This window comes from Pseudomonas sp. Z3-6, from assembly GCF_051131985.1.
In the GTDB taxonomy this organism is placed as follows: Bacteria; Pseudomonadota; Gammaproteobacteria; order Pseudomonadales; family Pseudomonadaceae; genus Aquipseudomonas; species Aquipseudomonas zanjanensis.
On sequence record NZ_CP071644.1, the window covers coordinates 6,492,360 to 6,550,030 of the forward strand.

General features: G+C 62.2%; 46 protein-coding genes and 1 pseudogene (2 of these 47 cut by a window edge). 21 read left to right on the forward strand and 26 right to left on the reverse strand.

The genetic code is table 11. From position 1 onward, the window contains the following. The 11 genes from hemE to J3P88_RS28115 all read right to left on the reverse strand — a co-directional run. A protein-coding gene (gene hemE / locus J3P88_RS28065; protein ID WP_434572880.1) for a uroporphyrinogen decarboxylase crosses the window boundary here: on the reverse strand, nucleotides 1-19 show its 5' portion. 1,049 nt of this gene lie to the left of the window's left edge; the window shows 19 of its 1,068 coding nt (coding positions 1-19); its start codon is at nucleotides 17-19; its stop codon lies beyond the left edge, outside the window. Between the two features lie 264 nt (nucleotides 20-283). Then, entirely contained in the window at nucleotides 284-1,702 is a 1,419-nt protein-coding gene (locus J3P88_RS28070; RefSeq protein WP_003196992.1) for an FAD-dependent oxidoreductase, read from the reverse strand. 33 nt (nucleotides 1,703-1,735) lie between these two features. After that, nucleotides 1,736-6,184 (reverse strand): glutamate synthase large subunit, encoded by a 4,449-nt coding sequence (gltB, locus tag J3P88_RS28075; protein ID WP_434572882.1) that lies wholly within the window; start codon nucleotides 6,182-6,184, stop codon nucleotides 1,736-1,738. Nucleotides 6,185-6,534: 350 nt separating this feature from the next. Continuing rightward, a complete protein-coding gene (locus J3P88_RS28080; RefSeq protein WP_434572884.1) occupies nucleotides 6,535-8,151 on the reverse strand; it encodes an AAA family ATPase in 1,617 nt (538 codons plus the stop codon). Between the two features lie 10 nt (nucleotides 8,152-8,161). Beyond that, complete coding sequence (gene aroB, locus J3P88_RS28085; RefSeq protein ID WP_434572886.1) at nucleotides 8,162-9,262, reverse strand: 3-dehydroquinate synthase; 1,101 nt, start codon at nucleotides 9,260-9,262, stop codon at nucleotides 8,162-8,164. A gap of 148 nt (nucleotides 9,263-9,410) precedes the next feature. Beyond that, nucleotides 9,411-9,929 carry a shikimate kinase AroK gene (gene aroK, locus J3P88_RS28090; RefSeq protein WP_060739556.1) on the reverse strand — a complete coding sequence of 173 codons (519 nt, stop codon included), beginning with the start codon at nucleotides 9,927-9,929 and terminating at the stop codon, nucleotides 9,411-9,413. Between the two features lie 4 nt (nucleotides 9,930-9,933). After that, complete coding sequence (gene pilQ, locus J3P88_RS28095) at nucleotides 9,934-12,021, reverse strand: type IV pilus secretin PilQ (RefSeq protein ID WP_434572888.1); 2,088 nt, start codon at nucleotides 12,019-12,021, stop codon at nucleotides 9,934-9,936. A 13-nt stretch (nucleotides 12,022-12,034) separates the two neighbouring features. Then, nucleotides 12,035-12,565 carry a pilus assembly protein PilP gene (locus J3P88_RS28100; protein WP_272972270.1) on the reverse strand — a complete coding sequence of 177 codons (531 nt, stop codon included), beginning with the start codon at nucleotides 12,563-12,565 and terminating at the stop codon, nucleotides 12,035-12,037. After that, nucleotides 12,562-13,185: a type 4a pilus biogenesis protein PilO gene (pilO, locus tag J3P88_RS28105; protein WP_186706083.1), complete on the reverse strand. Its 624-nt coding sequence runs from the start codon at nucleotides 13,183-13,185 to the stop codon at nucleotides 12,562-12,564. Before pilO ends, J3P88_RS28100 begins: the two co-directional genes overlap by 4 nt. Continuing rightward, nucleotides 13,182-13,748, reverse strand: coding sequence for a PilN domain-containing protein (locus tag J3P88_RS28110; protein WP_434572890.1), 567 nt, complete (start codon nucleotides 13,746-13,748; stop codon nucleotides 13,182-13,184). Before J3P88_RS28110 ends, pilO begins: the two co-directional genes overlap by 4 nt. Then, nucleotides 13,748-14,812, reverse strand: a complete 1,065-nt coding sequence (locus J3P88_RS28115; protein WP_186706085.1) for a type IV pilus assembly protein PilM — start codon at nucleotides 14,810-14,812, stop codon at nucleotides 13,748-13,750. Before J3P88_RS28115 ends, J3P88_RS28110 begins: the two co-directional genes overlap by 1 nt. Before the next feature lie 208 nt (nucleotides 14,813-15,020). On the opposite strand from J3P88_RS28115, the gene J3P88_RS28120 reads away from it, so the two are divergent. Further along, nucleotides 15,021-17,465 (forward strand): penicillin-binding protein 1A, encoded by a 2,445-nt coding sequence (locus J3P88_RS28120; RefSeq protein ID WP_434576639.1) that lies wholly within the window; start codon nucleotides 15,021-15,023, stop codon nucleotides 17,463-17,465. A 1,027-nt stretch (nucleotides 17,466-18,492) separates the two neighbouring features. Here the strand turns inward: J3P88_RS28120 and J3P88_RS28125 are convergent. The 3 genes from J3P88_RS28125 to rpmE all read right to left on the reverse strand — a co-directional run bounded on the left by J3P88_RS28125 (nucleotide 18,493) and on the right by rpmE (nucleotide 20,994). Next, nucleotides 18,493-19,761, reverse strand: a complete 1,269-nt coding sequence (locus tag J3P88_RS28125) for a malic enzyme-like NAD(P)-binding protein (RefSeq protein WP_003186625.1) — start codon at nucleotides 19,759-19,761, stop codon at nucleotides 18,493-18,495. 184 nt (nucleotides 19,762-19,945) lie between these two features. Next, nucleotides 19,946-20,728 carry a thermonuclease family protein gene (locus J3P88_RS28130; protein WP_434572893.1) on the reverse strand — a complete coding sequence of 261 codons (783 nt, stop codon included), beginning with the start codon at nucleotides 20,726-20,728 and terminating at the stop codon, nucleotides 19,946-19,948. Between the two features lie 41 nt (nucleotides 20,729-20,769). Continuing rightward, complete coding sequence (gene rpmE, locus J3P88_RS28135; RefSeq protein WP_053117645.1) at nucleotides 20,770-20,994, reverse strand: 50S ribosomal protein L31; 225 nt, start codon at nucleotides 20,992-20,994, stop codon at nucleotides 20,770-20,772. 297 nt (nucleotides 20,995-21,291) lie between these two features. On the opposite strand from rpmE, the gene J3P88_RS28140 reads away from it, so the two are divergent. The 10 genes from J3P88_RS28140 (at nucleotide 21,292) to J3P88_RS28185 (ending at nucleotide 34,473) form a co-directional block, all read left to right on the forward strand. After that, a complete protein-coding gene (locus J3P88_RS28140) occupies nucleotides 21,292-23,511 on the forward strand; it encodes a primosomal protein N' (protein WP_434572895.1) in 2,220 nt (739 codons plus the stop codon). 243 nt (nucleotides 23,512-23,754) lie between these two features. Then, the gene (argS, locus tag J3P88_RS28145) at nucleotides 23,755-25,491 is read left to right on the forward strand and encodes an arginine--tRNA ligase (RefSeq protein WP_434572896.1); all 1,737 of its coding nucleotides are present in this window, start codon (nucleotides 23,755-23,757) and stop codon (nucleotides 25,489-25,491) included. A 1-nt stretch (nucleotide 25,492) separates the two neighbouring features. Next, complete coding sequence (locus J3P88_RS28150) at nucleotides 25,493-26,197, forward strand: SPOR domain-containing protein (RefSeq protein WP_053117638.1); 705 nt, start codon at nucleotides 25,493-25,495, stop codon at nucleotides 26,195-26,197. A 257-nt stretch (nucleotides 26,198-26,454) separates the two neighbouring features. Beyond that, nucleotides 26,455-26,985, forward strand: a complete 531-nt coding sequence (gene hslV / locus J3P88_RS28155; protein WP_003196958.1) for an ATP-dependent protease subunit HslV — start codon at nucleotides 26,455-26,457, stop codon at nucleotides 26,983-26,985. 43 nt (nucleotides 26,986-27,028) lie between these two features. Continuing rightward, complete coding sequence (gene hslU / locus J3P88_RS28160) at nucleotides 27,029-28,366, forward strand: ATP-dependent protease ATPase subunit HslU (RefSeq protein WP_186706092.1); 1,338 nt, start codon at nucleotides 27,029-27,031, stop codon at nucleotides 28,364-28,366. 195 nt (nucleotides 28,367-28,561) lie between these two features. Next, nucleotides 28,562-28,939, forward strand: coding sequence for a gamma-butyrobetaine hydroxylase-like domain-containing protein (locus tag J3P88_RS28165; RefSeq protein WP_434572900.1), 378 nt, complete (start codon nucleotides 28,562-28,564; stop codon nucleotides 28,937-28,939). A 278-nt stretch (nucleotides 28,940-29,217) separates the two neighbouring features. Beyond that, nucleotides 29,218-30,897, forward strand: a complete 1,680-nt coding sequence (gene phaC / locus J3P88_RS28170; protein ID WP_186706094.1) for a class II poly(R)-hydroxyalkanoic acid synthase — start codon at nucleotides 29,218-29,220, stop codon at nucleotides 30,895-30,897. A gap of 242 nt (nucleotides 30,898-31,139) precedes the next feature. Further along, nucleotides 31,140-31,997, forward strand: coding sequence for a poly(3-hydroxyalkanoate) depolymerase (phaZ, locus tag J3P88_RS28175; RefSeq protein ID WP_003186648.1), 858 nt, complete (start codon nucleotides 31,140-31,142; stop codon nucleotides 31,995-31,997). A gap of 112 nt (nucleotides 31,998-32,109) precedes the next feature. Then, entirely contained in the window at nucleotides 32,110-33,792 is a 1,683-nt protein-coding gene (gene phaC / locus J3P88_RS28180) for a class II poly(R)-hydroxyalkanoic acid synthase (protein WP_434572903.1), read from the forward strand. Nucleotides 33,793-33,852: 60 nt separating this feature from the next. Next, nucleotides 33,853-34,473 (forward strand): TetR/AcrR family transcriptional regulator, encoded by a 621-nt coding sequence (locus J3P88_RS28185; RefSeq protein ID WP_186706096.1) that lies wholly within the window; start codon nucleotides 33,853-33,855, stop codon nucleotides 34,471-34,473. Between the two features lie 277 nt (nucleotides 34,474-34,750). On the opposite strand, the gene J3P88_RS28190 is transcribed toward J3P88_RS28185, so the two are convergent. From J3P88_RS28190 to J3P88_RS28200, 3 genes are all read right to left on the reverse strand, one after another. After that, a complete protein-coding gene (locus J3P88_RS28190) occupies nucleotides 34,751-35,650 on the reverse strand; it encodes a phasin family protein (protein WP_434572905.1) in 900 nt (299 codons plus the stop codon). Between the two features lie 10 nt (nucleotides 35,651-35,660). Then, entirely contained in the window at nucleotides 35,661-36,083 is a 423-nt protein-coding gene (locus J3P88_RS28195; protein WP_186706098.1) for a phasin family protein, read from the reverse strand. A gap of 267 nt (nucleotides 36,084-36,350) precedes the next feature. Next, nucleotides 36,351-36,626: a polyhydroxyalkanoic acid system family protein gene (locus J3P88_RS28200; RefSeq protein ID WP_053117622.1), complete on the reverse strand. Its 276-nt coding sequence runs from the start codon at nucleotides 36,624-36,626 to the stop codon at nucleotides 36,351-36,353. A 155-nt stretch (nucleotides 36,627-36,781) separates the two neighbouring features. Between J3P88_RS28200 and ubiE the strand changes: the two genes are divergently transcribed. The 10 genes and pseudogenes from ubiE to J3P88_RS28250 all read left to right on the forward strand — a co-directional run bounded on the left by ubiE (nucleotide 36,782) and on the right by J3P88_RS28250 (nucleotide 45,035). Further along, a complete protein-coding gene (ubiE, locus tag J3P88_RS28205; RefSeq protein WP_003196937.1) occupies nucleotides 36,782-37,552 on the forward strand; it encodes a bifunctional demethylmenaquinone methyltransferase/2-methoxy-6-polyprenyl-1,4-benzoquinol methylase UbiE in 771 nt (256 codons plus the stop codon). Next, a pseudogene (locus J3P88_RS28210) lies at nucleotides 37,552-38,176 on the forward strand (ubiquinone biosynthesis accessory factor UbiJ). Before ubiE ends, J3P88_RS28210 begins: the two are co-directional and overlap by 1 nt. After that, the gene (ubiB, locus tag J3P88_RS28215; RefSeq protein WP_186706100.1) at nucleotides 38,173-39,777 is read left to right on the forward strand and encodes a ubiquinone biosynthesis regulatory protein kinase UbiB; all 1,605 of its coding nucleotides are present in this window, start codon (nucleotides 38,173-38,175) and stop codon (nucleotides 39,775-39,777) included. The pseudogene J3P88_RS28210 and the gene ubiB overlap by 4 nt, the downstream one beginning before the upstream one ends. A gap of 131 nt (nucleotides 39,778-39,908) precedes the next feature. Next, nucleotides 39,909-40,307: a phosphoribosyl-AMP cyclohydrolase gene (gene hisI, locus J3P88_RS28220; protein WP_003196931.1), complete on the forward strand. Its 399-nt coding sequence runs from the start codon at nucleotides 39,909-39,911 to the stop codon at nucleotides 40,305-40,307. Continuing rightward, nucleotides 40,300-40,632: a phosphoribosyl-ATP diphosphatase gene (locus J3P88_RS28225; protein ID WP_186706101.1), complete on the forward strand. Its 333-nt coding sequence runs from the start codon at nucleotides 40,300-40,302 to the stop codon at nucleotides 40,630-40,632. The genes hisI and J3P88_RS28225 overlap by 8 nt, the downstream gene beginning before the upstream one ends. 24 nt (nucleotides 40,633-40,656) lie before the next feature. Next, the gene (locus tag J3P88_RS28230) at nucleotides 40,657-40,944 is read left to right on the forward strand and encodes a twin-arginine translocase TatA/TatE family subunit (RefSeq protein ID WP_186706102.1); all 288 of its coding nucleotides are present in this window, start codon (nucleotides 40,657-40,659) and stop codon (nucleotides 40,942-40,944) included. A gap of 10 nt (nucleotides 40,945-40,954) precedes the next feature. Further along, nucleotides 40,955-41,374, forward strand: coding sequence for a Sec-independent protein translocase protein TatB (tatB, locus tag J3P88_RS28235; protein ID WP_186706103.1), 420 nt, complete (start codon nucleotides 40,955-40,957; stop codon nucleotides 41,372-41,374). Then, nucleotides 41,371-42,168 (forward strand): twin-arginine translocase subunit TatC, encoded by a 798-nt coding sequence (tatC, locus tag J3P88_RS28240; protein ID WP_186706104.1) that lies wholly within the window; start codon nucleotides 41,371-41,373, stop codon nucleotides 42,166-42,168. The genes tatB and tatC overlap by 4 nt, the downstream gene beginning before the upstream one ends. Continuing rightward, entirely contained in the window at nucleotides 42,165-42,872 is a 708-nt protein-coding gene (locus J3P88_RS28245; protein WP_434572910.1) for a 16S rRNA (uracil(1498)-N(3))-methyltransferase, read from the forward strand. The genes tatC and J3P88_RS28245 overlap by 4 nt, the downstream gene beginning before the upstream one ends. A gap of 246 nt (nucleotides 42,873-43,118) precedes the next feature. Beyond that, nucleotides 43,119-45,035 (forward strand): methyl-accepting chemotaxis protein, encoded by a 1,917-nt coding sequence (locus J3P88_RS28250; RefSeq protein WP_434572912.1) that lies wholly within the window; start codon nucleotides 43,119-43,121, stop codon nucleotides 45,033-45,035. A gap of 572 nt (nucleotides 45,036-45,607) precedes the next feature. Here the strand turns inward: J3P88_RS28250 and mdoH are convergent. The 9 genes from mdoH to hutH all read right to left on the reverse strand — a co-directional run. After that, nucleotides 45,608-48,178, reverse strand: coding sequence for a glucans biosynthesis glucosyltransferase MdoH (gene mdoH / locus J3P88_RS28255; RefSeq protein WP_186706110.1), 2,571 nt, complete (start codon nucleotides 48,176-48,178; stop codon nucleotides 45,608-45,610). After that, nucleotides 48,171-49,910 carry a glucan biosynthesis protein G gene (locus tag J3P88_RS28260; protein ID WP_189656173.1) on the reverse strand — a complete coding sequence of 580 codons (1,740 nt, stop codon included), beginning with the start codon at nucleotides 49,908-49,910 and terminating at the stop codon, nucleotides 48,171-48,173. The genes mdoH and J3P88_RS28260 overlap by 8 nt, the downstream gene beginning before the upstream one ends. Before the next feature lie 350 nt (nucleotides 49,911-50,260). Continuing rightward, nucleotides 50,261-50,698 carry a D-aminoacyl-tRNA deacylase gene (dtd, locus tag J3P88_RS28265; protein WP_186706112.1) on the reverse strand — a complete coding sequence of 146 codons (438 nt, stop codon included), beginning with the start codon at nucleotides 50,696-50,698 and terminating at the stop codon, nucleotides 50,261-50,263. Continuing rightward, on the reverse strand, nucleotides 50,695-51,666 hold the full coding sequence (gene pip, locus J3P88_RS28270) for a prolyl aminopeptidase (RefSeq protein WP_003196909.1): 972 nt from the start codon (nucleotides 51,664-51,666) through the stop codon (nucleotides 50,695-50,697). Before pip ends, dtd begins: the two co-directional genes overlap by 4 nt. 104 nt (nucleotides 51,667-51,770) lie before the next feature. After that, on the reverse strand, nucleotides 51,771-52,682 hold the full coding sequence (locus J3P88_RS28275) for an alpha/beta hydrolase (RefSeq protein ID WP_434572915.1): 912 nt from the start codon (nucleotides 52,680-52,682) through the stop codon (nucleotides 51,771-51,773). 219 nt (nucleotides 52,683-52,901) lie between these two features. Further along, nucleotides 52,902-53,849 (reverse strand): choline ABC transporter substrate-binding protein, encoded by a 948-nt coding sequence (locus J3P88_RS28280; protein WP_434572917.1) that lies wholly within the window; start codon nucleotides 53,847-53,849, stop codon nucleotides 52,902-52,904. Between the two features lie 293 nt (nucleotides 53,850-54,142). Then, a complete protein-coding gene (hutG, locus tag J3P88_RS28285; protein ID WP_434572919.1) occupies nucleotides 54,143-54,946 on the reverse strand; it encodes an N-formylglutamate deformylase in 804 nt (267 codons plus the stop codon). A gap of 11 nt (nucleotides 54,947-54,957) precedes the next feature. Next, nucleotides 54,958-56,160, reverse strand: a complete 1,203-nt coding sequence (gene hutI / locus J3P88_RS28290) for an imidazolonepropionase (protein ID WP_434572921.1) — start codon at nucleotides 56,158-56,160, stop codon at nucleotides 54,958-54,960. Between the two features lie 205 nt (nucleotides 56,161-56,365). Continuing rightward, nucleotides 56,366-57,671 carry the 3' portion of a histidine ammonia-lyase gene (gene hutH / locus J3P88_RS28295; RefSeq protein ID WP_434572923.1) on the reverse strand. The gene runs 227 nt beyond the window's last position, so 1,306 of the gene's 1,533 nt are visible here — the last part of the coding sequence; the start codon falls outside the window, past its right edge — the gene reads right to left on this strand; it ends in the stop codon at nucleotides 56,366-56,368.

A 57,671-nucleotide genomic window follows, 5' to 3' on the forward strand; every position in this document is an offset into this window, starting at 1 on the left:
CGTTCTTCAGGGCAGTCATGTCGGCATCCGGAAAAAAAGTGCGGGCATTTTCTCAGAGCGCGACGCAAAAGGCACGGCAAGAGCCGTGCCTTTTATCTATCGGGGCAATTTGTCGCGGTGCAACACAGTCTTCTAACACCACAAAAGACCTGTGGGAGCTTTTTTGTGGGAGCAAGGCTTGCCCGCGATGAAAACACCGCGGTCCCTTGATTACCGAGGCGCCTGTATCGCGAGCAAGCTTTGCTCCCACAAAGCTCGCTCCCACAGGATTGGTGTCGTTCGGTCAGACCTGCAAGTAATCCAGGATCCCTTCCGCCGCATTGCGGCCTTCGAAGATCGCCGTCACCACCAGGTCGGAACCGCGGACCATGTCGCCACCGGCGAAGATCTTCGGGTTGCTGGTCTGGTGTTTGTACTGGCCCTGTTCCGGGGCGACGACACGGCCCTGGCTGTCGGTCTGGATGCTGAACTGCTCGAACCACGGCGCCGGGCTCGGGCGGAAACCGAAAGCGATGACCACGGCGTCGGCCGGGATGATCTCTTCGGAGCCCGGGATCGGCTCGGGGCTACGGCGGCCACGGGCGTCCGGCTCGCCGAGACGGGTCTCGACCACTTTCACGCCTTCGACCTTGTCTTCACCGACAATGGCAATCGGCTGGCGGTTGTAGAGGAATTTCACGCCTTCTTCCTTGGCGTTCTTCACCTCTTTGCGCGAGCCGGGCATGTTCGCTTCGTCACGACGATAGGCACAGGTCACCGACTTGGCGCCCTGGCGAATCGACGTGCGATTGCAGTCCATCGCCGTGTCGCCACCGCCGAGCACCACAACCTTCTTGCCCTTCATGTCGACGAAATCTTCTGGCGACTTTTCGAAGCCCAGGTTGCGATTGACGTTGGCGATCAGGAAGTCCAGCGCGTCGTAGACGCCCGGCAGGTCCTCACCGGCAAAGCCGCCCTTCATGTAGGTGTAGGTGCCCATGCCCATGAAGACCGCATCGTATTCTTCAAGCAGTTGCTCCATGGTCACGTCCTTGCCCACCTCGGTGTTCAGGCGGAACTCGATGCCCATGCCGGTAAAGACCTCGCGGCGATTGCTCAGCACGGTCTTTTCCAGCTTGAACTCGGGAATGCCGAAGGTCAGCAGACCGCCGATTTCCGGGTTCTTGTCGAACACCACCGGGGTCACGCCACCGCGTACCAGCACGTCGGCACAGCCCAGGCCCGCCGGGCCCGCGCCGATGATCGCCACGCGCTTGCCGGTCGGCTTGACCTTGGACATGTCCGGGCGCCAGCCCATGGCGAACGCGGTGTCGGTGATGTATTTCTCCACCGAACCGATGGTCACCGCGCCAAAACCGTCGTTGAGGGTGCACGCACCTTCGCACAGGCGATCCTGCGGGCACACCCGGCCACAGACTTCCGGCAGGGTGTTGGTCTGGTGGGACAGCTCGGCGGCCTGGAGGATGTTGCCCTCGGCCACCAGTTTCAGCCAGTTGGGAATGAAGTTGTGCACCGGGCACTTCCATTCGCAATACGGGTTACCGCAGCCCAGGCAGCGGTGGGCCTGGTCGGCCGACTGCTGGGGTTTGAAAGGCTCGTAGATTTCCACGAACTCTTTCTTGCGTTGACGCAACAGTTTCTTCTTCGGATCCTTGCGCCCGACATCGATGAACTGGAAGTCGTTATTCAGACGTTCAGCCATTGTTAAAACCTCATCAAACTCTTCAGGCGCATATCACTGCGGGTTGGCACGAGTGCTGGAAAGCAACGATTTCAGGTTGGCAGCCTTGGGCTTGACCAGCCAGAAACGGCGCAAGTAGTCATCGAGGTTCTCGGCGAGCTCACGACCCCACTCGCTGTCGGTTTCCGCGACGTACTCGTTCAGCACGTTTTGCAGATGGCTGCGGTAGGCCTCCATCGCCTCGCCGCTGATCCGCTGGATTTCCACCAGTTCGTGGTTGACCCGGTCAACGAAGGTGTTGTCCTGGTCGAGCACGTAGGCGAAACCGCCGGTCATGCCAGAGCCGAAGTTATAACCGGTCCTGCCCAGCACGCAGACAAAACCACCGGTCATGTACTCGCAGCAGTGATCGCCGGTGCCTTCCACCACGGTGTGGGCGCCGGAGTTACGCACGGCAAAACGCTCGCCCGCGGTGCCGGCGGCGAACAGCTTGCCGCCCGTGGCGCCGTAGAGGCAGGTGTTGCCGATGATTGCACTGTCCTGGGTCTTGTAGACGCTGCCCTTGGGCGGAACGATGACCAGCTTGCCGCCGGTCATGCCCTTGCCCACGTAGTCGTTGGCATCGCCTTCCAGGTACATGTTCAAGCCACCGGCGTTCCAGACGCCGAAGCTCTGGCCCGCGGTGCCCTTGAAGCGGAAGGTCACCGGTGCCTTGGCCATGCCTTGGTTGCCGTGCTTGCGCGCGATTTCGCCGGAGATCCGCGCACCGATGGAACGGTCGCAGTTGCAGATATCCAGTTCGAACTCGGCACCGCTCAGGTCGTTGATCGCCGCAGCGGCCATGTCGACCATCTTCTCGGCCAGCTCACCCTTGTCGAAGGGCGGGTTGCGATCAACCTGGCAGAACTGAGGCTTGTCTGCCGGAATCAGATCGCTGCCCAGCAACGGGGTCAGGTCCAGGTGATGCTGCTTGGCGGTCTGCCCCTCGATGATGTCCAGCAGATCGGTACGGCCGATCAGCTCTTCAAGGGAGCGCACGCCCAGTTTCGCCAACCACTCGCGGGTTTCCTCGGCCACGTAGGTGAAGAAATTCACCACCATGTCGACGGTGCCGATGTAGTGGTCCTTGCGCAGCTTGTCGTTCTGGGTCGCCACGCCGGTAGCGCAGTTGTTCAGGTGACAGATGCGCAGGTATTTGCAGCCCAGGGCGATCATCGGCGCGGTGCCGAAGCCGAAGCTCTCGGCGCCGAGGATGGCGGCCTTGATCACGTCCAGGCCAGTCTTCAGGCCACCGTCGGTCTGCACCCGGACCTTGCCGCGCAAGTCGTTGCCGCGCAGGGTCTGGTGGGTTTCAGCCAGGCCCAGCTCCCACGGCGCACCGGCGTACTTGATCGAGGTCAACGGCGATGCACCGGTGCCGCCGTCGTAGCCGGAGATGGTGATCAGGTCGGCATAGGCCTTGGCCACGCCGGCGGCGATGGTGCCAACGCCCGCTTCCGCCACCAATTTCACCGAGACCAGCGCCTTGGGGTTCACCTGCTTGAGGTCGAAGATCAGTTGCGACAAATCTTCGATCGAATAAATGTCGTGGTGCGGCGGTGGCGAGATCAGGGTCACGCCGGGAACCGCATAGCGCAGCTTGGCAATCAGGCCGTTGACCTTGCCGCCGGGCAGTTGGCCGCCTTCGCCGGGCTTGGCACCCTGGGCGACCTTGATCTGCAGCACTTCAGCGTTGACCAGGTATTCCGGCGTCACACCGAAGCGGCCGGTGGCCACCTGCTTGATTTTCGAACTCTTGATGGTGCCGTAGCGCGCAGGGTCTTCGCCGCCTTCACCGGAGTTGGAACGCGCACCGAGGCGGTTCATGGCTTCGGCCAGGGCTTCGTGGGCTTCCGGGGACAACGCACCGAGGGAAATACCGGCCGAATCAAAGCGCTTGAGCACCGACTCCAGCGGCTCTACTTCACTGATGTCCAGCGGCGTGTCGAGGGTCTTGACCTTGAGCAGGTCGCGGATCATCGACACCGGACGGTTGTCCACCAGCGAGGTGTATTCCTTGAACTTGCCGTAGTCGCCCTGTTGCACGGCGGCTTGCAAGGTGTTGACCACGTCCGGGTTGTAGGCGTGGTATTCGCCACCGTGAACGAACTTCAGCAAACCGCCCTGCTGGATCGGCTTGCGCGGGCTCCAGGCCTCGGCGGCCAGGGCTTTCTGTTCGGCTTCGATGTCGACGAAGCGCGCACCCTTGATACGGCTCGGCACGCCACGGAAGCTCAGCTCGCAGACCTCTTCGGACAGGCCGATGGCTTCGAACAGTTGTGCGCCACGGTACGAGGCGATGGTCGAGATGCCCATCTTCGACAGGATCTTGAGCAGGCCCTTGGTGATGCCCTTGCGGTAGTTCTTGAACACCTCGTAGAGGTCGCCCAGCACTTCACCGGTACGGATCAGGTCGCCCAGCACTTCATAAGCCAGGAACGGATACACCGCCGAAGCGCCGAAGCCGATCAGCACTGCGAAGTGATGCGGATCGCGTGCGGTAGCCGTTTCCACCAGGATGTTGGAATCGCAGCGCAGGCCTTTTTCGGTCAGGCGATGGTGCACCGCACCGGTGGCCAGCGAGGCGTGGATCGGCAGTTTGCCCGGGGCGATGTGACGGTCGGTCAGCACGATCTGGGTACGCCCGGCGCGCGCCGCTTCTTCAGCCTGGTCCGCAACGTTGCGGATCGCCGCTTCCAGGCCGATGTTCTCGTCGTAGTTCAGGTCGATGACCTGACGCTCGAAGCCGGGACGATCGAGGTTGGTCAGCGAGCGCCACTTGGCCGGGGAAATCACCGGCGAACTGAGGATCACCCGCGAGGCGTGTTCCGGCGACTCTTGGAAAATGTTGCGCTCGGCACCGAGGCAGATTTCCAGGGACATCACGATCGCCTCGCGCAGCGGGTCGATCGGTGGGTTGGTCACCTGGGCGAACTGCTGGCGGAAATAGTCGTACGGAGTGCGCACGCGTTGCGACAACACGGCCATCGGCGTGTCGTCGCCCATGGAGCCGACCGCTTCGTAGCCCTGCTCGCCCAACGGACGCAGCACCTGGTCACGCTCTTCGAACGTCACCTGGTACATCTTCATGTACTGCTTGAGCTGGTCGACATCATAGAAAGCCGAACCGTGGTCGTTGTCTTCCATGGTCGCCTGGATGCGCAGGGCGTTCTTGCGCAGCCATTGCTTGTACGGATGACGGGACTTGAGGCGGTTGTCGATGGCATCGGTGTCGAGGATCTGGCCGGTCTCGGTGTCCACGGCAAAGATCTGGCCCGGACCTACGCGGCCCTTGGCGATGACGTCCTGGGGCTGGTAGTTCCAGACCCCGATTTCCGAGGCCAGGGTGATGAACCCGTTGGTGGTGGTGACCCAGCGCGCCGGACGCAGACCGTTACGGTCCAGCAGGCAGACGGCGTAGCGACCGTCGGTCATGACGATACCGGCCGGGCCGTCCCACGGCTCCATGTGCATGGAGTTGTATTCGTAGAAGGCGCGCAGGTCCGGGTCCATGGTCTCGACGTTCTGCCAGGCTGGCGGCACGAGCATGCGCACGCCACGGAACAGGTCGATTCCACCGGTCACCATCAGCTCCAGCATGTTGTCCATGCTCGAGGAGTCCGAACCCACCCGGTTGACCAGCGGGCCAAGCTCTTCGAGGTCCGGCATCAAATCGTTGGCGAACTTGGTGCGACGGGCCACGGCCCAGTTGCGGTTGCCGGTAATGGTATTGATCTCGCCGTTGTGGGCGAGGAAGCGGAATGGCTGGGCCAGCGGCCATTTCGGCAGGGTGTTGGTGGAGAAGCGCTGGTGGAACACGCAGATCGCGGTTTTCAGGCGCTCATCGCTGAGGTCTGGATAGAAGGCGGTGAGGTCCGCCGGCATCATCAGGCCTTTATAAATGATGGTCTTGTGGGAAAAGCTGCAGATGTAGTGATCGGTGTCGGTGGCATTGGCCACGGACGAACGACGACGGGAGCTGAACAGCTTGATCGACATGTCCTGGTCGCTCAGGCCTTCGCCAGCGATGAACACCTGCTCGATCTGCGGCAGGCGCTCGAGCGCCAAGCGGCCGAGGACGCTGGTGTCGATCGGCACTTTGCGCCAGCCAACCAGTTGCAGGCCGGCGGCCAGGATCTCGCGATTCATGTTTTCGCGAGCCGCCTCGGCCTTCACCGGGTCCTGGTTGAAGAACACCATGCCCACGGCGTACTGCTTGGGCAGGGTTACCCCAAACGTTTCCTGGGCTACGGCACGCAGGAACTCGTCGGGTTTTTGAATCAGCAAGCCACAACCGTCACCGGTCTTGCCGTCGGCGTTGATCCCACCGCGGTGGGTCATGCAGGTCAGGGCCTCAATGGCCGTTTGCAAAAGGGTATGACTGGGCTCGCCCTGCATATGGGCTATCAGGCCAAAACCGCAGTTATCCTTGAATTCATCTGGTTGGTACAGACCTGCTTTCATAGACACTTTCTCACCAGGCTGCCTCTTATCGAGACAAATTTCTTTTCAATTCAACCAGTTGCATGCCGCGCCGAACGTACGCCAGCTTTGCGGGGGCAAAAGGGAGGTCATTGTACACACCGACACAGGGGCTCACAAATTTGACGACGAACTGTCGCAAATCCATGTCGCATTTGTGAAAGGTTTAAAGCTATATGCTGTGCTAGTCAAAACTTTTTTGGGTTCGACCGCTACGACTCAAACGCTACTGTGACGCAGACACCACAAGGCGCGCGGCCTGAAAGGCCGCCCGCCCTTGCGGAAATTTTGAGGTTGCCGGGAGAGGCGGCCTGGGTAAGGCCGCCGAATCTTCAGCGAGTTGCTGCCAGTTCCTGTTGGACGCTGGCGACAGTGCGAGGCCAAGGTTTACCAGCCTGAACCTTCGCTGGCAAGGCCTTGATGGCGGAAACGGCTGCATCACGGTTGGCAAAGCTGCCGTAGGTGATGACATAGAGCGGCTTGCCGTTGAGCACTTTCTTGAAATAACGGTACTCGCCGCCCTGTTCCTTGACGAAGTTCTGCGCCGCGGTTTCGGAGCTTGTGCCGAGGATTTGCACCACGTAGTTGCCCGGCGCCTGGCCGGCGTACCAGCTACCGCCCGCGGCCTTGGCCGGGGCAGCGGCAGGCTTGGCCGCCGGTGCTGGCGCTGCCGGCTTGGCCGCCGGTGCTGGCGCTGCCGGCTTGGCCGCAGGCGCTGGAACCGGTGCAGGCTTGGCGGTGGCGACCTGAGTGGGCGCTGGGGTCGGCTTGGCGGCTGGAGCTGGTGCAGGCGTCGTCGGCGCAGGACCGACCGGTACGCCCGCAGGCGGCGCGGTGGTGGTCACGGTAGGTGGCACGTCGCTGGTGTCTTCGATCGGAGGCGGCGCACCGTCGTCACCCTCGGTGATTCCACCTGCGGCTTCCGCCAGGGGCCCACGCATGACCGGTTGCGAGTTGCCGACCAGCGGCAGCGGCATCGGCTGGGTATTGCCGGCAAATTCCACCGCCGGTGCACCGCCGTTGGGTTGCGGTGTACCTTGGCCAAGGGGCAGTTGCGCCTGTTCGTTGGCAGGTGCGCCGGTGGTTGGCGCCTTGCTGCGACCCGGCATCAGCCAGGCGGCGGCAACTGCAACCACGACGACGGCGGAAATTGCCAATACGTGTTTCTTCGGCATGTTGAACCCCATACTTGGACGCTTCACCGCTGAGCGGCTGGCAATCATGACTTCGATGAGAGCATCGCGGGCAACCTGGTTGATGTTGCCAGGCCAACCGTCGGCGCTTTCGTGAATCTCAGAGATCTGATCGGCGGTGAAAAGTTCGATGCCCCGCCCCGCACCTTCAAGACGCTGGGCCAGGTATTCACGGGTTTCTTCCTCGGTGTAGGGCGCCAGTTCGATGACGTGGAAGCGCTCTTCCTCGAGGTTCAACTGGTCCAGGTCGGCGATCAGCGACGACTCGCCGAACAGGAACACATGGGGGCGACCCTCCGGCGCACCGGCCGCCAGGGCCAGCAGGGCTTCGAGGGCCGATTCGTCAAGTTGCTCGGCATCGTCCACCAGCAGATAGACTTCCTGCCCGGTCAGCGCCAGTTGCACGATCTGATCGAGAATGGCACCGACTTCAGCCTGGGCGACGTTCAGCGCCTGGGCCACCTGGCGCAACACGCCGGCGGCATCGCCGGCGCCACGGGCCGATACCACCACGCTTTGCACCGACTGTTTGTTGGTGCTGGCCACCAGGGCCTGGCGCAGCAAGGTCTTGCCGCTGCCCTGGGGACCGGTGACCACCAGGAGCAACTGGCTGTAGCGCGCCAGATGATGCAACTGGCCCAGCACCGGCTTGCGCTGGGCGGGGAAGAACTTGAAGCCCGGGACCCGTGGGGCAAAAGGGTCATGACTCAATTGGAAATGGCCGAGGAAAGCCTCGTCGGCATGCAAACTAGTCATCGCAGTCTTATTAACCTTTAAGCTGAGCCAGGGCGCGGTAGTCCGCTCCCAGCGTGGCCTGTAGAACTTCTTTCGGATAATCGTCGGTCACCACCGCTTCGCCCATGTGGCGCAGCAGCACCAGGCGCAGACGACCGTCGATCACTTTTTTGTCGATTGCCATGTGTTGAAGAAAATCCGCCTCGCTCATTTCCTCGGGCGGAACCACCGGCAGCCCGGCGCGCTGGAACAGACGAATACCGCGATCGCGCTCCTGCTCGCTGATCCAGCCCAGGCGCGCGGACATCTCCAGGGCCATGACCGTACCGGCCGCAACCGCTTCACCGTGCAGCCAGACACCATAGCCCATGTGGGTTTCGATGGCATGGCCAAAGGTGTGCCCCAGGTTGAGCGTGGCGCGCACCCCGGACTCACGCTCATCGGCACCGACCACGGCGGCCTTGGCGGCGCAGGAGCGCTCGATGGCGTAGGTCAGCGCCGTTTGATCCAACGCACGCAGGCGGTCGACGTTCTCTTCGAGCCAGCCCAGGAACGGTTCGTCGCAGATCAGCCCGTACTTGATGACTTCCGCCAGCCCCGCAGACAGCTCGCGAGCCGGCAAGGTATTGAGGGTGGCGGTGTCGATCAGCACCACGTTGGGCTGATAGAACGCACCGACCATGTTCTTGCCCAGCGGATGGTTGATTCCGGTCTTGCCGCCCACCGACGAGTCGACCTGCGACAACAGCGTAGTGGGGATCTGGATGAAATCGACACCACGCTGGTAGCAGGCGGCGGCAAAACCGGCCATGTCGCCGATCACACCGCCGCCCAGGGCAATCACCGTGGTACGGCGATCGTGCCGTGCGGTCAGCAGGCCGTCGAAAATCAGTTGCAGGGTTTCCCAATTCTTGAAGGCTTCGCCGTCGGGCAATACCACGGAAATCACCGAAAAGGCCGACAGGCTGCGGGTCAGACGCTCCAGATACAGAGGCGCGACGGTTTCATTGGAAATGATCGCCACTTGCCGCCCGGCGATATGCGGCGCCAGCAGTTCAGGCTGGTCCAACAAGCCTTCGCCAATATGAATCGGGTAGCTGCGCTCGCCCAGGTCGACCTTAAGTGTCTGCATGTGTCCCCACAGTGAAGATGGAATCAGGCGTCCTGCCTGCAATTAACGAAAGTCCACGGTGCTTGTCCTGACGCCAGTTAATGGCCATACGCCACGCCCCAGACGGGCCAAAACGGGACGTCGAGGATAGCGCATTTCGCCAGGCGCATTAACGGGGCGGTAGCTGCTGAAGGCGATCGAGAATATCCAGCACCACCATCCGCGGCGGCCGCTCATCGGTTTCCACCACCAGGTCGGCGATCTCCCGATACAACGGATCACGCAGCTCCAGCAGGTCGCGCAGGGTCTTGGCCGGGTCGGCGGTGCGCAACAGCGGCCGGTTGCGGTCCCGGGCAGTGCGGCCGACCTGCTGCTCGACAGAGGCGTGCAAATAGACCACTCGTCCGCCGGCATGCAGCGCCCGACGATTGGCTTCGCGCATCACCGCACCACCGCCGGTGGCCAACACCACGCCCTCGAACGCGCACAGCTCGGCAATCATCGCCTGCTCACGGTCACGAAAGCCCGGCTCGCCTTCCTTATCGAAGATCCATGGGATATTGGCACCCGTGCGCAATTCAATTTCCTTGTCGGAATCTTTGAACGGCAGGCGCAGCTCTTTGGCCAGCAAACGGCCGATGGTGCTTTTTCCAGCGCCCATCGGCCCAACAAGAATCAAATTTCGCACAGAATCAACGACTCACAGCAATCGCCTGGTTATTCATGATACGCGGAGTGAGGAACACCAGCAGCTCGGATTTTTTCTCCGAAACCACATCACGCCGGAAAAGGCGGCCAAGATACGGCACATCGCCAAGAAATGGCACCTTATCTACGACCTTGCTCTGAGTATTTGAGAAAACCCCGCCAATCACAATGGTCTCGCCATCATTGACCAAGACCTTGGCGTTGACTTCGTTTTTCTTTATCGGCGGCACATCCTGCACCTTGTTCAGGTAGTCCGGCTCATCCTTGGTGACCTTGACCTCCATGATGATGCGGTTGTCCGGGGTGATTTGCGGGGTCACTTCCAGGGACAGCGAGGCCTCCTTGAACGACACCGAGGTGGCACCGCTGGAGCTGGCTTCCTGATAAGGAATCTCCGTGCCCTTGAGGATCTTGGCCGTCTCCTTGTCGGACGTCACCACCTTGGGCTGGGAGACGATTTCCCCGTTACCGGTTTTCTCCATGGCCGTCAGCTCAAGGTCCAGCAATACGTTGTCGGTGATGAACGCAATGCCGATCCCCGAAGTATTGCCCGAGGCGCCCAGATCCACGAACGGCTGATTGGTGCCGGTACTGCCCGGCGTGCCGATGGTGGTGGAGGTGCCGGTGGTCACCCCCGAGGAGTTCCAGTTGCCCTTGTTCTGGATCGAACCGCCCCAGCGCACGCCCAGGCTTTTGTCGTAGTCGACGTTGGCCTCGACAATTCGCGCCTCGATCATCACCTGGCGTACCGGAATATCCAGCTGCGCCACAATCCGGCGCAGTTCGTCGAGCCGGTCCTGGGTCTGGTAGGCAATGATGTTGTTGGTGCGCTCATCCACCGTGATCGTGCCGCGCTCATCGGCTTTCGCCTCGGCGCTGGTCACCGACTGGAACAGCTTGGCGATGTCCGCCGCCTTCGCATAGTTGACCTGCAGCAGCTCACGCCGCAGTGGCGCCAGGTCGGCAATCTGCTTTTGCGACTCCAGCTCCTGGCGCTCCCGCGCCGCGATTTCATCGGCCGGGGCCACCAGCAGCACGTTGCCGACCTTGCGCTTGTCCAACCCCTTGGTCTTGAGCACCAGGTCCAGCGCCTGGTCCCACGGCACATTTTGCAGCCGCAGGGTGATGCCACCCTGTACCGTGTCGCTGGCCACCAGGTTCAGGTTGGTAAAGTCGGCAATCAATTGCAGAACCGAACGCACCTCGATGTCCTGGAAGTTGAGCGAGAGTTTTTCGCCGCTGTAGGCAGCGCGGTCGGCGTTGCGTTTTTGCAGGTCGTCGACGGTCATGGGCCGGACGCTGACGGTGAGCTTGTTGTCGGTCTGGTAGGTCGAGTAGTCGAAGGTGCCGCTGGGCTCGATGCTGATGGTCGCTCGGTCGCTACCGGCGCTGGCATTGACGAATTGCACCGGGGTGGCGAAGTCCTTGACGTCCAGGCGCACCCGCAGCGGCTCGGGCAATTGGGTCTTGGCGAAATTGAGAATGATCTTGCCTTCGCGCTCCTGGATGTCCGGGGCGATGGACGGATCGGACAAATCGATCACCACGTTGCCTTCGCCCTGGGTCCCGCGCTGGAAATCCACCCCACGGATCGCCTTGCCCACCGGCGCACTGCTCCTGGCAGGCGCCGCGCTGGCCACCGCCGGGCGCGGAGCCTGGGCGGTGCTGTTGCGGGCAGTGCTCTTCGGGGCGGCGCCCTTGCCGACCACCACGAACAGGTTATTGCCTTCGACCCGGGTGTCATACGGCGCCAGTTGAGTCAGGCCGATGATCAACCGGGTGCGATCCCCCGCCTCGACCACGGTGGCGCTACGCGCATTGCCCCCACCCAGGTCGCGGCTTCTACTGGCCAGTTGATTGGTCACGCCCGGCAGGTCCAGCGCAATCCGGGCTGGTTGTTCGGTGGTGTAGCCCCGCGGTGTCGGCGGCGGTCCGTCGAAGATAAGTTTCAACTCGACACGGTCCCCCGGCAACGCCGCCACATCCAGCGTCTTCAGGCCGGCCCCAAGAACCATCGGCGATAACAGCGCTGTCCATAGCGAAATACCGAGGGCTGAAAAAAACCTGTTCATTGTTCGACTTCCACTATGAATGCTCTTTCAAAGGAATGGTCCGGGGTCGCTCCAGCCAGGCACCCTCGCCATCGGGAACGATTTCGACCACATCGACCTGGGTGGCGCTGATGGCGACTATCCGCCCGTCGTTGCGTCCCAGATAGTCACCGACCTTGAGCCGGTGCACCCCGCCCGCGCCCCGCAGGAGCGCGAAGGAGCCCGCGGCGTTGGAGATCGTACCGACCATTTCGAACTGTTCGATGTTGAAGCCTTCCAGGTACTGCTTGACCCGGTTGGGGTCGGGCCGGACGTTGCGCGAGCCGCGCTGCCGGTCGGCCTGGTCCACACGGACCTGCCGGGAAAACGGGCTGCGCAGGTTGGCGGCGCTGTAGGTAAAGGTCTCCTGGGGCCTGAACGTCGGCGTCGGCTCGATCTTGCCGGGCGGGCGCAGGCGCACTTCGTTCATGTAGGCGTCCAGGTCGCTGAACCCGCTGTCATTGTTGCAGCCCGCCAACACGACCAGGCCTGCCAGCAGACAGAGACGGCACACCATCGGCCTCATGGCTGCGCCTCCTGCTCGTTGTAGCGGTAGGTCTTGGCCTGGATGCTCATGCGCAGTTTCGTGCCAGCCTCGGGCTCCATCGGGGCGATCTCGAAATCATGCAGCGTGACGATCCGGGGCAGCCCCGCCACCCCACTGACGAACGTCGCCAGGTCGTGGTAGCCGCCGGTCACGGTGATCTGGATCGGCAGCTCGATATAGAAAGGCTGGGTGACTTCCGGCAGCAGCTTGATTTCCTCGAACTCCAGGCCGCTGCCCAACCCGGTGCGGGTAATGTCTTCCAGCAGGCCCGGCACCTCGGTATCGCTGGGCAATTGCCGCAACAGCACACCAAAAGACGTTTCCATCTGTTTCATCTGCTCGGTGTAGCGTTCCAGGTTCGCGGCCATGTGGGCCTTGCCCGCGAATTGCGCCTTGAGCGTGTTCTCTTCCTCGCGCACCTGCTGCAATTGGTTTTCCAGGTCACTCAAGGCAAAGTTATAGCCCAGCCCCAGCACCAGGGCCACCAGCAGGATGCCGGCCAGCCATTTGATCGGTGCCGGCCAGGAGCCGATATTGTTGGTGTCCAGATCATTGATGTCGATCTTGCGCAGCGCGTCGAACCACTCCCCCGGCTTCATTCGGCGTCCTCCACTTCGACCGGGCGGGTCTGGCGAACCGTCAGCTGGAAAACGTTGGCCTGGTCGAGCTGGCCAGCGGTGGTCGCCTTCACCTCCGTCAAACTGGGCGCATCGAACAGGTCCGACGAGTCCAGGTTGCGCATCAGGTCCGAGACCCGGTTGTTCGATTCCGCAGCGCCCTTGATGAAGAGCGTCCGGTCTTCCATTTTCACTTCGGTGAAGTAAACGCCATCCGGCAGGGTCCGCACCAACTGGTCGAAGATGCGTCCGCTGACCGGTCGATTTCCTTGCAAGTCCTGGATGATGCGCATGCGCTCCAGCAATTGCTGGCGACGGGCTTTCAATTCGCTGATCTGCTTGATGCGCTCATCGAGCACGGCGATCTGGCCGGAGAGATGGCTGTTGCGAGCAACCTGGTGGTCGATGGCGTTGTCGATGTAGCGGACGGCGACCAGAATCATCCCGACCGCTCCGACCAGCGCGCCCACCAAGGCCAGCAGAAAGCGTTTGCGCCGTTCTTCGCGCAGCTCTTCGCGCCAGGGAAGCAGGTTGATCCGCGCCATCAGTCGAAACTCCTGAGGGCTAGCCCGCAAGCGATCATCAGCGCTGGCGCATCACTGGCCAGGGCACCGGCATTGACCTTGCTGCTCAGGGCCATGTTGGTGAACGGGTTGGCCACCTGGGTCGGCGTGCCCAGGCGTTGCTCGATCAGCCGGTCCAGGCCGGCGACGGAAGCCGTGCCCCCGGCCAGTAGGATGTGATCCACCGCGCTGTACTGGCCCGAGGCGAAGAAAAATTGCAGGGAGCGCGAAACCTGCTGCACCAGGGCCTCGCGAAAAGGTTGCAACACTTCGCCGAGATAATCGTCCGGCAGCCCACCCTGCTTCTTCGCCAGGCCCGCCTGCTCGGGTGTCAGGCCGTAGCGGCGCTGAATTTCCTCGGTCAACTGGCGGCCGCCGAACAGTTGTTCGCGGGTATAGATGATGCGCCCGTTATGCAGCACGCTGAGGGTGGTCATGGTGGCGCCGATGTCGATGACCGCCACTGTCAGCCGCTCCTGGGACGCGGCCAGTTGCGTGGCGAGCAGGCCAAACGCCCGTTCCAGCGCATATGCCTCCACATCCACCACCCGGGCCGTCAGCCCGGCGAGCGCCAACGCCGCCTCGCGGACCTCGACGTTTTCCTTGCGGCAGGCCGCCAGCAGTACTTCGACGCGTTCGGCGCTGCGGGGCGAAACGCCCATCACTTCGAAATCGATGGCCACCTCATCCAGCGGATAGGGGATGTATTGATCGGCCTCGATCTTGAGCTGGTTCTCCATCTCGTCGTCGGACAGGCCGGCGTCCATCTCGATGGTCTTGGTGATCACCGCCGAGCCCGCCACGGCCACCGCCACGCTGCGCAGGGGTGTCCGGGCCTTGGCCAGCAGCCGCGACAACGCCTGCCCCACCCCTTCGAGCTCGGCGATGTTCTTCTCGATCACGGCGTTGGCCGGCAACGGTTCGACCGCGTAGGACTCGACGCGGTATCGCTCGCCCTGGCGACTCAACTCGAGCAGCTTCACCGACGTCGAACTGATGTCGATCCCCAGAAGCGCATGGGCTTTTTTATTGAAGAGTCGTAGCACTACCAATTCCCTATGACTATCCGTGAGTTACGGACTCTCTAATATGCATTGCGTTCAATCACGGCCGTCCGACGGACGTCCGGATGGCATGCCTGACGAAAAAAAATGCTTATAATGCCCAGCGTTTTTTTTCGCTTTGTTGCAAGCACGGGTCCATCCCTGCACCTGGCGCCTTTTTCATTCTTTGCCTGGATATCCAAAAGCCTTGATTCGTCTGCTGAAATTTTTCGGATGGTCCATCGTCGCCGTTTTCTGCGGACTGCTCTTGGGCCTGAGCGGTGCTTTTCTTTACCTTAGTCCGGGTTTGCCGTCCGTGGAGGCGCTGAGAAGTATTCAGTTGCAGATTCCTTTGCGGGTGTACAGCAGCGACAACAAGTTGATCGCCGAATTTGGCGAAATGCGCCGCACACCGATCCGTTTCGCCGACATTCCCCCCAATTTCATCAATGCGTTACTAAGTGCTGAAGACGATAACTTCGCCAACCACTATGGCGTCGATCCTGGCAGCCTGATGCGCGCGGCCAGCCAGTTGGTCAAGAGCGGGCACATCCAGTCCGGCGGCAGCACCATCACCATGCAAGTGGCCAAGAACTTCTTCCTGACCAGCGAGCGCAGCTTTTCGCGCAAGACCACCGAGATCCTCCTGGCCCTGCAGATCGAACGGCAACTGACCAAGGATGAAATCCTCGAGCTGTACGTGAACAAGATTTACCTGGGCAACCGCGCCTACGGCATCGAGGCGGCGGCGCAGGTGTATTACGGCAAGTCGATCCGCGATGTGAGCCTGGCGCAGATGGCGATGATCGCCGGCCTGCCCAAGGCCCCGTCGCGCTTCAACCCGCTGGCCAACCCGACGCGCAGCAAGGAGCGACGCGACTGGATCCTGGGACGCATGTACAAGCTCGGCAAGATCACCGAGGCCGACTACACCGCCGCGATCAATGAGCCGCTGAACGCCAGCTATCACGTGCCGACGCCGGAAGTGAACGCCCCGTACATTGCCGAGATGGCCCGTGCCGAGATGGTCGGGCGTTATGGCAGCGACGCCTACACCGAAGGTTTTCGCGTGACCACCACGGTGCCGAGCAACTTGCAGGAAATGGCCAACACCGCGCTGCACGAGGGCCTGATGACCTACGACCAGCGCCACGGCTACCGTGGCCCTGAATCGCGCCTGCCGGGCAAGACCAAGGAAGCCTGGGCCCTGGAACTGACCAAGCAACGCACCATCAGCAGCCTGGAGCCAGCGATCGTCACCTCGGTGGACAAGGACGGCATCAAGGTGCTGACCCGCAATGGCGAGCAGGAAGAACACGTAGCCTGGGACACCATGAAATGGGCCCGCCCATTCCTCAACACCAACAGCATGGGCGCCAACCCACGGCAACCGTCGGACGTGGCCCAGGTCGGCGACCTGGTCCGCGTCCAGCGCCAGGCGGACAATACGCTCAAGTTCAGCCAGATCCCGGCCGCCCAGGGCGCGCTGGTGTCCCTCGACCCACAGAACGGCGCGATCCGCTCGCTGGTGGGTGGCTTCGCCTTCGAGCAAAGCAATTACAACCGCGCCTTGCAGGCCAAGCGCCAGCCAGGCTCGAGCTTCAAGCCGTTTGTCTACAGCGCCGCCCTGGATAACGGCTATACCGCCGCCAGCCTGGTGAACGATGCGCCGATCGTGTTCGTCGATGAATACCTGGACAAGGTCTGGCGACCGAAGAACGACACCAATACCTTCCTCGGCCCGATTCGCCTGCGCGAGGCGCTGTACAAATCCCGTAACCTGGTCTCGATCCGCTTGCTGCAAGCGCTGGGCGTGGACCGCACCATCGACTACATCAGCAAGTTCGGCTTCAACAAGCAGGACCTGCCGCGCAACCTGTCCCTGGCCTTGGGCACCGCGACCTTGACGCCGATGGAAATCGCCATGGGCTGGAGCACGTTTGCCAACGGCGGCTACAAGATCACCCCGTACATCATCGACAAGATCGAAAGTCGCAATGGCGAGACACTGTTTGTTGCCAACCCGCCACGGGTCCCCACGGGCGAGCCGGCCAGCGATGGCGTCGCCGCACCGTCCACCGAGACGTTCACGGTCAATGCGACACCAGGTGAAGCCGCGACGGCCCCAGGCCTGCCGCAAGCACCCGCCATCGCGGAGCGCATTGTCGATGGCCGCACCACCTACATTCTCAACAGCATGCTGCAGGACGTTATCAAGCTCGGCACTGGCCGTCGCGCCCTGGCCCTGGGCCGCACTGACCTGGCGGGCAAGACCGGCACCACCAATGAATCCAAGGACGCCTGGTTTTCCGGCTACAACGCCGACTACGTGACCACCGTCTGGACCGGTTTCGACCAGCCTGAAAGCCTGGGCCGCCGCGAGTTCGGCGGCACCGTGGCGCTGCCGATCTGGATGAACTACATGGGTGCCGCCCTCAAGGACAAACCGCCGCACACCCAGCCGGAGCCGGAAGGCATCCTCAGCCTGCGGGTCGACCCGGTCAGCGGCCGTGCGGCCACGCCAGGCACCCCAGGGGCGTACTTCGAACTGTTCAAGAGCGAAGACACGCCACCGTCGGTCAACGAGCTGGGCAACGGCGTCGCCCCGGGCAGCCCGCTGCCGGCGGACGAAGCGGCACCGATCGATTTGTTCTGACCCATCCACATCCCTGTGGGAGCCGAGCTTGCTCGCGATGGCGGCAGCCCAGGCAACCCAAAACCCGTGGCGAGGGAGCTTGCTCCCGCTGGCCTGCGCAGCAGGCCCTGCATGTTTATAGACCGACCGCATTGCCCGGTTTGCGACTGCTACGCAGCCGAGCGGGAGCAAGCCCCCTCGTCACAGGGTTGGATTGAGGCTCGAGCGTTGGGCTGAGAGGCCTTGGGTGATTGAAGCGCGCTCCCACAGAGGGATTTGTGGCGGTCGCACAATCAACGTCCACCACCGAACCAATGTGGGAGCCGAGCTTGCTCGCGATGGCGGCAGCCCAGACAACCCAAAACCCGTGGCGAGGGAGCTTGCTCCCGCTGGCCTGCGCAGCAGGCCCTGCATGTTTATAGACCGACCGCATTGCTCGGTTTGCGACTGCTACGCAGCCGAGCGGGAGCAAGCTCCCTCGCCACAGGGTTGGATTGAGGCTCGAGCGTTGGGCTGAGAGGCCTTGGGTGATTGAAGCTCGCTCCCACAGAGGGATTTGTGGCGGTCGCACAATCAACGTCCACCACCGAACCAATGTGGGAGCCGAGCTTGCTCGCGATGGCGGCAGCCCAGGCAACCCAAAACCCGTGGCGAGGGAGCTCGCTCCCGCTGGCCTGCGCAGCAGGCCCTGCATGTCTATAGACCGACCGCATTACCCGGTTTGCGACTGCTGCGCAGCCGAGCGGGAGCAAGCTCCCTCGCCACAGGGTTGGATTGAGGCTCGAGCGTTGGGCTGAGAGGCCTTGGGTGATTGAAGCTCGCACACAGAGGGATTTGTGGCGGTCGCACAATCAACGTCCACCACCGAACCAATGTGGGAGCCGAGCTTGCTCGCGATGGCGGCGGGTCAGCTTGCCTCGATGCTGAATGCCAGACTGCAATCGCGAGCAAGCTCGGCCCCCACAGGGATCTGCGGTGCTCATACAAAACCGGCACAAAAAAGCCCCGACTCACAGAGCCGGGGCTTTTTATTTGACGCTACAACGGCTTAGCCGTTGAACACGTCATCCACGCTCTTGAGCGGGTAGTTCTTTGGATACGGCAGGGTCGCCACGCCCGTCTCGATGGCGGCCTTGGCCACGGCATCGGAGATCAGGGTAATCAGGCGGGCGTCCATTGGTTTCGGGATGATGTACTCACGACCGAATTCCAGCTTGATGCCGCCGTAGGCGTCGCACACTTCCTGAGGCACCGGCAGCTTGGCCAGTTCACGCAGGGCGTTGGCGGCCGCGACTTTCATTTCTTCGTTGATGCGCTTGGCGCGAACGTCCAGGGCACCACGGAAGATGAACGGGAAGCCCAGTACGTTGTTGACCTGGTTCGGGTAGTCCGAACGGCCGGTGGCCATGATCACGTCGTTGCGGGTCGCGTGGGCCAGTTCCGGGGAGATTTCCGGGTCCGGGTTCGAGCAAGCGAACACGATTGGGTTCGGTGCCATGCGCAGCAGGTTTTCCGCGCTCAGCAGGTTCGGACCCGACAGGCCGACGAATACGTCGGCACCGTCCAGCGCGTCCGCCAGGGAGCGCTTGTCGGTCGCGTGGGCGAACACGGCTTTGTACTGGTTCAGGTCGTCACGGCCGGAGTGGATCACGCCGGTACGGTCGACCATGAAGATGTTTTCGATCTTGGCGCCCATGCTCACCAGCAACTTCATGCAGGAGATGGCCGCAGCGCCGGCACCCAGGCAGACGATCTTGGCTTCCGGCAGGGTCTTGCCGGCGATTTCCAGGGCGTTGATCATGCCGGCCGCGGTAACGATCGCGGTGCCATGCTGGTCATCGTGGAATACCGGAATGTCGCACTGTTCGATCAGGGCGCGCTCGATCTCGAAGCACTCAGGAGCCTTGATGTCTTCCAGGTTGATGCCACCGAAGGTGATGGAGATGCGCTTGACGGTGTCGATGAAGGCTTGCGGGCTCTCGGAATCGACTTCGATGTCGAAAACGTCGATACCGGCGAAGCGCTTGAACAGCACGCCCTTGCCTTCCATGACTGGCTTGGACGCCAATGGGCCGAGGTTACCCAGGCCGAGGATCGCGGTGCCATCGGAAATGACTGCAACCAGGTTGCCTTTACCGGTGTATTTGTAGGCCAGTTCAGGGTCGCGAGCGATTTCGCGGACTGGTTCGGCTACGCCGGGGCTGTAGGCCAGCGACAAGTCGCGAGCAGTAGCGGTGGCCTTGGTGAGCTCGACACTCAGCTTTCCTGGACGAGGATGAGCGTGATATTCGAGAGCGGCAGTTTTCAGATCAGACATGTGGGCATTCCGCTTTTTACTGTGTTGGACAGACGGACCGCCGAGGATACGCGCCTCGCAAAGTCCCCACAAGACTGACCAGTCACTGCTGTCAAGCGCCCTGCCCTACGACTTTGGGCCAAGAGCCGCGAAACACAAGGGCTACATGCATACAATATAGCGACGGAATGTCTACAATTTTTTCCTACAGAACCGCTTCCAGCATGGCCGGATCCGTCAACGGCAACATCCATCGCGCTTGACCGGCTTTATTTCCGCCACGCCGGGCGCGGTCGATAACCCAGCCACGCGCCTCGATTGTCCGCCCTTTGAGCCGCTCCAGGGCCGAGGCATCAAAACGTCTCTGCAAATTGGGCGCAATGTGCAGGACAACCGCCCCCTGCAATTCAATCCAGATACCACCGCGATTGCGTTGCACGCTTTCTACTCGCCCACGGGTCAGCACGAAGCCGGGGGCATTGATCTGCTCCGCTCGCACCACTGGGGATTTTTTCCAAACACCTGATCCGGCCTGGCGCGCATGACGTTCGGCCATTTGCTGACAACTGACCAGATCAACGTTCGGCGCGACTGCCACCAGAAACCCCAACCCTTCGGCAATCAGGCGCTCTTCGAGGTTCTCGCCCTGGGCGTTGTAGACATGGGCCAGGGTGCGACCGTAATCGTCGCGGTCGTCCTTGCCAGGCAATACGCCCACCCGGCCGCCGCTGGCAGCCACCAGGGCCTCGAGTCGCTGGCGCGCCGCCACGGCGAACGGCTCGTCGGCGCGGCCGCGCTTGCCCAGCTCAGGGCTATTGAGGCCGATCATCCGAATGCGGCGGCCATCCTCCAGGTACAAGGTGTCGCCATCCACCACGCGCTGCACCGCCACCTGGGGCAGGTTGCCCGGCACAGGACAGGCGCCCTGGGCACCGCAGAGCCAAATTGCAGACACAAAAAAGGCGCCCGCGAGGGACGCCTTCTTCATCAGTCTGGAGCAGTCGAGACGACCATCCAAAATGATCAGCCTCAGGCTTTTGGAGTAACTTTGCCGAAAGCACCGAAACGATCGGCGAACTTCTGAACACGGCCGCCGGTATCCAGAGTCTTTTGCTTACCGGTGTAGAACGGGTGGCATTCGTTGCAAACGTCGATCGCCAGGGCTTTGCCGTAGGTCGAACGGGTTTCGAACTTGTTGCCGCAGCTGCAGGTTACGGCAATTTCTGGGTATTCCGGATGGATATCGGTTTTCATGCTGTTTTCCTCAGGCTAGCGTGCCGCCACCCAACACTATTGTTGAATACCGCACGTAATTAGGCCGCGGATTCTACCAGACATCGTCATTCGCGCAAGCTATGCCTTGTACCAACCGTCTGCTAGGCTCCCGGCCTCATGCGCGATCCTTCTTGTGGGACTTGTGGGAGCGGGCTTGCTCGCGAAGGCGGTGTGTCAGGCACATCATTTCTGCCAGATAATCCGCCTTCGCGAGCAAGCCCGCTCCCACATTCAGCGCCAGCCTCACCCAATGTCTGTTTATTGAGATTGCCCCGCGTGCCCGACGCCATCCTGCGCCTCGCCCTGCCTTCGCCCCTGCGCCGCCTGTTCGACTACCGCGCCCCGGCCGGGATCCTGCGCGCCCAGTTGCAGCCGGGCATGCGCCTGCGGGTGCCGTTCGGCCGGCGGGAAATGATCGGCATCCTGGTGGAAGTCACCGACCACAGCGAGGTCCCGGCCGACAAGCTCAAACCGGCCCTGGCGCTGCTCGATGCCACGCCGCCGCTGCCCGCCTCGCTGTTCAAGCTGTGCCTGTGGACGTCCCAGTATTACCAGCACAGCCTCGGCGATACCCTGAGCTGGGCGCTGCCGGTGCTGCTGCGCCAAGGCGAGCTGGCCGAGGCGCGCCAAGAGCGGTTCTGGTCGGTGGCCCCGGGGGCCTCGCTGGACGATCCCCGCATCGCTCGCGCCCCGCGCCAGCGCGAAGCCTTGGCGACCCTGGCCCAACACCCCCATGGCGTGGCCCATCAACTGCTGAGCAAACTGATACTCAGCAAGGACAGCCTGGACCTGTTGCTGGCCAAGGACCTGGTCCAGGTGGAAATCCGTCGGCACGCCCCCGGCGTCCGCCATGAACATTGGCTGGCCCAGCCGGAACTGCCACTCAATGCCGAGCAGCGTGCCGCTTGCGAAGCGATTCGCGCAGGTTTTGACAGTTATCACGCCTTTCTGTTGGCAGGCGTCACCGGCAGCGGCAAGACCGAGGTCTACCTGCAACTGATCCGCCAGACCCTGGAGGCCGGCAAGCAGGCCCTGGTGCTGATTCCGGAAATCAACCTCGGCCCACAAACCCTGGCGCGCTTCGAACAGCGCTTCAATGCGCGGATCGCCCTGGTGCACTCGGCGGTCAACGACCGTGAACGCCTGGAAGCCTGGCTCGCCGCCCGTGATGGCGAGGCCGACATCATCATCGGCACCCGCTCGGCCCTGTTCACGCCGATGAAGAACCCTGGCCTGATCATCATCGACGAAGAGCACGATGGCTCTTATAAACAGCAGGAAGGCCTGCGCTATCACGCCCGCGACCTGGCATTGGTGCGCGCCCGCCAGGAAAACATCCCGATCGTGCTCGGCTCGGCCACGCCCTCGCTGGAAAGCCTGCACAACGCCTACACCGGCCGCTACGGCCTGTTGCGCCTCAACGAACGGGCCGGTGGCGCCAAACAACCGCGCTTCCTGCGCCTGGATGTGAAAAGTCGTCCGCTGGACAGCGGTATTTCCGGACCGATGCAGCAAGCCATCGGCCAGACCCTGGCCGCCGGGCAACAGGTGCTGGTATTCCTCAATCGTCGCGGTTTTGCCCCGACCCTGCTGTGCCACGACTGTGGCTGGATGTCTGGCTGCGAACGCTGCGACGCGCGGATGACCGTGCATCAACGCCATGGCGAGCTGCGTTGTCACCATTGCGGCCACGTCGAGCGCGTGCCAAGGCATTGCCCGCAGTGCGGCAAAGTGGATTTGCGCCCGGTCGGCGCCGGCACCGAACGCGCCGAAGAACGGCTGGGCATCCTGTTTCCGGACTACCCGGTGTTGCGGGTCGACCGTGACAGCACCTCGCGCAAGGACGCGATGAACCAACTGTTCGCGACGATCCAGAAGGGTCAGCCGTGCATATTGGTGGGCACGCAGATGCTCGCCAAGGGGCATCACTTCCCACGGGTCACCCTGGTGTCGATCCTCGACGCCGATGGCGGGCTATTCTCCGGCGACTTCCGCGCCAGCGAGCGCATGGCGCAGTTGATCGTCCAGGTCGCGGGCCGGGCCGGTCGGGCCGAGGAACCGGGCAAAGTGATCATCCAGACGCACCTGGCCGACCACCCACTGCTGATCCAACTGACCGAACAGGGTTACTTCGCCTTCGCCGAGCAGGCCTTGAGCGAACGCCGCAGCGCCGGCCTGCCGCCCTTTGCCCACCTGGCGCTGTTGCGGGCCGAAGCCCACAAGCCGGGGCAGGCCGAAGGTTTCCTCGACGAGGCCTGCAGCGAGGCGGAGCGTTTGCTGGCAGAGCAGAGCCTCACCGGCATCGAACTCCTGGGGCCGGTGCCAGCGCCGATGGAACGGCGAGCCGGGCGCTATCGCGCGCAACTTTTATTGCAGGCCAATGCCCGGGCGCCGCTGCATCGACTGCTGAGCGCCTGGCTACTGGTACTGGAACAGATGCCCAGCGGGCGGGCGGTGCGCTGGTCGCTGGATGTGGATCCGGTGGATTTGTATTGACCACTGCCCCCCTGTGGGAGCGGGCTTGCTCGCGAAGGTGGTGGGTCAGTTGCGGTGATATTGGCTGTGCCACCGCTTTCGCGAGCAAGCCCGCTCCCACAGGGTCCGAGTGCATGCTGACCATCTGGAATAGTTACCAACCAACCCGCTACAGTTGGCAAGCTCGCCCGCGCCACGGATAATGCCCAGTTTTTCCACCAGCGCATCGAAGCGCCGCCGCGCCTGCGGTTGAAAGAGAAGACCATGAAAGACACCATTCGCCAGCTCATCCAGCAAGCCATCACCCAACTCGTCGCTGAAGGTGTGCTGCCAGAAGGCCTGTCGCCGGCGATTCAGGTCGAGAACACCCGCGACAAGACCCACGGCGACTTCGCCAGCAATATCGCGATGATGCTCGCCAAGCCGGCCGGCATGAAACCTCGCGACCTGGCGGAAAAAATCATCGCCGCGCTGCCGGCCGACGAGAACGTCAGCAAGGCTGACATCGCCGGCCCCGGGTTCATCAATTTCTTCCAGAACACCCAGGCCCTGGCCTCGCGCCTGGACGCGGCGCTGGCCGACGAACGCATCGGCGTGCGCAAGGCCGGCCCGTTGCAGCGCACCGTGGTCGACCTCTCGGCCCCCAACCTGGCCAAGGAAATGCACGTCGGCCACCTGCGCTCGACCATCATCGGCGACGGCGTGGCCCGGGTCCTGGAGTTTCTTGGCGACACCGTGATCCGCCAGAACCACGTCGGCGACTGGGGCACCCAGTTCGGCATGCTGATGGCCTATCTTCAGGAAAACCCGATCACCAGCGATGAGCTGTCGGACCTGGAGAACTTCTACCGCGCCGCCAAGCAACGCTTCGACGAGTCGCCGGAGTTCGCCGACCGCGCCCGTGGCCTGGTGGTCAAGTTGCAGGCCGGCGATGCCGAGTGCCTGGCGCTGTGGACCAAGTTCAAGGACATCTCCCTGTCCCATTGCCAGAAAATCTACGAGCTGCTGAACGTCAAATTGACCATGGCCGACGTGATGGGCGAAAGCGCCTACAACGACGACCTGGTCAACGTGGTCAACGACCTCCGGGCCAAAGGCATGCTGGTGGAAAGCAACGGCGCCCAGTGTGTGTTCCTCGATCAATTCAAGACCGCCGATGGCGAGCCGCTGCCGGTGATCATCGTCAAGGCCGACGGCGGCTACCTCTACGCCACCACCGACCTGGCGGCCGTGCGCTACCGCAACGGCGTGCTCAAGGCCGATCGGGTGCTGTATTTCGTCGATCAGCGTCAGGCCCTGCACTTCCAGCAAGTGTTCGAAGTGGCACGCCTGGCTGGTTTCGTGACCCATCCGATGGAGATGGAGCACATGGGCTTCGGCACCATGAACGGCGCCGACGGTCGTCCGTTCAAGACCCGCGACGGCGGCACGGTGAAGCTGATCGACCTGCTGACCGAAGCCCAGGACCGCGCCTACACCCTGGTCAAGGGCAAGAACCCGGACCTGGCCGAAGACGAACTGCGCAAGATCGCCAAGGTCGTGGGCATCGACGCGGTGAAATACGCCGATCTGTCCAAGCACCGCACCAGCGACTACAGCTTCAACTTCGACCTGATGCTCAATTTCGAAGGCAACACCGCGCCGTACCTGCTGTACGCCTACACCCGCGTGGCGGGCGTGTTCCGCAAGCTCGGCAAAGACTTCAATGAAATAGACGGCCAGATTGTGCTCCAAGCCCCGCAGGAGCAGGAGCTCGCGGCGAAACTGGCGCAGTTCGGCGAAGTGCTGAACAACGTCGCCGACAAAGGCACGCCGCACACGCTATGCGCCTACCTGTACGATGTCGCCGGCCTGTTCTCCAGCTTCTACGAGAACTGCCCGATCCTCAACGCGCAAACCCCGGAGCAAATGCAGAGCCGCCTGCGTCTCGCCGCACTGACCGGGCGCACGCTCAAGCAAGGCCTGGAACTGCTCGGCCTGGAAACCCTGGAGCGCATGTAAGTTGGCCGCCAAGAAAAAACCTGCACCCAAGCGCGGCGCCAGTCGTTACCAGCCCCCGGCCAAACAGCCGATTCCGGGCTGGTTGTGGATGGCCATCGGCCTGACCGTGGGCGCGTTCATTGTGTTTTTGATGAAGCTGGAGCCGGGCCAGGGCGATGACGTCAAGCGCGTCCGCCAAGAGCAGCAGAAAGCCACGCGCATCGCCGAGGCCAACAAGACCCCGCCGAGTCCGACGCAACCGGTGAAGCCGAAGTACGACTTCTACACCTTGCTGCCGGAATCGGAAGTCATCGTGCCGCCCGACGCCGTGCCGGAGAAGACCCTGCCGACGCCACAAGTGCCCCAGGTGCCCACCACACCGGTGACCCCGGCCGAAGCGGCGAAAATCGACACCGCCCGCGCCCAGGCGGCCCTGGCGGGCATCACGCCGCCACCGGCCCCGCCCGTGCAGAAAGCCGCGCCGGTGACGAAGTTCTTCCTGCAAGCCGGTTCGTTCCGCAAGGAAGCCGACGCCGACAAGGTCCGGGCGCAGATCATTCTGCTGGGCCAGTCTGTATCGGTGGAGTCCGGTACGGTGAAGGATGAAACCTGGTACCGGGTACTTGTCGGCCCGTTCAGTAACCGCGAGGAACTGACCAAGGCCCAGAAACAATTGGCGGGCAGCGGGTTCAGCAACCTGTTGTTACAACAACGCCAGAGCCGCTGATTTTCGCTGAGCCCCCTGTGGCCGGGGGGCTTTTGTGGCGAGGGAGCTTGCTCCCGCTGGGCTGCGCAGCAGCCCTAAAAGCTTGGGACCGCTGCGCGGTCCAGCGGGAGCAAGCTCCCTCGCCACAAAGAAGTCCTCTGCCAAAAACAGCGAGGGACCACTCATCCCCTCCGCCACCCCACAGTTGAAAAACCCCACGCCACCCCCATATGAGTTCCATCCGGGCATTTTCGCCCCGCTGCGTGGAGACTCTTCCCTTGACCACCATCGTTTCAGTCCGCCGTCACGGCAAAGTCGTCATGGGCGGCGACGGCCAGGTTTCATTGGGCAACACCGTGATGAAAGGCAACGCGAAGAAAGTCCGCCGCCTGTACCACGGCGAGGTCATCGCCGGTTTCGCCGGGGCCACTGCCGACGCCTTCACGTTGTTCGAGCGTTTCGAAGGTCAGCTTGAGAAACACCAGGGCCACTTGGTCCGTGCCGCCGTGGAGTTGGCCAAGGAATGGCGCACCGACCGCTCCCTGAGCCGCCTCGAAGCCATGCTCGCGGTCGCCAACAAGGACGCCTCCTTGATCATCACCGGCAACGGCGACGTCGTTGAACCCGAGGACGGCCTGATCGCCATGGGTTCCGGCGGTGCCTACGCGCAGGCCGCGGCCAGCGCCCTGCTGAAAAAGACCGACCTGTCGGCCCGCGAGATCGTCGAGACTGCCTTGGGCATCGCCGGCGACATCTGTGTCTTCACCAACCACACCCAGACTATTGAGGAGCAGGACCTCGCGGAGTAAGCCCTTCCAGGCCCAGACTTCCGCTTGAGGACCGCCAATTATTATGTCCATGACTCCCCGCGAAATCGTCCACGAACTCAACCGCCATATCATCGGCCAGGACGATGCCAAGCGCGCCGTCGCCATCGCCCTGCGTAACCGCTGGCGCCGGATGCAGCTGCCCGAAGAGCTGCGCGTCGAAGTGACCCCCAAGAACATCCTGATGATCGGCCCGACCGGTGTCGGCAAGACCGAAATCGCCCGGCGCCTGGCCAAGCTCGCCAATGCGCCGTTCATCAAGGTCGAAGCCACCAAGTTCACCGAAGTCGGTTATGTCGGCCGCGACGTCGAATCGATCATCCGTGACTTGGCCGACGCTGCGATCAAGTTGCTGCGCGAACAGGAAATCACCAAGGTCCGCCATCGCGCCGAAGACGCTGCCGAAGAACGCATTCTCGATGCGCTCCTGCCGCCAGCGCGCATGGGCTTCAACGCCGACTCCGCCGCGACACAGGATTCCAACACCCGCCAGTTGTTCCGCAAGCGCCTGCGCGAAGGCCAACTGGATGACAAGGAAATCGAGATCGAAGTGGCCGAAATGGCTGGCGTCGACATTTCCGCGCCACCGGGCATGGAAGAAATGACCAACCAGTTGCAGAGCCTGTTCGCCAACATGGGCAAGGGCAAGAAGAAGAGCCGCAAGCTCAAGGTCAAGGAAGCGCTGAAACTGGTGCGCGACGAAGAAGCCGGCCGCCTGGTCAACGAAGAAGAATTGAAGGCCAAGGCACTGGAAGCGGTCGAGCAGCATGGCATCGTGTTTATCGATGAAATCGACAAGGTTGCCAAGCGCGGCAATGTCGGCGGTGCCGATGTGTCCCGCGAAGGCGTTCAACGCGACCTGCTGCCGCTGATCGAAGGCTGCACGGTCAACACCAAGCTGGGCATGGTCAAGACCGACCACATCCTGTTCATTGCGTCCGGTGCGTTCCACCTGAGCAAACCGAGCGACCTGGTGCCGGAGCTGCAGGGTCGCTTGCCGATCCGTGTCGAACTCAAGGCGCTGACGCCGGAAGACTTCGAGCGCATCCTCAGCGAGCCCCATGCGTCCCTGACCGAACAGTATTGCGCGCTGCTCAAGACCGAAGGCCTGAGCATCGAGTTCACGCCAGAAGGCATCAAGCGCCTGGCGCAGATCGCCTGGCAGGTCAACGAAAAGACCGAGAACATCGGTGCCCGTCGCCTGCACACGCTGCTCGAACGCTTGCTCGAGGAAGTGTCGTTCAGCGCCGGCGACCTGGCCAGCGCCCACAACGAAGCGCCGATCCTCATCGACGCCGAGTACGTCAACAGCCACCTGGGTGAGCTGGCGCAGAACGAAGACCTGTCGCGGTATATCCTGTAAGCCACCCCCAGTGTGAGCGAGCTCCTGTGGCGAGGGAGCTTGCTCCCGCTGGGCTACGAAGTAGCCCCAGGAACCAGAAGCCACCGCTCAATCAGGTGGATCGCAACGAGTTTTTGGGAGGGCTTCGCCCTCCAGCGGGAGCAAGCTCCCTCGCCACATAATGTTCACACATGGCTTCAAGAGACTGACGACCCCATGACCAAACTCCCCACCGCCATCAACCTGCACAAAGCCTCCAAGACCCTGACGCTCAAATACGCGCCGGACGAGGAGTACCACCTGCCCGCCGAATTCCTGCGGGTGCACTCGCCTTCCGCCGAGGTCCAGGGCCACGGCAAACCCATCCTGCAATACGGCAAGCTCAACGTTGCCCTGACCAAGGTCGAACCGGCCGGCCAGTACGCACTGAAACTGACCTTCGACGACGGCCACGACAGCGGTTTGTTCACCTGGGACTACCTCTACCAGTTGGCGGTGCGCCAGCAAGACTTGTGGAACGATTATCTTGGCGAACTCAAGGCCGCCGGAAAAACCCGCGATCCGAACGAGTCCGTCGTCAAGCTGATGCTCTAACTCAAGGGCTGGCGCTTTAGGGCGAATTTTCTAGACTCATCTGCTTGAATGCCCGCGCAGCAACGTCAATGACTGGCCTGCTTGCGAAAAAAATTAAACTCGGGTAACCAATGGAGCTGGCAAGTTCCCTGCAAAGGAACCGGCGAGTTCCTGGCACACGTTTCCTCATTGCCCTCGATGCGGAATTTATGGTCACCCCGAGCAGCGTACCTGGTATTGGCCTTGCGGCTTCATGGCACGATCCCGGTACTCGTCTGAAGGACAATGGAGCGTCGTAGATGAGCAACAAGAACAACGATGAGTTGAAGTACCAAGCCTCGGAAAACACCCTGGGCTTGAATCCCGTCGTCGGCTTGCGCAGGAAAGACCTGCTGGCCTCTGCCCGGATGGTGCTGACCCAGGCCATCAAGCAACCACTGCACAGCGTCAAGCACGTCGCCCATTTCGGCGTCGAGCTCAAGAACGTCCTGTTCGGCAAGTCCGAGCTGCAACCGGCCGGTGACGACCGTCGCTTCGCCGACCCGGCGTGGAGCCAGAACCCACTCTACAAACGTTACCTGCAAACCTACCTGGCGTGGCGCAAGGAGCTGCACGCCTGGATCGACGACAGCAACCTGCCGCCCGCGGACATCAGCCGCGGGCATTTCGTGATCAACCTGATGACCGAAGCCATGGCCCCGACCAACTCGGCGGCCAACCCGGCGGCGGTCAAGCGCTTCTTCGAAACCGGCGGCAAGAGCCTGCTCGACGGGCTGTCCCACCTGGCCAAGGATATCGTGCACAACGGCGGGATGCCGAGCCAGGTGAACATGGGCGCGTTCGAGGTCGGCAAGAGCCTGGGCGTGACCGAAGGCGCCGTGGTGTTTCGCAACGACGTGCTGGAGCTGATCCAGTACCGGCCCATCACCGAGCAGGTCCACGAGCGACCGCTGCTGGTGGTGCCACCACAGATCAACAAGTTCTACGTCTTCGACCTGAGTCCGGACAAGAGCCTGGCGCGCTTCTGCCTGCGCAGCAACGTACAGACGTTCATTGTCAGCTGGCGCAACCCCACCAAGGCCCAGCGCGAATGGGGCCTGTCGACCTACATCGAGGCGCTCAAGGAAGCGGTGGACGTGGTCACGGCCATCACCGGCAGCAAGGACGTGAACATGCTCGGTGCCTGCTCCGGTGGCATCACCTGCACCGCGCTGCTGGGCCATTACGCCGCCCTCGGCGAGAAAAAGGTCAATGCCCTGACCTTGCTGGTGAGTGTGCTCGACACCACCCTGGACACCGACGTGGCGCTGTTCGTCGATGAACAGACCCTGGAAGCGGCCAAGCGCCACTCCTACCAGGCCGGCGTACTCGAAGGCCGCGACATGGCCAAGGTCTTTGCCTGGATGCGCCCCAACGACCTGATCTGGAACTACTGGGTCAACAATTACCTGCTGGGCAACGAACCGCCGGTGTTCGACATCCTGTTCTGGAACAACGACACCACACGGTTGCCGGCGGCGTTCCACGGCGACCTCATCGAAATGTTCAAGAACAATCCACTGATCCGCCCCAACGCATTGGAAGTGTGCGGCACGCCCATCGACCTCAAGCAGGTCACCGCCGACATCTTCTCCCTGGCCGGCACCAACGACCACATCACGCCATGGAAGTCCTGCTACAAGTCCGCGCAATTGTTCGGCGGCAAGGTGGAGTTCGTGCTGTCGAGCAGCGGTCATATCCAGAGCATTCTCAACCCGCCCGGCAACCCCAAGTCGCGCTACATGACCGGCGAGGACATGCCGGCCAAGGCCGAGGACTGGCAGGAAAACTCCACCAAGCACACCGACTCCTGGTGGCTGCACTGGCAGGCCTGGCAGGCCGAGCGCTCGGGCAAATTGAAAAAAGCCCCGACCGTGCTGGGCAACAAGGCCTACCCGGCCGGTGAAGCGGCGCCGGGCACCTATGTGCATGAGCGGTGATGGATGCAACTCGTCTGCTGGGGCGTGGGCGTGCTCACGAATGCACTCCGGCAGCCGACATTAACGGTGAATGCAAGGCCGTCTTCGCGAGCAAGCCCGCTCCCACATTGGGTTTGGCTGTGAACATGAGTTTCAGGTTCGCAACCGATCTAATGTGGGAGCGGGCTTGCTCGCGAAGGCCGCGACTCGGTCCGACAGACCGAACACTGGTAACCCGAGACATGACCCACAGGGCTTGAAGCATGCCGCAACCGTACATCTTCCGTACCGTCGATCTGGATGGCCAGACCTTGCGCACCGCGGTACGTCCCGGCAAGCCTCACTTGACGCCATTGCTGATTTTCAACGGCATCGGCGCCAACCTGGAGCTGGTGTTTCCGTTCATCCAGGCCCTGGACCCGGACCTGGAAGTCATCGCCTTTGACGTGCCCGGCGTCGGCGGTTCATCGACGCCCAACCGGCCGTATCGCTTTCCGGGCCTGGCCAAACTCACCGCACGGATGCTCGATTACCTCGACTACGGGCAGGTCAACGTGATCGGCGTATCCTGGGGCGGCGCCCTGGCCCAGCAGTTCGCCTACGACTACCCGGAGCGCTGCAAGAAGCTGGTACTGGCGGCCACGGCGGCTGGGGCGGTGATGGTGCCGGGCAAACCGAAGGTGCTGTGGATGATGGCCAGCCCCCGGCGCTATGTTCAACCGTCCCATGTGATGCGTATCGCGCCACTGATCTATGGTGGTTCGTTCCGCCGCGACCCGAGCCTGGCGGCCAGCCACGCAGCCAAGGTGCGTTCGGCGGGCAAGCTCGGTTACTACTGGCAACTGTTCGCCGGCCTCGGCTGGACCAGCATCCACTGGCTGCACAAGATCCACCAGCCGACCCTGGTGCTGGCCGGCGATGACGACCCGCTGATTCCACTGATCAACATGCGCATGCTGGCCTGGCGCATTCCCAACGCCCAATTGCACATCATCGATGACGGCCATCTGTTCCTGATCACCCGGGCCGAGGCGGTGGCGCCGATCATCATGAAATTCCTGGAGGAAGAACGTCAGCGCGCGGTGATGCATCCGCATCCCTCGCCGCTGGGCGGTGGCTGAAACCGCCCATTAGCGCCTGGCAGGACGCCGGATTGCGCAGCAACCCGAAACAGCGACTATGTTGTCTGGTTCGGTGTGTTTGTTTTTAGCCTGATGACGAAGGAGTTGACTCATGCGCGACAAACCGGCGAAGGGTTCCATGCCCGCACCTGCCAGTTTCATCAACGCACAAAGTGCGGTCACCGGACTGCGTGGCAGGGACCTGCTGTCCACCCTACGGAGCGTGGCCGCACACGGCTTGCGCAACCCGGTGCACAGTGCCCGGCATGCGTTGAAACTGGGCAGTCAATTGGGCCGTGTGCTGCTGGGCGAGACCCTTCACCCCACCAACCCCAACGACCCGCGTTTCGCCGATCCCACCTGGCAGCTCAACCCCTTCTACCGCCGCAGTTTGCAGGCCTACCTGAGTTGGCAAAAACAGGTCAAGAGCTGGATCGACGAAAGCGACATGAACGAGGACGACCGCGCCCGCGCCCACTTCGCCTTCGCCCTGCTCAACGACGCCGTAGCGCCGTCCAATACCTTACTCAACCCGCTGGCGGTCAAGGAACTGTTCAACTCCGGCGGCTCCAGCCTGGTCCGAGGCATCAGCCACCTGGTGGACGACCTGCTGCACAACGACGGCTTGCCGCGCCAAACCACGCCCCACGCCTTTGAAGTCGGCAAGACCCTGGCGACCACACCCGGCGCGGTGGTGTTTCGCAACGAACTGCTCGAACTGATCCAGTACCGGCCCATGAGCGAAAAGCAGTACGCCAAGCCATTGCTGATCGTCCCGCCGCAGATCAACAAGTTCTATATTTTCGACCTCAGCCCCTCCAACAGCTTTGTCCAGTACGCCCTGAAAAACGGTTTGCAGGTCTTCATCATCAGTTGGCGCAACCCGGACGTACGCCACCGCGAATGGGGCCTGTCCAGCTATGTCGAGGCCGCCGAAGAGGCGATGAATGTGTGCCGGGCGATCACTGGCGCTCGCGAGGTCAACCTGATGGGCGCCTGCGCCGGGGGCATGACCATCGCCGCCCTGCAAGGCCACCTGCAAGCCAAGCGCCAGCTTCGCCGGGTCGCCAGTGCCACGTACCTGGTGAGCCTGCTGGACAGTCAGATCGACAGCCCGGCCACGCTGTTCATCGACGAACAGACCCTCGAAGCCGCCAAGCGCCGCTCCTACCAGAAAGGCATCCTCGATGGTCGCGACATGGCACGGGTGTTCGCCTGGATGCGCCCCAACGATCTGATCTGGACCTACTTCATCAACAACTACCTGCTGGGCAAGGAACCGCCAGCCTTCGACATCCTCTACTGGAACAACGACTGCACGCGGCTGCCGGCGGCCTACCACGGCGACCTGCTGGACTTCTTCAAGCACAACCCACTGACCCATCCCGGCGGCCTGGAAGTGTGCGGCACGCCCATCGACCTGCAAAAAGTGACAGTGGACAGCTTCAGCGTGGGCGGTATCAACGACCACATCACGCCCTGGGACGCGGTGTATCGCTCGACCCTCCTGCTGGGGGGCGAAAAACGCTTCGTGCTCTCCAACAGCGGCCATGTCCAGAGCATCCTCAATCCGCCAGGCAACCCCAAGGCCAACTACATCGAAAGCGCAAAGCTGAGCAGCGACCCGCGAGCCTGGTACTACGACGCCACGCATGTCGAAGGCAGCTGGTGGACGCAATGGCTGGGCTGGATCCAGGCACGCTCCGGCGCCCAGCACGAAACCCAGATGACCTTGGGCAACGTTAATTACCCGCCGCTGGACGCCGCCCCTGGAATCTATGTTCGCGTGCGCTGAAGGCCTCACGCCACGGCCAGGCGCTTGGCCGTGGCACGACTTGACCATTAAGAAGACCGGATGAAAACCCGCGACCGCATCCTTGAATGTGCCCTTCAATTATTCAACGAAAAGGGCGAGCCGAACGTATCGACGATGGAAGTTGCCAACGAAATGGGCATCAGCCCAGGCAACCTCTACTACCACTTCCATGGCAAGGAACCGCTGATCCTGGGGCTGTTCGAGCGCTTCCAGAGCGAGCTGGCGCCGCTGCTCGACCCACCGGCGGACGCGCAGTTGGCGCCGGAAGACTACTGGCTGTTCCTGCACTTGATCGTCGAGCGCCTGGCCCAGTACCGGTTTCTGTTCCAGGACCTGTCCAACCTGGCCGGACGCCTGCCGAAGCTGGCCAAGGGCATCCGCCAATTGCTCAACGCCCTGAAGCGAACCCTCGCCTCACTGCTGGCGCAACTCAAGGCGCAGGGGTTGCTGGTCAGCGACACCCAGGCCTTGGGGCAACTGGTGGAACAGATCACCATGACCTTGCTGTTCTCCTTGGACTATCAGCGGATCCTCGGTCGCGAGGGCGAGGTTCGATTGGTGGTCTATCAGATCATGATGCTGGTGGCCCCACACTTGCCGCCCGCAACCAAGGTGGCGACAGAGCGACTGGCGTTGCGGTACCTGGAAGAACACGATTAACCAGTGGCAGTGGCAGTGGCAGTGGCAGTGGCAGTGGCAGTGGCAGTGGCAGTGGCAGTGGCAGTGGCAGTGGCAGTGGCAGTGGCAGATCCATTGTGGGAGCGAGCTTTGTGGGAGCAAGGCTTGCTCGCGATCCAGGCGCTGCGGTCCTCAAGAGACCGCGGCGTTTTCATCGCGGGCAAGCCTTGCTCCCACAAAGCTCGCTCCCACAGGTTGCCCTGCGTACAAATAAAAAAGCCCGGCCTACATAGACCGGGCATTTTTATCAGCCCTGATATCAGGACTGGGTGGAAGGCGGCGTTGGAGCCTGCGCCGGTGCTGGAGTGGCGACCGGGGTCGGAGCCGCGGCGGAGTTCGTCGTGCTCGCCGGGGTTGCCGGTTTGGCGGCCGGGGTGGGTGCCTTGGGTGCGGCAGCTTTTGGCGCGGCCGGTTTTCTCACGGCAGGCTTTTTCGCCGTAGCAGGTTTGGCCGCCGCTTTTGCCGCAGGCTTGGCAGCGGGTTTAGCCGCTGGTTTAGCCGCAGCAGGTTTAGCTGCCGCCGGTTTGGCTGCAGGTTTTGCAGCAGGCTTGGCGGTCGCTTTCGCCGCTACCGGTTTGGCTGCCGCCTTGGCAGCGGGTTTGGCCGCTGCGGTTTTAGCCGCTGGCTTGGCCGCTGCTTTCGCCGCAGGTTTGGCAGCGGGTTTTGCCGCAGCCTTGACCAGTGGCTTGGCTGCCGTTTTAGCGGCCGGCTTGGCCGCCGCCGTCTTGGTCGCCACCGGTGCGACTTTGGCGCCGGTGAGTTTTTCGATCTGCTTGGTCAGTGTGTCGACCTTGCTGTGCAGCGCCTTGACTTCATTACGGCTCGGCACGCCCAGGCGGGAGATCGCACTGTTCAGGCGCTTGTCGAAAGCCCCTTCCAGTTCGTCCCATTTGCCCATTGCACGATCTTTTACGCCGCCGATTCGCGACTTGGCGGACTCGGCAGAGTCCTTGGCTGCATCGACTTGTTTGCCGACCGCCGTCTTAGTGAGTTTTTCGGCCTTTTCGCCGTCCTTAACCAGAGACTCGAAGAGCTTGCTGCCGTCAGTGTCGATCTTCGAGTACACGCCTAAACCAGCCAGCCAGATTTTGCGGGAATACTTTTCAATCTTCCCGGCCCACGAGCTGCCTTCTTTTTCTGTGATTTTTTTGCCAGCCATCCCGTTCTCCTTAATGTTTACGCGCGACACGTTCGAGCAATGCTGTCAGCTCATCGAGCTTAGCAGAGAGTGCCTCAACGTCATGTTTAGACGGAATGCCGATACGATTCAAGGCACTTGCAACACGGGCATCGAATACCTTCTCGACTTTATCGAGTTGTACTTCAACCCGAGCCTTGAAAGTATTGACGTCGGTCTTGGCTTCAATCAATTCGCTGTTGGCCGCTTCAAGTTTCCCGGCAATTTTCTTTTTGCCTTTGGTTTCAATAACTTCGCCAGCTTTTACCAACTCTTGAAAATACTCTCCGCCTTCCTGGCCGACCTTCGTGTAGGCGCCCAGACCCGCCAGCCAGATCTTGCGCGCGTACGTTTTCACGTCGCTGAGCGTGGAAGATTCAACGTCGGTTTTTTTCTTGAAAATAACTTTGGCCATGGTGCACCTCACTCGAAAAAGGTTTGAGGAACTGCCCGCACAGGGACGGGCTCAGGCACAAAGTAGTGGCAATAATTAGAAACGGCACCCTAACAACTGACACAAATCCCGAGGCATTTGATGTCCCGATGTGGGAGCGGGCTTGCTCGCGAATGCGGTGAGTCAGTCAACATCAATAATGACTGACCCACCGCATTCGCGAGCAAGCCCGCTCCCACAGTATTTGGTGGTGAACTTTGATTCCGTGTTCGCCATCCTTCCGAGCAGTTAAGCCAACGCCTTATCCAGCGCCTTTTCGATTTCGCCTTTGATCGTGCCGCTCATGGCCGACATCAACATGCCCAGCTCCACGTCGACGCGGATCGAATCCTCGCCCACGTGCACTTCGCCCTTGACCCCGGAACGCTTGAGTTTCAGGGTATCGCCCACCCACTGCGGCTCCAGGCCATAGCTGTCGGACAACTTCTGCGCCAGCTTGTCGGCCTTCTCTCGCGCCGCTTCCTTGCCCAGGCCATGGGCACGTTCAACCGTTATACGGGCCATCGGATGACTCCTGTTTTATCGGGACTTGCCTGAACGTTTCAAACCCTGGCTGCGTCAAAACGTCCCGGCGGTTGCCCATCTTACCTTCAGCCTTGCCAAGACAAAGCCCTCCACCGGGATTAGAATGTCCCGCATTCTTTTTTGGTGACCGCGATATGACTGATCAGCGCAAAGGCAGCGATGCCGAACCCACCACTCACTTCGGCTTCAAGAACGTGCCGGAAAGCCAGAAGGCGGAAAAAGTCGCCGAGGTTTTTCACTCCGTAGCCGCCAAGTACGACTTGATGAACGACCTGCTCTCGGGCGGCATGCACCGGCTCTGGAAGCGTTTCGCGATCGAGCTGTCGGGCGTGCGCAGCGGTAACCGCGTGCTGGACATCGCCGGCGGCACGGGCGACCTGACGAAGAAGTTCTCCCACATCGTCGGGCCGACCGGCCAAGTGGTCCTGGCCGACATCAACGAATCCATGCTCAAGGTCGGTCGCGACCGCCTGCTGGACCTGGGTGTGGCCGGCAACGTCGAATTCGTCCAGGCCGACGCTGAAAAGCTGCCGTTCCCCGACAACCATTTCGACTGTGTGACCATCGCTTTCGGCCTGCGCAACGTCACCCACAAGGAAGACGCCCTGCGTTCGATGCTGCGCGTGCTCAAGCCCGGCGGTCGCCTGCTGGTGCTGGAGTTCTCCAAGCCAACCAACGCGCTGATGTCCAAGGCCTATGACGCCTACTCGTTCGCCTTCATGCCGTTGATGGGCAAGCTGATCACCAATGACTCGGAAAGCTACCGCTACCTGGCCGAATCGATCCGCATGCACCCGAACCAGGAAACCCTGAAGTCGATGATGGTCGAGGCCGGTTTCGACCGCGTGACCTACCACAACATGACCGCAGGCATCGTCGCCCTGCATCGCGGTATCAAGCCCTGATGTTGCTCACCGGCCTGCTCGCCAGCGTCGAACTCGGCCTCAACCGGGTGCTGCGCCTGGACAGCACGGCGCTCCCGCGCCTGGCGCACTTGAGCGGCAAAGTGATCGCCGTCGACTGTCGTAGCCCGGCGTTGCGGTTGTTCATCCTGCCCAGCGACGAAGGCCTGATGCTCGCCGCCCACTGGGAAGCCGAAGTGGACTGCACGCTGCGCGCCCCGGCGGCAAGCCTGCTGAGCCTGGCCCTGGGCAAGGACAAGAGCGCGGTGCTGCACAGCCCCGACGTCGAGCTCGACGGCGACAGCGGCGTACTGCTCGAACTGGCGGCGATTCTCCAGGATCTGGAGCTGGACTGGGAATACGAAGTGTCCCGCTGGATCGGCCCGGTGGCGACCCAGCTACTTAGCGGCCATTTGAACAGCCGCCGCCGCTGGTATCGCCAGGGCTTCGCCAGCCTGGGACAGAATCTGAGTGAATACCTGGCTGAAGAATCGCGTACCCTCGTAGGCCAACGCGAGGCTCAGGCCCGTTTTGATGAACTGGACCAGGTCAAGCTTGACCTGGAACGACTCGAGGCGCGTTTCGAGCGCCTTTCCCGATCCCTTGAAACCAAGCGATAACGCATGAAGCTGCTTGCCGTCCGCCGTTTGTTGCGCATCCAGCGCGTCGTGATCCGCTACCGCCTCGATGACCTGCTGTTCGCCTTGCCGCTGCCCTGGTTCCTCCTGGCGCTGCGCTTCGTGCTGCCGTGGCGCTGGTTTCCCCGGCGGACCCTGGACCTGAGTCGCGGCGCGCGCCTGCGCCTGGCTCTGCAGGACCTGGGACCGATCTTCATCAAGTTCGGGCAGATCCTCTCGACCCGTCGCGACCTGTTGCCCGAAGACATCGCCGACGAGCTGATGTTGCTGCAAGACCGCGTGCCGCCGTTCGATTCCAAGCTGTCGGTGGCACTGATCGAGGAACAGTTGGGCAAGAAGATCAGCGAAGTCTTCAGCCGTTTCGATGTCGAGCCCCTGGCCTCGGCTTCCGTGGCCCAGGTGCACGCCGCGCAACTCAAGAGCGGCGAAGAAGTGGTGGTCAAGGTCATTCGCCCAGGCCTCAAGCCGATCATCGCCCAGGACCTGGCGTGGCTGTTCATTCTCGCTCGCGCCGCCGAGCGGTTGTCGGCCGATGCCCGCCTGCTGCACCCGGTGGACGTGGTCCAGGATTACGAAAAAACCATCTACGACGAACTCGACCTGCTGCGCGAGGCCGCCAACGCCAGCCAGTTGCGTCGCAACTTCGAAGGCTCGCCGCTGCTCTATGTGCCGCAAGTCTATTGGGACTGGTGCCGGCCGAAAGTATTGGTGATGGAGCGCATCTACGGCATCCAGGTGACTGACCTGGCGACCTTGGCCGACCAGCGCACTGACATGAAATTGCTGGCCGAGCGCGGCGTGGAAATTTTCTTCACCCAGGTGTTTCGCGACAGTTTTTTCCACGCCGACATGCACCCGGGCAACATCTTCGTCAGCACCGTGCAGCCATGGAGCCCGCAATACATTGCCATCGATTGCGGCATCGTCGGCAGCCTGACCCCTGAGGACCAGGACTACCTGGCACGTAACCTGTTCGCCTTCTTCAAGCGTGACTACCGTCGCGTCGCCCAACTGCACATCGATTCAGGCTGGGTGCCGGCCGAGACCAAGCTCAACGAATTCGAAGCGGCGATCCGTACCGTGTGCGAACCGATCTTCGAAAAACCGTTAAAAGATATTTCCTTCGGCCAGGTGCTGATGCGCCTGTTCCAGACTGCGCGTCGCTTCAACATGGAGGTCCAGCCGCAGTTGGTGCTGTTGCAGAAAACCCTGCTGAACATCGAGGGTCTGGGCCGTCAGCTGTACCCGGACCTCGACCTGTGGAACACCGCCCAACCGTTCCTCGAACGCTGGATGCGCGAGCGCGTCAGCCCGCGAACCTTGCTGGGCAACGTGCAGAGCCAATTCGAGCAGATCCCGCACCTGGCCAATATGACCCGCGACCTGCTCGAACGCATGTCCCAGCCCCACGCCCACGACCCGGCGCCCCCGTGGCATCGACGCAAGGACGACTGGCTGTTGCGCCTGCTTGGCGCGGCTCACCTGGGGGGCGGCGCGGTGCTGGCGACCGGCGGGCCGCTGAGCCAACTGGGCCACTGGCCGGCCGGTATCATGGTGGTGGTCGGTCTGTATCTGGTCGTTCGTCGATAGCACGGATCAGTTGCAAGCGATAAGCTGCAAGCCTCAAGCTAAAACGGTTGAACCCATCGCTCAACCCAACACAGAATCGCTTTTATTTGCAGCTTGAAGCTTAAAGCTTGCCGCTGCCGTCAGGACCAACGATGAAAAACTGGCAGGACGAGATCAAGTGGGACGCTGACGGCCTGGTGCCGGCCATCGCCCAGGACCACAAGACCGGGCGCGTATTGATGATGGCCTGGATGAACCGCGAAGCACTGGCCCTGACCGCTGCCGAGAACCGCGCCATCTATTGGTCACGTTCCCGTGGCAAGCTGTGGCGCAAGGGTGAAGAGTCCGGCCACGTGCAGCACCTGCATGAGATGCGCCTGGACTGCGACGGCGACGTCATCATCCTGATGGTCGAGCAGGTCGGCGAGATTGCCTGCCACACCGGCCGTCAAAGCTGCTTTTATCGCGTCTTCGAGAACGGCGATTGGAAAACCGTCGACCCGGTGCTCAAGGACCCGCATGCCATTTATTCAGGACATACCCATGAGTGACACCCTGACCCGCCTGGCCCAGGTGCTGGAAGAGCGCAAGGGCGCCGCCGCCGACAGTTCCTATGTCGCCAGCCTGTACCACAAGGGCTTGAACAAGATTCTGGAGAAAGTCGGCGAAGAGTCGATCGAGACCATCCTCGCCGCCAAGGACGCCGCTGTCAGCGGCGATTGCAGCGACGTGATCTACGAGACCGCCGACCTGTGGTTCCACAGCCTGGTCATGCTGGCCCAACTGGGGCAGCATCCGCAGGCCGTACTGGATGAACTGGACCGTCGTTTCGGTCTGTCCGGGCACGTCGAGAAAGCCTCGCGCCCGTCCGCCTGATCAATTTTTGAGAGGAGTAGCCACATGGGTATCTTTGACTGGAAACACTGGGTCGTCATCCTGGTCGTCGTGGTGCTGGTGTTCGGTACCAAGAAACTGAAAAACCTCGGCACCGATGTCGGCGAGTCGATCAAGGGCTTTCGCAAAGCCATGAACGATGATGAAAAACCAGCCGATCCGACGACCACCCAAGCCCAGCCCGGACAACCGGCCCAACCGGTACACCCGCAGGCCACTCAGCCTGTGAATGCACCGAATACCATCGATGTGCAGGCCCAGAAAGTCGAAGAGCCCATCCGCAAAGACTCGTGAGCACTGACTAATGTTTGGGATCAGCTTCACTGAACTGCTGCTCGTCGGCCTCGTCGCCCTGTTGGTATTGGGCCCCGAGCGCCTGCCGGGTGCTGCGCGCACTGCCGGTCTGTGGATCGGGCGCCTGAAGCGCAGCTTCAATGCGATCAAACAGGAAGTTGAACGTGAAATCGGTGCCGACGATATCCGTCGGCAACTGCACAACGAACATATTCTGTCCCTGGAGCAGGAAGCGCGGAAAATCTTCACGCCGACCCAACAGGAACCGACGCCGGTCCAGCCCGTGGTCGAGCCGACGATGGCTTCCCAAACGCCAGAAAGCGGCGTGCCGGTGGCAGAACCGGCGCCAGCGACACCGACGGTAGCGGACACAGCCTCCACCGCTGCGCCTGCGCCTAACGACCCTACTTTGCCGCCGCGAGCCCCATGAGCGATATCCCTGAAAACGACCAGCCGATGCCGCTGGTATCGCACCTCACCGAGTTGCGCACCCGCCTGCTGCGTTGCGTCGCGGCGGTTTTCATCATCTTCGCCGGGCTGTTTTCCTTCACCCAGCAGATCTACACCTTCGTCTCCACGCCGCTGCGCCAGTACTTGCCGGTAGGGGCGACGATGATCGCCACCGACGTGTCGTCGCCGTTCCTGACGCCACTGAAGCTGACGATGATGGTCTCGCTGTTCCTGGCGATCCCGGTGATCCTGCACCAGATCTGGGGCTTCATCGCACCGGGCCTGTACAAGCATGAAAAACGCATCGCCGTGCCGCTGCTGGTGTCCAGCATCCTGCTCTTCTACACCGGCATGGCCTTCGCCTATTACCTGGTGTTCCCACTGATCTTCAAGTTCTTCGCCGCCGCCACCCCGGCGGGCGTGGAGATGATGACGGACATCAGCAGCTACCTGGATTTCGTCATGACGCTGTTCTTCGCCTTCGGCGTGGCATTCGAAATCCCGGTGGCGGTGGTGCTGCTGGTGTGGATCGGCGTGGTCGATGTCGCCTACCTGAAGAAGATCCGCCCCTACGTGATCATCGGCTGTTTCGTGGTCGGCATGATCCTGACCCCGCCGGATATCTTTTCCCAGACCCTGTTGGCCGTGCCGATGTGGCTACTGTTCGAGATCGGCATCCTGTTCGGTGGCCTGGTGCGCAAACGTCGGCAGGAAGACCCCGAGGACCAACCGGTCGATGACCACAACGATCAGCCGCCAGCGACCCAAGCGTGAACCTGCTGTTGCTCGAAGAGGCCGATTTCATCGGGCCTGACCGCGTCATCCTGAGCGATCGCCGGTTGACCCACATGCAGGAAGTCCACCGCAGCGCGGTCGGCGACAACCTGCGTGTCGGGCGCATTGGCGGGTTGATGGGCACAGCCCAGGTGCTGCGCCTGGAAGCTCGGGAAGCCGAACTGCAAGTGATCCTCGACCAGGCGCCACCGGCCAAGTTGCCACTGACCCTGGTGCTCGCCCTGCCGCGTCCGAAAATGCTCCGGCGAGTGTTCCAGACCATCGCCACCATGGGCGTGCCGCGGGTGGTGCTGGTCAACAGCTATCGCGTGGAAAAGAGCTTTTGGCAGACGCCGTTCCTGGAGCCCGAGGCGATTCGTGAGCAATTGATCCTGGGCCTGGAGCAGGCTCGGGACAGCGTGCTGCCTGAAATCGTCACTGAAAAGCGCTTCAAGCCCTTCGTTGAAGACCGCCTGCCGGCCCTTGTGGACGGGACCCTCGGGCTGGTCGGCCACCCAGGCAACCACCCACCCTGCCCCCGGGCCCTGACGGAACCCGTCACCCTGGCAATTGGCCCCGAAGGCGGCTGGATCCCCTACGAGATCGACCTGCTGGGCAAGGCCGGCTTGCAACCGGTGCAGCTGGGAGAGCGGATCCTGCGGGTCGAGACTGCCGTTACAGCCCTGCTGGCAAGGTTGTTCTAAATGGCATCGCCGCTTCTCCTGTGGCGAGGGGATTTATCCCCGCCGGGCTGCGCAGCAGCCCCTCTTCGGTGCCCAGTCAATGAGTGGGCACGTCACTGCTTAGGGCCGCTTCGCGTCCCCACGGGGATAAATCCCCTCGCCACAAAATAAACAGCCTTAGAATCCTGAGTTCATTCCTACAGATCGCGCCCAAGCTGCCGATACATTCCCCATAAAACCAATTCAACGCTCCAAGGGAGTATCAGCATGTTCGGGTGGCTTGCCCAGGGTCTGGGAAATGTAAGCGTTAACCGCAAACTCGGCGCAGGCTTCGGCCTGGTGCTGCTCCTCACCTTGATGATTGCGTTCACCGGCTGGTCCGGCCTGGGCAATGTCATCAGCCGGGGCGACAAGCTGGGGTTCATTGCCAGTCTCAATGACTTGAGCAAGGACTTGAACCTGGCCAGCATCGACTACAACACCACGCGGGGCGAGAAAGGGCCGCAACAGGTCAACGACCTGCTTGGCAAACTCGAAGCCGGCCTGAAAACCGCTCGCGAGTTGATCGAACAGCCTGCCGATGTTGCACTGATCGACCAGCAACTGGCCGCCGTCGCCGAATACAAAAGCGCCTTCGCCCAGATGACCAGCGCCACCGTCAGCCGCGAAGACGCCCGCAGCAAGCTGGGCGCCAGCGCCGATAACACCGTGGCCCGCGTCGCCGAAGTGGAAAAAGCGCTGCTGCAAGGTGGCGACATCACCCAGTTCAACAGCATCGTGACCTTGAGCAAGGCCATCCAACAGGCGCGCTATCAGGTTCGCGGCTACACCTACAGCGGTAAAAGCGAGGCCCAACAACCGGCCATCGATGCAATCACCGATGTCTTGAAACTCTTGGCACGCTTGCCGGCGCAGTTGCCCGAAGAGCACGCCGACAAGCTCCAACAGGCCAGCGACTCGATGAACATCTATCGAGCGGCGGTCAGCCAGTTCCGCGATTCCCAACTTGATAACGGCGCCGCATTGCAGAGCATGAGTCAGCAGGGCCAGGTACTGATCGATTCCAGCCAGAAGCTCACCGTGTCCCAGACCGCCGTGCGTGACCACGACACCGCCCAGGCCAAGAGCGTCCTGATCGCAGCCGCCGCACTGGCGCTGCTGTTTGGCGTGATCGCCGCCCTGCTCATTACCCGACAGATCGTCGGCCCGCTGGATCAGACCCTGAAGGTGGCAGAGCGCGTCGCCGCTGGCGACCTGACCCACAACCTTACCTCCGACCGCCGCGACGAACTCGGCCAACTGCAACGTGCCATGCAAAGCATGACCGTCGGCTTACGGCAATTGATCGGTGGCATCGGTGAAGGGGTTACCCAGATCGCCAGCGCCGCTGAACAACTCTCAAGCGTGACCGAACAGACCAGCGCCGGGGTCAACAGCCAAAAAGTGGAAACCGATCAGGTCGCCACCGCCATGCACGAAATGACCGCCACGGTGCAGGAAGTGGCGCGCAACGCCGAGGAAGCTTCCGAAGCCGCCGTCGCCGCCGACCAGCAAGCCCGTGAAGGCGACAAGGTCGTTGGCGAAGCCATCGCCCAGATCGAGCGCCTGGCCAAGGAAGTAGGCAACTCCACTGCCGCCATGGGCGATTTGAAGCGTGAGAGCGACAAGATCGGCAGCGTCCTGGACGTGATCAAGTCCGTGGCCCAGCAGACCAACCTGCTGGCCCTCAACGCGGCCATCGAGGCAGCCCGTGCCGGCGAAGCCGGTCGGGGCTTCGCCGTGGTGGCCGACGAGGTCCGTAGCTTGGCCCAGCGCACCCAGAAATCCACCGAAGAGATTGAAGAACTGATCGTGGGCCTGCAGACCGGTACCGAACAGGTCGCGACCATCATGGACAACAGCCGTAGCCTGACCGACAGCAGCGTCGAACTGACCCGTCGTGCGGGGAGTTCGTTGGAGAACATCACTCGGACAGTTTCGGCGATCCAGTCGATGAATCAGCAAATTGCCGCAGCGGCCGAGCAGCAGAGTGCGGTGGCTGAGGAGATTAATCGTAGTGTGCTGAATGTGCGTGATGTGTCGGAGCAGACGGCGGCGTCCAGTGAGGAGACGGCTGCCTCCAGTGCTGAGCTGGCGCGGTTGGGGGTTCATTTGCAGACGTTGGTGGGGCGCTTTCGGGTTTGATGTCCTTTGGGGCTGCTCACTTCTGAGAAGCCCGGAAGCCCGGCCCAGTCAAAAGTAAGCAAAGCCCTCCCGCCCCACCACTCGGTGCCTCGCCTAGGCTCGGCATGCCTGAACGAAGGCATTGCTCCGTGGGCCGCCGCGAGGCGGCCTGGCTCTTGGTGGGCTCGCGTCTCTCCTGTGGGAGCGAGCCTGCTCGCGAAGAGGCCGGCACATCCAACATCACCGCAAACTGACACACCGCCATCGCGAGCAAGCTCGCTCCACCGCCAATCCCTGTGGGAGCCGAGCTTGCTCGCGATGGCGGCGGGGCTATGATCTGGCCTTCACTTCCACTGGAAAAGCCATTTTTCCTGAGCAAACAACAAACCCGTGGCGAGGGAGCTTGCTCCCGCTCGGCTGCGCAGCAGTCGTAAAAAACCACCCTGCTGTTCCCAGACGCACCTTGCAGAATGGTTTTGGGGCTGCTCCGCAGCCCAGCGGGAGCAAGCTCCCTCGCCACAAGGGCGATCCGCAGATAGAAATGCGCCCAACAAAAAGCCCCGCTTCCTTCCAGAAGCGGGGCTTTTTGTGTATCAGGCCACTTGAGGCTGCACGCTCACCGGCTGCAGCGGCAACAACGGTGCATGAGGATCGGCCTTCACCGACTCACGCCACGCCGCCAGCCACTCGGGATGCGCCTCGCTCCAGACCTGCTCGTGCAGGCGGGACAAGGCCACCGGGTCGCTCAGCAAGGCCAGCCGCTCAGCGTTATTGAGACCGGCAGGGCCGACCTTCAAAGCGTGGCGAACGCGTTCGACCCGCAGCCATTCAATCGGCTCGGCCTGGCCGTGACGCGAGGTGGCCAGCGCATACGCCAAGGCGTTCTGTTGTGGATCGACCACCGCCCGGATGAAACCGTCGTTCAGCGCGTGCCAACGGTTCTCATGGGTGTACTGGTCCGTCGACAGCAGCTCCTGGGGCGGTGCGTATTCCTCGGGAATCAGGAACAGGCTCTCATCACGGGATTTCAAGCCCAGGCCCACGCGACTGGAGATCACCGACACCGGGATCGACAGGATCAGCGACCCAACGATCGGCACCAGCCACCAGAGGAAGCTTGGGTTCAGCCAGATCACCAGCAAGGCCCAGAAGAAGCCCAGCAAGGTTTGTGGACCGTGACGCTTGACCGCTTCGCTCCATGGCGTGGAGTCGTCGTCACGTTTCGGCGAGTTCCAGGTCGCGGCCCAGCCCAGGAAAGCGGCGAGCACGAAACGGGTGTGGAAGATCATGCGAACCGGCGCCAGCAGCATGGAGAACAGCATCTCCAGCAACATCGACATGGTCACCTTGAACTTGCCACCGAATTCCTTCGCGCCCTTGGCCCAGATCAGCACGATGCTCAGCAGCTTGGGCAGGAACAGCAACACGATGGTCGTCGAGAACAGGGCGATGGCCTTTTCCGGATGCCATTGCGGCCACAGCGGATACAGCTGGCGTGGCTCAAGGAAGTACTGCGGCTCCATCAGCGTGTTCACCGCCAGCAGCGCGGTGGACAGCACCAGGAAGAAGAACCACAGCGGCGCCGACAGATAAGACATCACGCCGGTCAGGAACACCGCACGGTGCACCGGGTGCATGCCCTTGACCAGGAACAGCCGGAAGTTCATCAGGTTGCCGTGGCACCAGCGACGGTCACGCTTGAGTTCGTCCAGCAGGTTCGGTGGCAGCTCTTCGTAGCTGCCCGGCAGGTCATAGGCAATCCACACGCCCCAGCCGGCACGGCGCATCAGCGCGGCTTCGACAAAGTCGTGGGACAGGATCGCGCCCGAGAACGCGCCTTTACCCGGCAACGGCGCCAAGGCGCAGTGATCGATGAACGGCTTCATCCGGATGATCGCGTTGTGACCCCAGTAATGGGATTCACCCAACTGCCAGAAGTGCAGGCCGGCGGTGAACAGCGGACCGTACACTCGCGTGGCGAACTGCTGCATGCGCGCATACAGCGTGTCCATGCCCGAAGCCCGCGGCGCGGTCTGGATGATGCCGGCGTCCGGCGTGGCTTCCATCAGGCGCACCAGGCTGGTCAGGCATTCGCCGCTCATCACCGAGTCCGCATCGAGCACGACCATATACTTGTAGTCGCTGCCCCAGCGACGGCAGAAGTCGTCGAGGTTGCCGCTCTTGCGTTTCACGCGACGGCGACGACGACGGTAGAAGATCTTGCCGAAGCCCCCGGCTTCACGGCAGACGTCCAGCCAGGCTTGCTGTTCGGCCACGCAGATATCGGTTTCGTTACTGTCGCTGAGCACGAAGAAATCGAAGCGATCCAGGTCACCGGTGGCGGCCACCGACTCGAAGGTGGCGCGCAAACCGGCGAATACCCGCGGCACGTCTTCGTTGCAGATCGGCATCACCAGCGCGGTGCGGGCATCCTTGGGAATCGGCTCGTTGCCGGCGCTGGCGCCGGAGATGCGGTATTTGTCGTGGCCGGTGAGCAATTCGAGAAAGCCCATCAGCGCTGTCCAGAAACCTGCCGACACCCAGCAGAACAGGATCCCGAACAGAATCAGAATGCTGGTCTGCAACGCATACGGCAGCACTTGCGTGGCCGTCTGCAACAGCGGTTGGTGCAGGACTTCTTCCAGGTCGACGAACGACCAGCCCTGATACGGCATGATGCCCTTCATGTACCAACCGGCGACGATGGTCTGGCCGAGCATCAGGATCAACAGGATGTAGCGGCGGATCGAACCCACGGTACGCCAGCGTGCATGGGGCAGCACGCGCTCATCCTTGGGCGGCTTCGGCGGGTTGGTGCGACCGGTCAGGCGCCGCCAGGCGCGCACCAGGATATTGGTGCGCCACGGCTCCGGCACGACCTTGGTCCGACGGATCGGCGGTGTCGCTTTCAGGCACACCCGGCCACTGGCGTCGAGCCCCAGCATTTCCGCTTCTTCAAGCTCTTCGGCGGTGCTCAGGGTCAGCCGGCGGCCCACCGAGGCTTGCACAGCCTCGGTGGGCGCGTCGAACGTCGGCGACGACAGGCGTTCGTGCAATTCGCTGAAGGACTTGCAGCCCGCCAGTTCGGCGCGCTGCTCGTCGGTCATGGGCAAGTGGGCCAGGTACTCACTGAGTGTCTCTGGCTGTACTGGAGTATTACTCATCGGCTGGCAACTGATAGCTCCAGGTCTCGGTCAGGACTTGCTCAGTCGGTTCCGGTTCCTGCTGGGTTGGGGTCGGTTCGACCGCGGCGGTGTCCGCCTGGACAGCCTTGGCTTCGTCTTGCGCTTTTTCTTTCGCGAGCTCTTTTTCAGTCTGCTGGCGGGCGATCTTGTCAGCCTTGGCCAGGGTCGTGGTCGCGGAATGCGAGGCGGCCGGGGCTTCGACAGGCGTCAGCGGACGAACCAGTGCCGCACGCATCTCGGTGGCCTGTTTCGGGTCCTTGATCTTCAGTCGCAGCGTCAGGCGCCAGCCCTTGGTTTCAGGGTTGTAGCGCACGCTGTTCTCGACGATCTCGCCATTGTCGCCAACGCTCACCTGGCTACGCACTTCGGCGTCTTCAGGCAACGCTTGCAGGGACGGCCCTTCGAAATCCACCAGGTAGGCCACGCTGCCGTCCGGTTGACGGATCAGGTTGGACTGCTTCACATCACCGGTGGAGCGCAGGGTCTGCTTGACCCAGGCACTGTCTGGCGAGTGCAGGTTGGCTTCGTCGAGGGTCCAGTGCAGACGGTAGGCGAAGTCCAGCGGCTGGCCTGGCTCAGGCAGTTTTTCCGGGCTCCAGAACGCAACGATGTTGTCGTTGGTTTCGTCGGCGGTCGGGATCTCGACCAGATCGACGGTGCCCTTGCCCCAATCGCCTTTCGGTTCGATCCAGGCGCTTGGGCGTTTTTCGTAACGGTCATCCAGGTCTTCATAGTGGCTGAAGTCACGACCCCGTTGCAGCAGGCCGAAACCACGCGGGTTTTCTACCGAGAAGTTGCTCACGGCCAAGTGTTTCGGGTTGTTCAGCGGACGCCAGATCCACTCGCCGTTGCCGGCATGGATGGACAGGCCGCTGGAATCGTGGAGTTCACGACGGTAGTTGAGCACCTTGGACGGCTGGTTGGCGCCGAACAGGAACATGCTGGTCAACGGGGCGATGCCCAGTTTGTTGACGCGATCGCGCAGGAACACCCGGGATTTCACGTCGACAACGGTGTCGGTGCCCGGACGCACGGTCAGGCGATAAGCGCCGGTGGCCCGTGGCGAATCCAGCAGGGCGAAGATCACCAGGTGCTTGTCGGTTGGTTTCGGACGCTGGATCCAGAACTCGCGAAAGCGTGGGAACTCTTCACCGGATGGCAACGCGGTGTCGATGGCCATGCCACGCGCGGACAAGCCGTAGACCTGGCCCTTGCCGATGACGCGGAAGTAACTCGCGCCCAGCATGGTCATGATTTCGTCTTGCTTGTCGGCCTTGTTGATCGGGTACAACACGCGGAAACCGGCGTAGCCCAACTGTTCGGTGGCCTTGGGATCGAACTTCACGTCGCCGAAATCGAACCGTGTCGGGTCGTACTTGATCTCGTCGACGGTGGTCGCGGTGATTTCGTTGATTTTCACCGGCGTGTCGAAATGCATGCCCTGGTGATAGAAGGACAGCCGGAACGGGGTCTTCTGGTCGGCCCATTCCGCTTTTTCGGTGCGGAAACGGATTTTCTGATAATCGGCGAACTTCATTTCGCGGAATTCGTTCGGCAAATTGCTGCGCGGGGCTTCGAATTTCTGCCCGGCCAGTTCTTGTGCCTTCGCCGATACATCATCCAGGCTGAATGCCCACAGTTGGCCCGCGCCGAACAGGCACAGCAGGGCCGAGCCCGCTACCAAGGCGCTTCTAAACCGTTTGGCAGTCATTTTTGGTGCATTACAGGGACTAACAATCACGAGCAACCCTCGCCGAAAACTGATCAAAAAACCAACGGCCAGATAAAGTATCTACACGGTAACGGCGCTGAAAAACCGTTCCTGCGGACCACTCTTGCCAAGTTGGCGAGCATTGTTCCGACTCCGACGGGGCAAAATGATTCCCCAAACGGTTCAGGACAAGTCTCTACCTAAGTCAAATGGACCAGCGAACGCTGATCCCCCGTAGCGCGCGATTATCTAGTAGCCCGCGTGACAACGCATCAGGGGTAGCAAAGTATTTATCGAGAAAACTCCCTGTTTAGCCTCGAAACAGAACGGAAAAGATGTTTCAAACGCTTTCAGGACTGTAACAGGAAGGTTACCGGGCCATCATTGACCAGATGCACCTGCATGTCGGCGCCGAATCTACCTGATGCCACTGTGCCATGCACCTGTTTCGCCTGGGCCAGCAAATAGTTGAACAACTCTTCGCCCAAGGCCGGAGGCGCGGCCGTGGAAAAACTTGGACGCAGGCCGCTTTTGGTGTCCGCCGCCAAGGTGAACTGCGACACCAGCAGCAGCCCACCACCGACATCCACCAGGGACAGGTTCATCTTGCCCTCGGCGTCGCTGAACACGCGATAGTTAAGCAGCTTATGCAGAAGTTTGTCGGCGCTGGCCCGGGTATCCCCGGGCTCGACGGCCACCAGCACCAGCAAGCCTTGGTCTACGGCCCCGACGATCTCACCGGCTACTTCGACCCGTGCGCAGCGCACACGTTGCAGCAGCCCCTTCATGCTTCCTCGGGCGGCAGGTCGAGCAGGCGCCGGGCCATTTGCGCAGCGGCGCGCACCAGCGCGTCGGTAATTCCCGGTTCCGAAGCGGCGTGACCGGCGTCGCGGATCACCTGCAGTTCGCTGTTGGGCCAGTTCTGATGCAGCTCCCAGGCGTTGTCCAACGGGCAGATGACGTCGTAGCGGCCGTGCACGATGACGCCCGGCAAATGGGCGATCTTGCCCATGTCGCGAATCAACTGGTTGGGTTCGAGGAACGCGTTGTTGGTGAAGTAGTGGCATTCGATCCGGGCAATCGACAGCGCCCGCTGCGGCTCGGAGAAACGATCGACCACCAGCGGGTTAGGACGCAGGGTCGCGGTACGACCTTCCCAGGTGGACCAGGCCTTGGCCGCATGCATCTGGGCAATCTGGTCGTTACCGGTCAGGCGTTTGTGGAAAGCGCTGAGCAAGTCGTCGCGCTCATCCAGCGGAATCGGCGCAATGTAGTCTTGCCAATAGTCGGGGAACAGGCGACTGGCGCCAGCCTGATAGAACCACTCGATTTCCTGCGGACGGCAGAGAAAGATCCCACGCAGGATCAGGCCATGCACCCGCTCCGGATGGGTCTGGGCGTAGGCCAGGGCCAGGGTCGAGCCCCAGGAACCGCCGAACAGCACCCATTTTTCGATGCCCAGGTGCTTGCGGATGCGCTCCAGGTCTTCGACCAGATCCCAGGTGGTGTTGTTTTCCAGGCTGGCGTGGGGAGTGGAGCGACCGCAACCGCGCTGGTCGAAGGTGACGATACGGTAAAGGTTCGGATCGAAGTAGCGCCGGCTCTGCGCATCGCAGCCAGCACCCGGGCCACCGTGAATGAATACCACTGGCAGACCTTCCGGGGAACCGCTTTCATCGACATAGAGCGTGTGGGTGTCATCGACAGCCAGATCGTGCCGGGCATGGGGTTTGATCTGCGGGTACAAAGTCTGCATTGCGCGCTCCGTAAGGGTCGAGTCATCCCTGTGGGGACGTCTATTTAATCTGCCGTCCGGCATCATAAACCCGAATCACCTTAATGAGCATGCCCCCTGCGCAGTCAAAGCATGTCAGCCAGGAACGCCAGCAGCGTGCGATACAACTGATCGACCTCTGGCACCTGCCCCCGGCCACGCAGGCAACCGTGGACCAGCCCTTCGCCGATATACAGCACGGAGTCCACCCCTGCGGCTTTCAGCCGCTCGCTGTAACGGACACCATCGTCGCGCAGCGGGTCCCATTGCGCGACGGCAACCAGCGCTGGCGGCAGGCCCCCCAGGTCGTCGGCGAGTAGCGGCATGGCATAAGGCGTGGGCCGGACGCCACACAGGTACAGCGCCTCATAGCGCTCCAGGTCGCGGCCACTCAAGAGCGGGGCATCCATGCACGCTTGGCGTGAGGGCAAATCCGCCGGGCCACCAAGCGCCGGGTAGATCAACACCTGGGCCCGGGGCAACGGCTGCCCGGCGTCGCGCAAGGCCAAGCACAACGCAGCGGCGAGGTTGCCGCCGGCACTGTCACCGGCCACCGCCCGGCGACGCGGGTCGATGGCAAACGGGGTGTCCGCCAAGTGGTGCCACACCGCGAGGCAATCTTCGAACGCGGCCGGAAACGGATGCTCCGGGGCCAGCCGGTAATCCACCGCCACTACCAACGCGCCAAGCTCAGCCGCCAGTTCCATGCAGATGAAGTCATGAGAATCCAGGTCCCCCACCACCCAACCGCCACCGTGCAGGTAGAGAATGCACGGCCAGCCGGCGAGCGGCGGCGCAATGCGCGGGTGATAGGTCCGGATGGCCACGCCGGCCAACTGCAAATCCTCCACCGCGAGCGTTGGCGGACGCGGCGGGGTAAACGCCCGGCACATCTGGCTGTAGGCCTGGCGCGAACCGTCGAGGCTGTCGTCCGGGGCGGTGAAGCTCAGGGTTTTGTCGATGAAGGCGGACATTGCCTGGGAAAGTGGGTAGGCCATCTTGGATTGCCATGCGTCGAAAGAGGATGTGGCTCAGCCGTTTTTGTGGCTTCTGTGGCTTCTGTGGCTTCTGTGGCTTCTGTGGCTTCTGTGGCTTCTGTGGCGAGGGAGCTTGCTCCCGCTCGGGTGCGCAGCGCCCGCTTTTTTTCTAGGGCTGCTTCGCAACCCAGCGGGAGCAAGCTCCCTCGCCACAGGGGTATCAGTGTCCATAAGGTTGTGTCAGTTCTTGAGACTGGCCTGCACCGCCGCAATTCCATCCTTGCCATCGAAGCTGCTCACCCCAACGAGCCAGCGCTGCAAATCCTCGGGATGCTCGCGCAGCCATTGCCGAGCGACGTCCTGGGGTGTCTTGCGTTCCATGATCGGCACCATCAGCTGGCTTTCCTGGGCGGCGGTGAACGTGAGATTTTCCAGCAGCCGCTGAACGTTGGGGCAACGCTGGGCGTAGTCCGGCGCGGTCACCGTGGACACGGTCGCGGCGCCTTCGTTCGGACCATAGACGTCTTCGCTGCCCGTCAGGTAGGCGATGTTCATGTTGATGTTCATCGGGTGCGGGGTCCAGCCAACGAACACCACGAACTCCTTGCGATTCACGGCCCGCTGCACCGCTGCCAGCATCCCGGCCTCACCGGATTCGATCAGCTTGAAATCCTTGAGGCCAAAGTGATTGGTTTCGATCATGGTCTTGATGGTGGTGTTAGCGCCACTGCCTGGCTCAATCCCATAGATCTTGCCACCGAGCTGATCCTTGAACCGGGCGATGTCGGCAAAGGTCTTGAGCCCCGCCGCGGCCACGTAGTCCGGGACGGCCAAGGTGGCCTGGGCATCGGCCAGGCTGGGTTTATCCAGGACCTTCACCTGGTTGGCCGCCAGGAACGGGGCGATGTTCTTGTCCATCGCCGGTTTCCAATAGCCCAGGAAGATGTCGAGCCGCTTGTCGCGGATGCCGGCGAAGATGATCTGCTGCACGGCGCTGGTCTGCTTGCTTTCGTAGCCCAACCCGGTGAGCAACACGTCGGCCATGCCGCTGGTGGCAATCACGTCGGTCCAGTTGACCACGCCCATGCGTACGGTCTGGCAGGATGCAGGCTCGGCGGCCATCGCGCCGGAGCTTAGTAGAACGGTACCGCAGAGGAACGACAGACAGCGCTTGGACAGTCTTTTCATCGCGAGGGGTCTCGTGCGGCAGTGGATTGTTGTAGGTCGGTGTCTAGGTGCACCGTGCCTGGAACATTACGCAGCGTCGAGGAGGTAAAGGTGAACTGTGGCGACTTGGTTTTGCACGGTGGCGACAGGGAGAGCGGCTTGAAATGCTTATGTGGCGAGGGAGCTTGCTCCCGCTGGGTGGCGAAGCCGCCCTAGAATCTTCTGAGCGCTACGCACTCAAGCGGGAGCAAGCTCCCTCGCCACAGAAGCCCCTGTTCACAAGAAGTCCTTCACAAAGACTGCTTGGTCACAGGTTAATGTTTGTAGGCCTTTTGCCCCCACGCCAGGAAGCCTTCCAACAATTCCCTGAGCACCACCTGGGTCGGCGCCGCCAGATCCGCGCGGTAATTGAACGGTTCGAACTCTTCCATGTAGGTACTCTGGCACAGTTCCAATTGCACCGCGTGGATGTCCTGGGCCGGGTTGCCGTAATACCGGGTGATGTGTCCGCCCTTGAAACGCCCGTTGAGCACATGGGTGAACTGGCCATGGCGAGCGCAGATGGCTTCGAGCTGGCTCGCCAGGGTCGGGTCGCAACTGGCGCCGTTGAACGTGCCCAGGTTGAAGTCCGGCAGCTTGCCGTCGAACAGGTGCGGGATCACCGAGCGGATCGAGTGGGCATCGAACAGCAAGGCATAGCCGAACTCAGCCTTGAGCCGCGCCAGCTCCTGCGCCAGCGCCTGGTGGTACGGCATCCAGACCTGTTGCAGATACGTCGCCCGTTCCTCGGCCGACGGTTCCAGTCCTTCGCGAAACAACGGCACGCCATCGAACAGCGTCGCCGGGTACAGACCGGTGGTGGCGCCGACGTACATCGGTTTGTCATCGGCGGGACGATTCAGGTCGACGACGAACCGCGAGTATTCCGCAGCCAGGGTGCTGGCGCCCAACTCATTGGCGAACTCATAGAGCTTGGGAATGTGCCAGTCAGTGTCCGGCAGGCTCTGGGCCTTGGGGATCAACCCGGCCTGTACCGCCGGGGTCAGGCGCAGGCCGGCGTGGGGCATGCTGATCAACAGCGGCACGCGCCCTTGCTTGAAATTCAGGACCTTCTCCACAACCGTTCTCCTCAATCGATTTCCACGCCGTGACGCACGACGCGTTTTTCCAGATCGCCACCGAGCCAGTACGCCAGGTCGGCTGGGCGGTCGATGTGCCAGGCGACAAAATCCGCGACCTTGCCGGCTTCCAGCGAACCGTGGGTCTGCTCCATGCCCAAGGCCTGGGCCGCATGAATCGTCGCCCCCGCCAAGGCTTCTTCCGGGGTCATGCGGAAACAGGTGCAGGCCATGTTCAACATCAAGCGCAACGACAACGCCGGCGAAGTGCCGGGGTTGAGGTCGCTGGCCACGGCGATTTTCACGCCGTGCTTGCGCAGGGCATCCATGGGCGGCAGCTGGGTTTCGCGCAGGAAATAAAACGCCCCCGGCAGCAACACCGCCACGGTGCCGGACGCGGCCATGGCCATGGCATCGTCTTCGGTCATGAACTCCAAGTGATCGGCCGACAGCGCCTGGTAGCGTGCCGCAAGGCTGGAACCATGCAGCGATGACAACTGTTCGGCGTGCAGCTTCACCGGCAGGCCCAATTGCTGTGCAGTGATGAACACCCGCTCGACCTGCGCCGGGGAAAACGCCAGGTATTCGCAAAAGGCGTCCACCGCATCCACCAGCCCCTCTGCCGCCAGGGCCGGCAGCATCTCGGTGCAGATGTGCTCGATGTAATCATCGGCGCGGTCCTTGTATTCCGGCGGCAAGGCGTGGGCCGCCAGGCAGGTGCTGCGTACGCTGACCGGAAGTTCGGCAGCGAGGCGGCGAATGACCCGCAAGATCTTGCGTTCGCTGGCCAGGTCCAGGCCATAGCCGGACTTGATTTCCACCGTGGTCACGCCGTCACGCATCAGGCTTTTCAGGCGTTTGGCCGCGCTGGCGAACAACTCGTCTTCACTGGCGGCGCGGGTGGCGCGCACGGTGCTGGCGATGCCACCGCCGGCTGCGGCGATTTCGGCGTAGCTGACACCTTGCAGGCGCTGTTCGAACTCACCGCTGCGGTTGCCGCCAAACACCGTGTGGGTGTGGCAGTCGATCAGCCCCGGCGTGACCCAGGCGCCCTTGAGGTCGTAGACCGCCGGATAGTCGCCTGCTGGCAACTCGGCGCGCGGGCCGATCCATTGAATGTGCTCGCCCTGGGTGACGATGGCGGCGTCTTCGATGATCGAGTAGACGCCCTGGGCCATGGTGGCGGCGTGGCAGTTTTGCCAGAGGGTTTTCATCCCGGTTTCCTCGAATTATCAAAATCAATCGCGAGCAGGCTCGCTCCCACAAGGACTGCACAGAACCTGTGGGAGCGGGCTTGCTCACGAAGACGGCGGTACATTCGACATTGATGCAAGCTGACCCTGCGCTTTCGCGAGCAAGCCCGCTCCCACAGGTGTCGAGTCGGATCAACATCATGTGTGCCTGCTCGCGATGAGGCCCTTACAGGCTCGGCAACAACTGCGCCGTAACCAATTCGTTCAGGCACCGACTCGCCAACAGCTCGCTGGCTGCATTGATGTCCGGCGCAAAGAACCGGTCCTTCTCATAGAACGGCACTTCTGCACGCAGCAATGCCCTGGCCTGTTCCAGTTTGGCGGAGGTCTTCAAACCATCGCGCAGGTCCAGGCCCTGGCACGCCGCGAGCCATTCCACCGCGAGAATCCCACGGGTGTTCTCGGCCATTTCCCACAGGCGCTTGCCAGCGGCCGGGGCCATGGAGACGTGGTCTTCCTGGTTGGCCGAGGTCGGCAGGCTGTCCACCGAATGGGGATGGGACAGCGCCTTGTTTTCACTGGCCAGGGCGGCAGCAGTCACTTGGGCAATCATGAAGCCGGAGTTCACCCCGCCATTGGCCACCAGGAACGGCGGCAGTTGCGACATGTGCTTGTCCATCATCAGCGAAATGCGCCGCTCGCTCAGGGAGCCGATTTCGGCAATCGCCAGGGCCATGTTGTCGGCGGCCATCGCCACCGGTTCGGCGTGGAAGTTGCCACCGGAAATCACGTCGCCCTCGGCGGCGAACACCAGCGGGTTGTCCGACACCGCGTTGGCCTCGATCACCAGCACTTCGGCAGCCTGGCGGAACTGGGTCAGGCAGGCGCCCATCACTTGCGGCTGGCAGCGCAGGGAGTACGGGTCCTGGACCTTGTCGCAGTTCTGGTGCGAATCGGAGACTTCGCTGCGCTCGCCCAGCAGGTCGCGGTAGGCCGCGGCGGCATCGATCTGGCCTTTCTGGCCGCGGGCGGCATGGATGCGTGCATCGAATGGCGAACGCGAACCGAGCACCGCTTCCACCGTGAGGCTGCCAAGGGCCAGGGCACCGGCGAACAGGTCTTCGCCTTCGAACAGGCCACGCAGGGCAAACGCGGTGGAGACCTGGGTACCGTTGAGCAGCGCCAGGCCTTCCTTGGCGGCCAGGGTCAGCGGCGCGAGGCCCGCCACTTTCAGGGCGTCGACGGCCGGCAGCCATTCGCCCTTGTAGCGGGCCTTGCCTTCGCCCAGCAGCACCAGGGACATATGGGCCAGCGGCGCCAGGTCACCGGACGCACCGACCGAACCCTTGAGCGGGATGTGCGGGTAGACCTCGGCATTGATCAGCGCAATCAGCGCATCGATCACCTGCCGGCGGATGCCGGAAAAACCCCGGCTCAGGCTGTTGACCTTGAGCACCATGACCAACCGCACCAGCGCATCGCTGATCGGCTCGCCCACGCCAGCGGCATGGGACAGCACCAGGGAGCGCTGC

What these genes read in the sequence shown, in the direction of transcription:
- J3P88_RS28070 (WP_003196992.1), bottom strand. Translation starts at nt 1,702, where the DNA reads ATGGCTGAACGTCTGAATAACGACTTCCAGTTCATCGATGTCGGGCGC.
- gltB (WP_434572882.1), bottom strand. Translation starts at nt 6,184, where the DNA reads ATGAAAGCAGGTCTGTACCAACCAGATGAATTCAAGGATAACTGCGGT.
- J3P88_RS28080 (WP_434572884.1), bottom strand. Translation starts at nt 8,151, where the DNA reads ATGACTAGTTTGCATGCCGACGAGGCTTTCCTCGGCCATTTCCAATTG.
- aroB (WP_434572886.1), bottom strand. Translation starts at nt 9,262, where the DNA reads ATGCAGACACTTAAGGTCGACCTGGGCGAGCGCAGCTACCCGATTCAT.
- pilQ (WP_434572888.1), bottom strand. Translation starts at nt 12,021, where the DNA reads ATGAACAGGTTTTTTTCAGCCCTCGGTATTTCGCTATGGACAGCGCTG.
- J3P88_RS28100 (WP_272972270.1), bottom strand. Translation starts at nt 12,565, where the DNA reads ATGAGGCCGATGGTGTGCCGTCTCTGTCTGCTGGCAGGCCTGGTCGTG.
- pilO (WP_186706083.1), bottom strand. Translation starts at nt 13,185, where the DNA reads ATGAAGCCGGGGGAGTGGTTCGACGCGCTGCGCAAGATCGACATCAAT.
- J3P88_RS28110 (WP_434572890.1), bottom strand. Translation starts at nt 13,748, where the DNA reads ATGGCGCGGATCAACCTGCTTCCCTGGCGCGAAGAGCTGCGCGAAGAA.
- J3P88_RS28125 (WP_003186625.1), bottom strand. Translation starts at nt 19,761, where the DNA reads ATGTCTGATCTGAAAACTGCCGCTCTCGAATATCACGCTCATCCTCGT.
- J3P88_RS28130 (WP_434572893.1), bottom strand. Translation starts at nt 20,728, where the DNA reads ATGAAGAAGGCGTCCCTCGCGGGCGCCTTTTTTGTGTCTGCAATTTGG.
- rpmE (WP_053117645.1), bottom strand. Translation starts at nt 20,994, where the DNA reads ATGAAAACCGATATCCATCCGGAATACCCAGAAATTGCCGTAACCTGC.
- argS (WP_434572896.1), top strand. Translation starts at nt 23,755, where the DNA reads ATGAAAGACACCATTCGCCAGCTCATCCAGCAAGCCATCACCCAACTC.
- hslU (WP_186706092.1), top strand. Translation starts at nt 27,029, where the DNA reads ATGTCCATGACTCCCCGCGAAATCGTCCACGAACTCAACCGCCATATC.
- J3P88_RS28165 (WP_434572900.1), top strand. Translation starts at nt 28,562, where the DNA reads ATGACCAAACTCCCCACCGCCATCAACCTGCACAAAGCCTCCAAGACC.
- phaC (WP_186706094.1), top strand. Translation starts at nt 29,218, where the DNA reads ATGAGCAACAAGAACAACGATGAGTTGAAGTACCAAGCCTCGGAAAAC.
- phaZ (WP_003186648.1), top strand. Translation starts at nt 31,140, where the DNA reads ATGCCGCAACCGTACATCTTCCGTACCGTCGATCTGGATGGCCAGACC.
- phaC (WP_434572903.1), top strand. Translation starts at nt 32,110, where the DNA reads ATGCGCGACAAACCGGCGAAGGGTTCCATGCCCGCACCTGCCAGTTTC.
- J3P88_RS28185 (WP_186706096.1), top strand. Translation starts at nt 33,853, where the DNA reads ATGAAAACCCGCGACCGCATCCTTGAATGTGCCCTTCAATTATTCAAC.
- J3P88_RS28190 (WP_434572905.1), bottom strand. Translation starts at nt 35,650, where the DNA reads ATGGCTGGCAAAAAAATCACAGAAAAAGAAGGCAGCTCGTGGGCCGGG.
- J3P88_RS28195 (WP_186706098.1), bottom strand. Translation starts at nt 36,083, where the DNA reads ATGGCCAAAGTTATTTTCAAGAAAAAAACCGACGTTGAATCTTCCACG.
- J3P88_RS28200 (WP_053117622.1), bottom strand. Translation starts at nt 36,626, where the DNA reads ATGGCCCGTATAACGGTTGAACGTGCCCATGGCCTGGGCAAGGAAGCG.
- ubiE (WP_003196937.1), top strand. Translation starts at nt 36,782, where the DNA reads ATGACTGATCAGCGCAAAGGCAGCGATGCCGAACCCACCACTCACTTC.
- ubiB (WP_186706100.1), top strand. Translation starts at nt 38,173, where the DNA reads ATGAAGCTGCTTGCCGTCCGCCGTTTGTTGCGCATCCAGCGCGTCGTG.
- hisI (WP_003196931.1), top strand. Translation starts at nt 39,909, where the DNA reads ATGAAAAACTGGCAGGACGAGATCAAGTGGGACGCTGACGGCCTGGTG.
- J3P88_RS28225 (WP_186706101.1), top strand. Translation starts at nt 40,300, where the DNA reads ATGAGTGACACCCTGACCCGCCTGGCCCAGGTGCTGGAAGAGCGCAAG.
- J3P88_RS28230 (WP_186706102.1), top strand. Translation starts at nt 40,657, where the DNA reads ATGGGTATCTTTGACTGGAAACACTGGGTCGTCATCCTGGTCGTCGTG.
- tatB (WP_186706103.1), top strand. Translation starts at nt 40,955, where the DNA reads ATGTTTGGGATCAGCTTCACTGAACTGCTGCTCGTCGGCCTCGTCGCC.
- tatC (WP_186706104.1), top strand. Translation starts at nt 41,371, where the DNA reads ATGAGCGATATCCCTGAAAACGACCAGCCGATGCCGCTGGTATCGCAC.
- J3P88_RS28250 (WP_434572912.1), top strand. Translation starts at nt 43,119, where the DNA reads ATGTTCGGGTGGCTTGCCCAGGGTCTGGGAAATGTAAGCGTTAACCGC.
- mdoH (WP_186706110.1), bottom strand. Translation starts at nt 48,178, where the DNA reads ATGAGTAATACTCCAGTACAGCCAGAGACACTCAGTGAGTACCTGGCC.
- J3P88_RS28260 (WP_189656173.1), bottom strand. Translation starts at nt 49,910, where the DNA reads ATGACTGCCAAACGGTTTAGAAGCGCCTTGGTAGCGGGCTCGGCCCTG.
- dtd (WP_186706112.1), bottom strand. Translation starts at nt 50,698, where the DNA reads ATGAAGGGGCTGCTGCAACGTGTGCGCTGCGCACGGGTCGAAGTAGCC.
- pip (WP_003196909.1), bottom strand. Translation starts at nt 51,666, where the DNA reads ATGCAGACTTTGTACCCGCAGATCAAACCCCATGCCCGGCACGATCTG.
- J3P88_RS28275 (WP_434572915.1), bottom strand. Translation starts at nt 52,682, where the DNA reads ATGGCCTACCCACTTTCCCAGGCAATGTCCGCCTTCATCGACAAAACC.
- J3P88_RS28280 (WP_434572917.1), bottom strand. Translation starts at nt 53,849, where the DNA reads ATGAAAAGACTGTCCAAGCGCTGTCTGTCGTTCCTCTGCGGTACCGTT.
- hutI (WP_434572921.1), bottom strand. Translation starts at nt 56,160, where the DNA reads ATGAAAACCCTCTGGCAAAACTGCCACGCCGCCACCATGGCCCAGGGC.